This is a genomic window from Arthrobacter jinronghuae, assembly GCF_025244825.1.
GTDB lineage: Bacteria > Actinomycetota > Actinomycetes > Actinomycetales > Micrococcaceae > Arthrobacter_B > Arthrobacter_B jinronghuae.
On record NZ_CP104263.1, the window covers coordinates 2,632,617 to 2,689,615 of the forward strand.

The 56,999-nt window shown below is 67.1% G+C and carries 48 protein-coding genes and 1 tRNA gene (2 of these 49 cut by a window edge); 23 read left to right on the plus strand and 26 right to left on the minus strand.

Annotated features, from left to right (window positions below; all coding sequences use genetic code 11):
* The 3 genes in view from N2K98_RS12300 to mtrA are tightly spaced (at most 49 nt apart) and all read right to left on the minus strand, a layout consistent with a single transcriptional unit that may run on beyond the window.
* Positions 1-982: the 5' portion of an LpqB family beta-propeller domain-containing protein gene (locus N2K98_RS12300; RefSeq protein ID WP_255865134.1), read on the minus strand. It extends 752 nt beyond the left edge of the window; 982 of the gene's 1,734 nt are visible here — the first part of the coding sequence; it begins with the start codon at positions 980-982; its stop codon lies beyond the left edge, outside the window.
* A complete protein-coding gene (mtrB, locus tag N2K98_RS12305; protein ID WP_255797167.1) occupies positions 972-2,642 on the minus strand; it encodes an MtrAB system histidine kinase MtrB in 1,671 nt (556 codons plus the stop codon). Before mtrB ends, N2K98_RS12300 begins: the two co-directional genes overlap by 11 nt.
* Before the next feature lie 49 nt (positions 2,643-2,691).
* Positions 2,692-3,369 (minus strand): MtrAB system response regulator MtrA, encoded by a 678-nt coding sequence (mtrA, locus tag N2K98_RS12310; RefSeq protein ID WP_227918371.1) that lies wholly within the window; start codon positions 3,367-3,369, stop codon positions 2,692-2,694.
* A 208-nt stretch (positions 3,370-3,577) separates the two neighbouring features.
* On the opposite strand from mtrA, the gene N2K98_RS12315 reads away from it, so the two are divergent.
* The 6 genes from N2K98_RS12315 to N2K98_RS12340 are packed head-to-tail and all read left to right on the plus strand — an operon-like array spanning position 3,578 to position 9,818.
* Positions 3,578-4,897, plus strand: a complete 1,320-nt coding sequence (locus tag N2K98_RS12315; RefSeq protein WP_255865133.1) for a hypothetical protein — start codon at positions 3,578-3,580, stop codon at positions 4,895-4,897.
* Between the two features lie 2 nt (positions 4,898-4,899).
* Positions 4,900-5,583 (plus strand): DUF4129 domain-containing protein, encoded by a 684-nt coding sequence (locus tag N2K98_RS12320; protein ID WP_255865132.1) that lies wholly within the window; start codon positions 4,900-4,902, stop codon positions 5,581-5,583.
* A complete protein-coding gene (locus tag N2K98_RS12325) occupies positions 5,580-6,812 on the plus strand; it encodes a DUF4350 domain-containing protein (protein ID WP_255865131.1) in 1,233 nt (410 codons plus the stop codon). Before N2K98_RS12320 ends, N2K98_RS12325 begins: the two co-directional genes overlap by 4 nt.
* Positions 6,809-7,843, plus strand: a complete 1,035-nt coding sequence (locus tag N2K98_RS12330) for an AAA family ATPase (protein ID WP_255865130.1) — start codon at positions 6,809-6,811, stop codon at positions 7,841-7,843. The genes N2K98_RS12325 and N2K98_RS12330 overlap by 4 nt, the downstream gene beginning before the upstream one ends.
* A gap of 5 nt (positions 7,844-7,848) precedes the next feature.
* The gene (locus tag N2K98_RS12335; protein ID WP_255865129.1) at positions 7,849-9,141 is read left to right on the plus strand and encodes a DUF58 domain-containing protein; all 1,293 of its coding nucleotides are present in this window, start codon (positions 7,849-7,851) and stop codon (positions 9,139-9,141) included.
* 2 nt (positions 9,142-9,143) lie between these two features.
* Positions 9,144-9,818 (plus strand): DUF4166 domain-containing protein, encoded by a 675-nt coding sequence (locus N2K98_RS12340; RefSeq protein WP_255797161.1) that lies wholly within the window; start codon positions 9,144-9,146, stop codon positions 9,816-9,818.
* 21 nt (positions 9,819-9,839) lie between these two features.
* Here the strand turns inward: N2K98_RS12340 and N2K98_RS12345 are convergent, their stop codons facing one another.
* The 4 genes from N2K98_RS12345 to N2K98_RS12360 are packed head-to-tail and all read right to left on the minus strand — an operon-like array spanning position 9,840 to position 13,755.
* The gene (locus tag N2K98_RS12345) at positions 9,840-10,961 is read right to left on the minus strand and encodes a uroporphyrinogen decarboxylase/cobalamine-independent methonine synthase family protein (protein WP_255865128.1); all 1,122 of its coding nucleotides are present in this window, start codon (positions 10,959-10,961) and stop codon (positions 9,840-9,842) included.
* Positions 10,945-11,322 (minus strand): chorismate mutase, encoded by a 378-nt coding sequence (locus tag N2K98_RS12350; protein WP_255797160.1) that lies wholly within the window; start codon positions 11,320-11,322, stop codon positions 10,945-10,947. Before N2K98_RS12350 ends, N2K98_RS12345 begins: the two co-directional genes overlap by 17 nt.
* Before the next feature lie 58 nt (positions 11,323-11,380).
* Positions 11,381-12,532 carry a tRNA 2-thiouridine(34) synthase MnmA gene (mnmA, locus tag N2K98_RS12355; protein WP_255865127.1) on the minus strand — a complete coding sequence of 384 codons (1,152 nt, stop codon included), beginning with the start codon at positions 12,530-12,532 and terminating at the stop codon, positions 11,381-11,383.
* Positions 12,529-13,755, minus strand: coding sequence for a cysteine desulfurase family protein (locus N2K98_RS12360; RefSeq protein ID WP_255865126.1), 1,227 nt, complete (start codon positions 13,753-13,755; stop codon positions 12,529-12,531). Before N2K98_RS12360 ends, mnmA begins: the two co-directional genes overlap by 4 nt.
* A gap of 139 nt (positions 13,756-13,894) precedes the next feature.
* On the opposite strand from N2K98_RS12360, the gene N2K98_RS12365 reads away from it, so the two are divergent.
* Entirely contained in the window at positions 13,895-14,635 is a 741-nt protein-coding gene (locus N2K98_RS12365; RefSeq protein WP_255865125.1) for a nucleoside/nucleotide kinase family protein, read from the plus strand.
* Between the two features lie 77 nt (positions 14,636-14,712).
* Positions 14,713-15,738 (plus strand): helix-turn-helix transcriptional regulator, encoded by a 1,026-nt coding sequence (locus N2K98_RS12370; protein WP_255865124.1) that lies wholly within the window; start codon positions 14,713-14,715, stop codon positions 15,736-15,738.
* Here N2K98_RS12370 and N2K98_RS12375 read toward each other — a convergent pair.
* A complete protein-coding gene (locus tag N2K98_RS12375) occupies positions 15,698-15,874 on the minus strand; it encodes a hypothetical protein (RefSeq protein WP_255865123.1) in 177 nt (58 codons plus the stop codon). The two genes, N2K98_RS12370 and N2K98_RS12375, sit on opposite strands and share 41 nt — an antisense overlap.
* A 637-nt stretch (positions 15,875-16,511) precedes the next feature.
* Positions 16,512-16,850: an epoxide hydrolase N-terminal domain-containing protein gene (locus N2K98_RS12380; RefSeq protein WP_255865122.1), complete on the minus strand. Its 339-nt coding sequence runs from the start codon at positions 16,848-16,850 to the stop codon at positions 16,512-16,514.
* 199 nt (positions 16,851-17,049) lie between these two features.
* Between N2K98_RS12380 and N2K98_RS12385 the strand changes: the two genes are divergently transcribed.
* Genes N2K98_RS12385 through N2K98_RS12395 form a run of 3 tightly spaced genes read left to right on the plus strand, consistent with a single transcriptional unit; the run spans position 17,050 to position 19,361 of the window.
* Positions 17,050-18,036 carry a J domain-containing protein gene (locus N2K98_RS12385; RefSeq protein WP_255865121.1) on the plus strand — a complete coding sequence of 329 codons (987 nt, stop codon included), beginning with the start codon at positions 17,050-17,052 and terminating at the stop codon, positions 18,034-18,036.
* A gap of 41 nt (positions 18,037-18,077) precedes the next feature.
* Positions 18,078-18,545, plus strand: coding sequence for a tRNA (cytidine(34)-2'-O)-methyltransferase (locus N2K98_RS12390; RefSeq protein WP_227918382.1), 468 nt, complete (start codon positions 18,078-18,080; stop codon positions 18,543-18,545).
* A gap of 15 nt (positions 18,546-18,560) precedes the next feature.
* Positions 18,561-19,361, plus strand: coding sequence for a class I SAM-dependent methyltransferase (locus tag N2K98_RS12395; RefSeq protein ID WP_255797153.1), 801 nt, complete (start codon positions 18,561-18,563; stop codon positions 19,359-19,361).
* 52 nt (positions 19,362-19,413) lie between these two features.
* Here the strand turns inward: N2K98_RS12395 and N2K98_RS12400 are convergent, their stop codons facing one another.
* The 4 genes from N2K98_RS12400 to N2K98_RS12415 all read right to left on the minus strand — a co-directional run bounded on the left by N2K98_RS12400 (position 19,414) and on the right by N2K98_RS12415 (position 23,709).
* On the minus strand, positions 19,414-20,157 hold the full coding sequence (locus tag N2K98_RS12400) for a PIG-L deacetylase family protein (RefSeq protein ID WP_255865120.1): 744 nt from the start codon (positions 20,155-20,157) through the stop codon (positions 19,414-19,416).
* A gap of 1 nt (position 20,158) precedes the next feature.
* Entirely contained in the window at positions 20,159-21,106 is a 948-nt protein-coding gene (locus N2K98_RS12405; protein ID WP_255797151.1) for an electron transfer flavoprotein subunit alpha/FixB family protein, read from the minus strand.
* Positions 21,107-21,169: 63 nt separating this feature from the next.
* Positions 21,170-21,985 carry an electron transfer flavoprotein subunit beta/FixA family protein gene (locus tag N2K98_RS12410; protein ID WP_370646376.1) on the minus strand — a complete coding sequence of 272 codons (816 nt, stop codon included), beginning with the start codon at positions 21,983-21,985 and terminating at the stop codon, positions 21,170-21,172.
* Between the two features lie 260 nt (positions 21,986-22,245).
* Complete coding sequence (locus tag N2K98_RS12415; RefSeq protein WP_255865119.1) at positions 22,246-23,709, minus strand: S1C family serine protease; 1,464 nt, start codon at positions 23,707-23,709, stop codon at positions 22,246-22,248.
* A 331-nt stretch (positions 23,710-24,040) separates the two neighbouring features.
* Here N2K98_RS12415 and N2K98_RS17230 point away from each other — a divergent pair, with 331 nt between their 5' ends.
* Positions 24,041-26,140 (plus strand): TPM domain-containing protein, encoded by a 2,100-nt coding sequence (locus N2K98_RS17230; protein WP_308219816.1) that lies wholly within the window; start codon positions 24,041-24,043, stop codon positions 26,138-26,140.
* A gap of 102 nt (positions 26,141-26,242) precedes the next feature.
* Positions 26,243-26,980, plus strand: coding sequence for a PspA/IM30 family protein (locus N2K98_RS12430; RefSeq protein ID WP_255865118.1), 738 nt, complete (start codon positions 26,243-26,245; stop codon positions 26,978-26,980).
* Between the two features lie 38 nt (positions 26,981-27,018).
* Here the strand turns inward: N2K98_RS12430 and N2K98_RS12435 are convergent, their stop codons facing one another.
* The 4 genes from N2K98_RS12435 to N2K98_RS12450 form a co-directional block, all read right to left on the minus strand.
* Entirely contained in the window at positions 27,019-27,558 is a 540-nt protein-coding gene (locus N2K98_RS12435; protein ID WP_255797146.1) for a DUF6328 family protein, read from the minus strand.
* Between the two features lie 83 nt (positions 27,559-27,641).
* A tRNA-Met gene (locus N2K98_RS12440) sits at positions 27,642-27,715 on the minus strand.
* Positions 27,716-27,844: 129 nt separating this feature from the next.
* The gene (locus N2K98_RS12445; RefSeq protein ID WP_407079986.1) at positions 27,845-30,850 is read right to left on the minus strand and encodes a UPF0182 family membrane protein; all 3,006 of its coding nucleotides are present in this window, start codon (positions 30,848-30,850) and stop codon (positions 27,845-27,847) included.
* 212 nt (positions 30,851-31,062) lie between these two features.
* Positions 31,063-32,271: a YlbL family protein gene (locus tag N2K98_RS12450; protein WP_255865117.1), complete on the minus strand. Its 1,209-nt coding sequence runs from the start codon at positions 32,269-32,271 to the stop codon at positions 31,063-31,065.
* A 265-nt stretch (positions 32,272-32,536) separates the two neighbouring features.
* Between N2K98_RS12450 and N2K98_RS12455 the strand changes: the two genes are divergently transcribed.
* Positions 32,537-34,018 carry a zinc-dependent metalloprotease gene (locus N2K98_RS12455; RefSeq protein ID WP_255865116.1) on the plus strand — a complete coding sequence of 494 codons (1,482 nt, stop codon included), beginning with the start codon at positions 32,537-32,539 and terminating at the stop codon, positions 34,016-34,018.
* Positions 34,019-34,120: 102 nt separating this feature from the next.
* Here N2K98_RS12455 and N2K98_RS12460 read toward each other — a convergent pair whose 3' ends face one another.
* The gene (locus tag N2K98_RS12460) at positions 34,121-34,699 is read right to left on the minus strand and encodes a M48 metallopeptidase family protein (protein ID WP_255797143.1); all 579 of its coding nucleotides are present in this window, start codon (positions 34,697-34,699) and stop codon (positions 34,121-34,123) included.
* A 169-nt stretch (positions 34,700-34,868) separates the two neighbouring features.
* Between N2K98_RS12460 and N2K98_RS12465 the strand changes: the two genes are divergently transcribed.
* Complete coding sequence (locus N2K98_RS12465; protein ID WP_255865115.1) at positions 34,869-35,972, plus strand: ThiF family adenylyltransferase; 1,104 nt, start codon at positions 34,869-34,871, stop codon at positions 35,970-35,972.
* Between the two features lie 21 nt (positions 35,973-35,993).
* Here N2K98_RS12465 and N2K98_RS12470 read toward each other — a convergent pair whose 3' ends face one another.
* The gene (locus N2K98_RS12470) at positions 35,994-38,120 is read right to left on the minus strand and encodes an ATP-dependent DNA helicase UvrD2 (protein WP_255865114.1); all 2,127 of its coding nucleotides are present in this window, start codon (positions 38,118-38,120) and stop codon (positions 35,994-35,996) included.
* Positions 38,117-39,079 (minus strand): NAD(+) diphosphatase, encoded by a 963-nt coding sequence (gene nudC / locus N2K98_RS12475; RefSeq protein ID WP_255865113.1) that lies wholly within the window; start codon positions 39,077-39,079, stop codon positions 38,117-38,119. The genes N2K98_RS12470 and nudC overlap by 4 nt, the downstream gene beginning before the upstream one ends.
* Positions 39,080-39,221: 142 nt before the next feature.
* Between nudC and N2K98_RS12480 the strand changes: the two genes are divergently transcribed.
* The 4 genes from N2K98_RS12480 (at position 39,222) to N2K98_RS12495 (ending at position 42,789) form a co-directional block, all read left to right on the plus strand.
* A complete protein-coding gene (locus tag N2K98_RS12480; RefSeq protein WP_255865112.1) occupies positions 39,222-40,607 on the plus strand; it encodes a phosphotransferase in 1,386 nt (461 codons plus the stop codon).
* Positions 40,608-40,721: 114 nt separating this feature from the next.
* Positions 40,722-41,162 carry a GntR family transcriptional regulator gene (locus N2K98_RS12485; protein ID WP_255865111.1) on the plus strand — a complete coding sequence of 147 codons (441 nt, stop codon included), beginning with the start codon at positions 40,722-40,724 and terminating at the stop codon, positions 41,160-41,162.
* Positions 41,159-42,103: an ABC transporter ATP-binding protein gene (locus N2K98_RS12490; protein WP_255797137.1), complete on the plus strand. Its 945-nt coding sequence runs from the start codon at positions 41,159-41,161 to the stop codon at positions 42,101-42,103. Before N2K98_RS12485 ends, N2K98_RS12490 begins: the two co-directional genes overlap by 4 nt.
* Positions 42,100-42,789, plus strand: a complete 690-nt coding sequence (locus N2K98_RS12495; protein WP_255865109.1) for a hypothetical protein — start codon at positions 42,100-42,102, stop codon at positions 42,787-42,789. Before N2K98_RS12490 ends, N2K98_RS12495 begins: the two co-directional genes overlap by 4 nt.
* Positions 42,790-42,832: 43 nt before the next feature.
* Here the strand turns inward: N2K98_RS12495 and N2K98_RS12500 are convergent, their stop codons facing one another.
* From N2K98_RS12500 to N2K98_RS12510, 3 genes are read right to left on the minus strand one after another with little or no spacing between them, the layout of a single operon-like run.
* A complete protein-coding gene (locus N2K98_RS12500) occupies positions 42,833-46,366 on the minus strand; it encodes an ATP-dependent helicase (RefSeq protein ID WP_255865108.1) in 3,534 nt (1,177 codons plus the stop codon).
* Entirely contained in the window at positions 46,363-49,695 is a 3,333-nt protein-coding gene (locus N2K98_RS12505; protein WP_255865107.1) for an ATP-dependent helicase, read from the minus strand. Before N2K98_RS12505 ends, N2K98_RS12500 begins: the two co-directional genes overlap by 4 nt.
* On the minus strand, positions 49,692-50,153 hold the full coding sequence (locus N2K98_RS12510) for an MGMT family protein (RefSeq protein ID WP_255865106.1): 462 nt from the start codon (positions 50,151-50,153) through the stop codon (positions 49,692-49,694). The genes N2K98_RS12505 and N2K98_RS12510 overlap by 4 nt, the downstream gene beginning before the upstream one ends.
* A gap of 75 nt (positions 50,154-50,228) precedes the next feature.
* On the opposite strand from N2K98_RS12510, the gene N2K98_RS12515 reads away from it, so the two are divergent.
* From N2K98_RS12515 to N2K98_RS12530, 4 genes are all read left to right on the plus strand, one after another.
* Positions 50,229-50,951, plus strand: coding sequence for a 3'-5' exonuclease (locus N2K98_RS12515; protein WP_255797132.1), 723 nt, complete (start codon positions 50,229-50,231; stop codon positions 50,949-50,951).
* Between the two features lie 258 nt (positions 50,952-51,209).
* Positions 51,210-52,190, plus strand: a complete 981-nt coding sequence (locus N2K98_RS12520) for a methionine ABC transporter ATP-binding protein (protein WP_227918405.1) — start codon at positions 51,210-51,212, stop codon at positions 52,188-52,190.
* Entirely contained in the window at positions 52,187-52,975 is a 789-nt protein-coding gene (locus N2K98_RS12525; RefSeq protein WP_255797130.1) for a methionine ABC transporter permease, read from the plus strand. The genes N2K98_RS12520 and N2K98_RS12525 overlap by 4 nt, the downstream gene beginning before the upstream one ends.
* A gap of 124 nt (positions 52,976-53,099) precedes the next feature.
* Positions 53,100-53,939, plus strand: coding sequence for a MetQ/NlpA family ABC transporter substrate-binding protein (locus N2K98_RS12530; protein ID WP_255797129.1), 840 nt, complete (start codon positions 53,100-53,102; stop codon positions 53,937-53,939).
* Between the two features lie 76 nt (positions 53,940-54,015).
* Here N2K98_RS12530 and hemL read toward each other — a convergent pair whose 3' ends face one another.
* The 3 genes in view from hemL to N2K98_RS12545 are tightly spaced (at most 34 nt apart) and all read right to left on the minus strand, a layout consistent with a single transcriptional unit that may run on beyond the window.
* A complete protein-coding gene (gene hemL, locus N2K98_RS12535; protein ID WP_255865105.1) occupies positions 54,016-55,341 on the minus strand; it encodes a glutamate-1-semialdehyde 2,1-aminomutase in 1,326 nt (441 codons plus the stop codon).
* Complete coding sequence (hemB, locus tag N2K98_RS12540; RefSeq protein ID WP_255797127.1) at positions 55,341-56,324, minus strand: porphobilinogen synthase; 984 nt, start codon at positions 56,322-56,324, stop codon at positions 55,341-55,343. The genes hemL and hemB overlap by 1 nt, the downstream gene beginning before the upstream one ends.
* A 34-nt stretch (positions 56,325-56,358) precedes the next feature.
* Positions 56,359-56,999 carry the 3' portion of a uroporphyrinogen-III synthase gene (locus N2K98_RS12545; RefSeq protein ID WP_255797126.1) on the minus strand. 223 nt of this gene lie beyond the right edge of the window, so 641 of the gene's 864 nt are visible here — the last part of the coding sequence; the start codon falls outside the window, past its right edge; the stop codon is at positions 56,359-56,361.

A 56,999-nucleotide genomic window follows, 5' to 3' on the forward strand; every position in this document is an offset into this window, starting at 1 on the left:
CCTGATAGACCACGATCTGTGTGGCTCCGGCGGACGGGTCTGCCACGGCGGACGGCAGCTCGCCGCTGCCCTTGCCGAGGTCTACGTCCCGCTGGTCCACCGTCATCCGCACAGAGGTGACGTTGTTGAGGCCGCGCAGGTTTTGTTCGAGCTGCTTCACCATCTGCTGCCGGTTCCGGTCGCTGGAGTCCCGCAGCGATTCATCCGCGAAATCCACGACAGCCTTTCCCGAGGCCACCGGGACCGCATCGCGTGCCAAGGCGGTTCCGGAAGGGAAGGCGCTGAGGACTGCACCCTGGAGGTACGGAGCGGGTCCTACGAGAAGTTCCTTGACGATGTTGGCGGCAATGCCGGCGCGCTGAATGAACCACCGCGTATCCGGGACCCAGTACTGGTAATCACTCGAATAGAAGTAGAGGTTGTGGGCGATGAAAATCGCAGGGAAACTCGCCAGGGACACGATGATCCCGTCGGGGACGGCGCTGAGCCTCCATTGTCCGTCCACATTTTCGAGCTGGACGGGGAAAGCTTCGGTGCTGCCCTCCGCGGCGTCCGTCCGGATGCCCCGGACATTCACCCGCCCCTGCACTTCCAGCTGAATCTGGAACAGGTCCGGTTCCGGCATGGCCACGATGCGTGAGGACCGGTAAATGGTCACCCGTTCCTCGGGGGACCATGTAGTCGCCAGCTCCGGGGCCAGGAATTGCCGGGCCACGCTGTAATCGTCTGCTGCGCCCCTGCCTGCCTCCATAAAGCCGCGGATGATGTCCTGCGGCGAGGCATCCTCGGCCGGACCCTCGGGCGAGAAAACCGCGTCCTCGCCCGTTTCCCCGTTATTCTCCGCCGATGCCGTGCCTACCGGTCCAACGGTGGGTATCGAGGAGCAGCCGACCAGAACCAGAACGATACTGAGCCACAGAACCAGCATCCTTCCGGTCCGTCCCCGGCGCGCCTTGGGCAGCACCTTCCGCTTAGTAGGCATCAATATCCTCTTCCCGGATCGGAGCCGCAGCAGTGAGCGCCAGGGGGCCGGCAGCGACCTCGCGGGGAGACAGCGGCACCGGGGATGAGTCAAAGCCTGCACCATGGCGGCGGGGAAGCGTCAGGCGGAAGCAGGATCCGTTTCCTGGTTCGCCCCAGGCCTCGAGCCAGCCGCCGTGAAGCCGCGTGTCTTCGGTGGCGATGGACAGGCCCAGCCCGCTGCCGCCCGTGGTGCGTGCCCGCGCCGGATCCGCCCTCCAGAAACGGTCGAAGACATGCTCGGCGTCTTCTTCGGTCATCCCGATGCCATGGTCGCGGACCGCTATGCCCACAGCCTCCTCGGAAGCTGCTATCGCAATTTCGATGGGTTCTCCTTCACCGTGCTCCAATGCGTTCACCAGCAGGTTGCGCAGGATCCGCTCGATCCGGCGCGGATCGGCGTCCACAACGCAGCTGGACTCCTTGGACACCACAACCACCTCGGAGCCGCAGTTGTTCGCGAGCGGCTCCGTGGCGTCGATGACGTCACGGACAATATGGAAGACATCTGTGGGTTCCAAATCGAGCGCAGCCGCCCCGGCGTCGAACCGGGAAATCTCCAGCAGGTCCGCCAACAGCGCCTGGAACCGCTCCACTTGGTGATAGAGCAGTTCCGTGGAACGCCGGTACATCGGATCAAAGCTGTCGCGCGCTTCGTAGAGCACCTCCGCGGCCATGCGGACCGTGGTGAGCGGCGTCCGCAGCTCGTGTGAGACGTCGGAGACGAACACCTGCTGCATACGCGACAGTGTAGCCAGCTGGGTGATCTGGTCCTGCAGCGTGCCGGCCATGCGGTTGAACGACGCCGCCAGGCGCGCAACTTCGTCCTCGCCCTTGACCTCCATGCGCTCCTGCAGCTCACCTGCTGCCAGCTTCTCCGACACCGCTGCCGCGTCGCTGACCGCGCCCAGGCCGGCCTTGGCTACGATCCACGCGATCGTGCCGCTGATGGCAAGCAGCAGGAATCCCGCGATCCAGAGAATCCGGTGGATGTCGTCGAGCGTCGCCTGCATCGAATGCAGGTCATAGATCAGGTAGAGGGCATATTCCGAGCTGTCCGGGGGCAGTGTGACCTTGGTGCCGAACGCTATGCCGGGCTCGCCGTTGGCGAGCTCAAGCGGAGACCAGAACACGTAATCCGTCTCGGACGCTGTGGCATCGCTGGCGATAACGGCGTCGCTGAGGGCCACCGGAATGCCGCTGGCGGTAATGGTTCCGCTGTTCACAGAGGACGTGACGTACAGGGGCTCCTCGGTCGGCAGCGGGGTGAGCAGATAAGTCCGCTGGGCGTCTGCACCTTGGCCTTCCAGCAACGGAAGCGTGTCCATGACCAGCCGGTCGGTGCCCTCCCGGTCGCTAGCGGCGGTGTCCCGGAAGTTGTCCTTCACTTTGGACAGGCCCGACGTCGCTTCGGTTCGGAACTGTGTCAGCCGCTCTTCATAGAGGGAATCGGCAATCTGGTGGGAGAGAAAGGCACCGATCCCGGCACCTGCAAGCGCCACCAGGAGGAGCGTGGAAACCACCGTCTTGAACTGCAGGGACCTCCGCCACAGGCGGGCGATCCGATGGAAGGTGGCCCGCCGAAAGGAATCCCGCAGGCGTACCAGGCCCTGCAGCGCCATATCGGTTTTAGGGGATTTCCCGGCCATCCCGGCCAGGAAACCCGGCAACTTAGCTCTGGCCCGCTTTGTATCCGACACCGCGCACCGTCAATACAATCTCGGGTGCTTCGGGGTCGCGTTCGATCTTTGAGCGGAGCCTCTGCACATGCACATTCACCAGCCGCGTGTCGGCGGCGTGGCGGTACCCCCAGACCTGTTCAAGCAGCATCTCGCGGGTGAAAACCTGCCAGGGCTTGCGTGCCAGTGCCACGAGCAGGTCGAATTCCAGCGGCGTCAGCGAAACGCTGTCGCTGCCTCGGGTCACGGAGTGGCCCGCAACGTCAATGGAGACCTCGCCGATCCGCAGGGTCTCCGGTGATTTCTGGTCGCCCGGGCGCAGCCGGGCACGCACGCGCGCCACCAGCTCCGCGGGTTTGAAGGGCTTGGGCACATAATCGTCGGCGCCGGATTCCAGGCCGCGCACGACGTCGGACGTGTCGGACTTGGCGGTGAGCATAACGATGGGGGTGTCGGACTCGCTGCGGATCTGCCGGCACACTTCGATGCCGTCGATGCCGGGAAGCATCAGGTCCAGCAACACCAGATCCGGCTTGCTGTTGCGGAACACTTCGAGTGCGGAGGAACCGTCGGCACAGAACACCGGTTCAAACCCGTCGTTGCGCAGCACAATACCGATCATTTCGGCGAGTGCTTCGTCGTCGTCTACGACCAGTATGCGTGCCTTCATAGCTCCCTGTTTCCGCTGCTTGACTTCCGCGCCGCTGCGCGTCCGGAGCAGCATCGGCTGCCGCTCCCCACGGCGTTAAGCCGACTAAGTTAATCCCTATCATCCTAAGGGACACATATGCCGCCACGGCTCGCCGGGTGCCGTTTGGGCGGAGCGTCACTATAGTCGAGGTAACTAAAAGCTACTGCCTGCGGGGGAACGGGTAAGGATGAGCGAGCAAGAACACAACGACCGGCACTACAGTGGCCCGGGAAACAGCAGCCCCGAGTACCGGGCGCCGAACGACGGCGCCCGGATGCCTGTGCCCGGAATGCCGCAGCCTCCCGTGAACCCGTGGGCGCAGCAGCAGGGTCCTCCGCCGCCCGGAATGCCGCAGCCTCCCGTGAACCCGTGGGCGCAGCAGCAGGGTAATCCGTGGACGCAGCAACCTGCTGCGCAGGGCTACCCGCCGCAGGCATCCGCCTGGGACCAGCCCAACCCCTACCGGGGAGGCCCCCTCCCCCAGCCCGGTTACACGCCTCCGCCCAAACCGGGCATCATTCCCCTGCGCCCCCTGGGACTGGGTGAAATCCTTGACGGAGCGTTCCAGGCGTGCCGGCGCAACGCGTTGGCCGCCTTCGGCAACGCGTTCGTGGTCCAAGCTGTCGTGAGCGTGCTGCTGATCGGACTCGGCGCGGGCTTTTTCGTCTCCATTGACGGGTGGCTGCAGAGCGGATCAGCGAGCGGCGAAGTCACGGGCCCGGTCCTGGGAACGGTCGTGGGGGCGGTTTCGACCCTCGGCGGCCTGTCAATGGCCGGGGTATTGATTGTCCAGGGACTCCTGGTCCTTCCGGTAGTGCGGTCCACCCTGAACCTGCGGACCGGCTTCGGCCAGGTCTGGCGGCTGGCCCGCGGCACCCTCGGCCCGCTTGCCGGCCTCGGATTACTAATGCTGGCCGGTGCCGCCGTGGGCGTCACGGTCCTGGCCATGCTGGCTTACCTGATCATCGATACTTTCGATGCAGCGGGGCTTATCGTGGTGATCCCGGCCCTGTTCGCGGTGATGGCCGCGGCTGTGTGGGTCTCGGTGAAACTCTCCCTGGCACCGGCAGCACTGGTATTGGAAGGTATCGGTGTCTTCCCTGCGATTCGGCGGTCCTGGCGCCTCACCGGACGCAACTGGTGGCGCACCTTCGGTGTCATGGCCCTGACGAGCCTGATCGTCAATATCCTTACCCAGGTCCTTACGGTGCCGCTCTCCTTCGTCGGGAGCATGCTCACCCTGGCGGAAAGCGCCGTCCTCATCGGAGTCAGCGTTGTCCTGATCCTGGTTTTCTCCCTGCTGCTGGGCGCGTTGGCCTGTGCCTTCCAAAGTGCCGTCACGGCCCTGCTGTATGTTGACCTCCGAATCCGCCGGGAAGGCTTCGACCTTGCCTTGATGAAGGATCAGGAGAATCCGCAGGCACAGGATCCGGACTTCCTGCCTGGGCGTAACGCCGTGCCCATGGCCCGGAACACGCCGCCCGGTCCCCCTGCGGGCATGAAGTAGACATGCCGTCCCCAGCACGCCTCTGGTCCGGCGCCGCCATGGAGGCCCCGATCGAGCCCGATGCCGACCAGGCACGGGACTGGGCACGCGAGGAGCTGTCCAAGCGCGTGTACGAAGAAGCCGAACCCGGCCTGCTCGACCGGTTCTGGGCACGGGTCAGCGACTGGCTGAACGAGTTGTTCGAGGATGCGGACGGTCTCGGCGCGGGTCCGGGAGTCCTGGTACTGGTCCTGGCCGCCGTCGTGCTGGTGGCCGTGGCCATTCTCGTGATTCGCCCCCGCTTGAATGCGTCCGCTAAAAAGCGGGCCGAGGTCTTCGCGCACGACGTCGTGGAACGGGCGACCGACCACCGTACCCGCGCGGACCAGGCCGCCGCAGAGAACCGTTGGAATGAGGCCCTTGCCGAGTATTTCCGCGCGATGGTCCGTTCGGCGGAGGAACGGGTCATTTTCGATGCCCGGCCCGCCCGGACGGCCGCCGAAGCCGGCACCAGGCTGGCCGCCGCCTTCCCGGACTTCCACCCGGAGATCACGTGGATCCAGCAGCGGTTCGACGAAGTGCTCTATGGGAAGGGGATTGCCGCGGACGCGGACTACCGACGCGCATCTGCCCTTGATACGGCTTTGGAGGCGGCCCGTCCTGCATCTTCGGCATCGGCGGAACCGCCGCTGGCGGTGCCGCAATGAGCCGGGTTGCCGCTGAAGCGGTGCCTTCCGGCAGCATTGGTGCCCCGGGAAGTGAAGGCGACGAAGAGCCGGGGCGGGTACGCAGCCGGGTCGCGGCCTGGCTGCGCCGGCACCGGGTCCCGCTTCTGCTTCTGCTGCTGCTCTGCGGAGTCGTGATTGCTTCGGTCTGGGGACGTGCTGATCACGACACCGCTGCCCTCTCCCCCGCCAACCCTGCCCCGGACGGAGCCATGGCCGCCGCCGAAATCCTGGCGGACCAGGGAGTGGACGTGCAGCATCACCAGACGTTGGCGGAAGCGCAGGCCGCCCTGGATGACAATCCCGGGGCGACTCTGCTGTTCCTTGATCCCTCGGGCTTCCTCACCGGTGAACAACGCGAGGACCTTGCCGACGCTGCCGGCCGGGTAGTGCTCGTGGAACCGTCCTTTGAGCAACTGGCGGATTTTGCGCCTCAGATCCGTTCCGCCGGAGTTCTTCCCGAGGATCCTGACCGCCACCGGCTCGACGCTGACTGCAGCAACGAAGATGCCGAGGCGGCCGGAGCCATTGATGCCGGCGGGAAAACCTACCGGGGGCCCGTCACCTGCTTCCCGGCTCCGGGCAGCCAGGGCGCCGGCGCTGCGGGTGCCTATGCGGCTACCGAGGGCGGTTCCACCGTGGTGCTTGGCAGCGCGGACCTGCTCGCCAACGAAAGCGTTGCCCTCGAGGGCAACGCCGCACTGGTTTTCCGCACGCTCGGTGCGGACGAAACACTGGTCTGGTACCAGGCCGGCCCCTTCGATATTCCCGCGTCGGAAGCACCCGCCGATCCCTTTGCCTTGCTGCCCCCATGGGTGAATCCGCTCCTGTTCTGGCTCCTGCTGGTCGCCTGCGCCGCAGCTTTCTGGCGCGGCCGCAGGCTGGGGCCGCTGGTGGAGGAACCCCTGCCCGTTATCGTCCATGCGGCCGAGACCGCTGAGGGCCGGGCCCGCCTGTACCAGGACAGCCAGGCGGTGTCCCATGCAGCCGCCACACTGCGTGCCGCGGCCATGACCCGGCTGGCGGCGCACCTGCGGGTGGGCCCGGGCGCCGGCGTCGACACGGTCACGCGTGCGGCGGCGAACGCATCCGGCCGCAGCTATTCCGAGATTGACCATCTGCTCAACCAGCGACTGCCCGGAACGGGCGCGGAACTCGTGCGCTGGGCGCAGGACCTGAAAGACCTAGAGGAAGAGGCCACTTCATCATGAGCCAGCAGTACGAGCCCTACGCACCCGCACCCTCCGGAGCCGCCAACGGCACCGCGCCGGCGCCTCCTCCCTCTCCGGGAGAGGACCCCGTGCGTGCTGCCCTGGAGCAGGTCCGGCGTGAGGTTGCCAAGGCAGTGGTGGGGCAGGACGCGGCCGTGACGGGCTTGATCATCGCCCTGCTGGCCAGGGGGCATGTGCTGCTCGAGGGGGTGCCCGGCGTCGCCAAGACGCTGTTGGTTCGAAGCCTTTCCGCGGCGTTGGACCTGGACACCAAGCGCGTCCAGTTCACCCCCGACCTCATGCCCGGCGACGTCACCGGCTCCCTGATCTACGACAACCGTTCCTCCGAGTTCTCCTTCCGGGAGGGACCGGTGTTCACCAACATCCTGCTCGCGGACGAAATCAACCGCACGCCGCCCAAGACCCAGGCGTCCCTGCTGGAAGCCATGGAGGAACGCCAGGTGACCGTCGACGGCGTCACCCGTCCGCTGCCCGAGCCGTTCATTGTTGCGGCGACCCAGAACCCGGTGGAGTACGAGGGAACGTACCCGCTCCCCGAGGCCCAGCTCGACCGGTTCCTGCTGAAGATGACGCTAGACCTGCCCGGCCGGGAGGACGAGATCGAGGTGATCCGCCGGCACAGCGGCGGCTTCGATCCGCGGAACCTCGCCGCGGCCGGCGTCCGGCCGGTGGCTTCGGCCCGGGACCTGGAGCTGGCACGCGAGGCAGTGGCCAGGGTAACCGTTGCACCCGAGGTCCTCGCCTACATCGTGGACCTGGTCCGGGCGACGCGTTCGGCGCCGTCGTTCCAGCTAGGGGTGTCCCCCCGCGGGGCAACTGCCCTCCTGAATACTGCGCGGGCCTGGGCCTGGCTCTCGGGACGGACCTTCGTGACTCCGGATGACGTCAAGGCGCTCACCCTTCCCGCCCTGCGGCACCGCGTGGCGCTTCGGCCCGAGGCCCAGATGGACGGGGTCAATGTGGACGATGTGCTGGGAAGCATCCTCGCCACAGTGCCGGTTCCCCGGTAGCGCCGATGGCTGTTTCGGGCCGCTTTGTCCTGCTGGCGCTCCTGGGCTCCGTGGCCGTGGTGCTGTACCCCGGCGCCGTCTCGATCCTGCTCTGGCTGGCCTTCCTGGCCGCCGCTGCCGGACTGGACCTGCTGCTGGCTGCCCCCGTTCGGCGGCTCCGCGTGGAGCGGCGCCTGCCGGACAGCGTGCGGCTGAGTGAAACGACGGCAGGCACCCTGGTGGTCCGCAATGACGCCAAGGCCCGGCTGCGGGCCGTGGTCCGGGACGGCTGGCAGCCTTCTGCCGGTGCCCGCAACCCGCAGCAGCGCCTGACCGTTCCGGCCGGTGAAGCCCGGACCATGGAAGTGGTGCTGGAACCCGCCCGCCGCGGGATCCTGAAAAGCGGACATGTGGCGGTACGCAGTTTCGGGCCTCTTGGGCTCGCGGCCCGTCAGCGGACGCTGCCTGTCCCCGCGGAAATCCGGGTGCTTCCTCCGTTCCACGCCAAGCGGCACCTGCCTTCCAAGCTGCGCAGGCTAAGGGAGCTGGACGGCAACACGTCGGTACAGCTGCGCGGAGCCGGAACCGAATTCGACTCCCTGCGCGAATATGTGCGCGGCGACGACGTCCGCTCCATCGACTGGCGTGCCACCGCCCGGCGCCGGGAGACCGTAGTGCGGACCTGGCGGCCCGAACGCGACCGCAGGGTGGTCATTGCCCTGGACACCTCCCGGACGTCCGCCGCCCGGATCGACGACGAACCCCGCCTGGACACCGGCATTGAAGCTACCCTGCTCCTGGCCGTGCTTGCCCGCAGCGGCGGCGACCGTGTTGACTTCCTGGCCTTCGACCGGCGGATCCGGGCGCGTGTTGACTCCGGCGGCAAGGAAAACCTGCTGAGCCGGCTCGTCACTGCGGCGGCACCGCTGGAACCCGAACTCATCGAAGCGGATTTCTCCCTGCTGCCCGGCGCAGTGCACGCCGTGTCCGCACGCCGCTCCCTTGTTGTCCTGATCACCGCACTGGATTCCGGAGCTGTGGAGGAGGGGTTGGTGCAGGTCCTGCCCCGGCTGCTGGAAAAGCACGTGGTGGTGGTTGCCTCCGTGCGGGATCCGGGCCTGGACGAACTGCGTTCCGGCGGAGGTACAACGCCGGCGGTCTTCCGTGCCGCGGCAGCGGAGCGGGCCCTGCTCGACCGGGCTGCGGTCAGTGCGCAGCTGCGCTCGATGGGAGCGGAAGTTGTGGATGAGCCGCCGCACGAGCTGGCGCCGAAACTTGCAGATATGTATCTCCGCCTCAAGGCCGCCGGAAGGCTGTAGCCATGGACTCCGTGTACCAGCAGGTCCTCGGATCAGGGTTTCTCCGCCTGCAGCCCCAGCTGCAGGCGTATTTCAGCCTCGGCCCGGACACCGGCCGGTTCGGTGAAGGCACCGGCGTATTTCTCCGTGCCGGCTGTCCACGGGCCTGGCTGCGTCCGCTGCTGCCGCTGGTTCCGGTGTCCAACGCTTTTTTCCCGGAGTACGGGACCTCCGTCCCCTTCTCCATCCGCAACTATCCGCACCTCGACCCGTGGGGCCGGCCGGCGCTGACGGCGGTCCGCCGCTTCGATTTCCCGGGCCGGCAGCGGACCTTCGAGGACACCACTGTGCTGACCGGTCCCGGGGTCCTGACGGATTATCTGGGCCGCCGCCGCAACCTGGCCACGAACCTGCTGCTGCGGGTTTCGGACGACGGTCATCTGCACATGAATTCCCCGGGAAGCCGGCTGTTCCTCGGTCCGCTGCGGCTGCCCCTGCCGGACTTCGCCGGTGCCGACGCGCAGGTGGAACAGTGGTGGGACGCGCAGCAGGATCAGTTCCGGATCCGCACCCGGGTCATCCAGCGGCAGGTCGGCACGGTTTTCGAGTACGACGGCGCCTTCACCTACGCCAGCCGGGATTTCGACGGCGGCCTGCCTGCCGACGTCGAACCGGCACGCTGGGAGCGCCGGACCTAGGTCCACGCGGACCGGTCCCGTTTACCCCTCGGCTACGACCTGGTCCAGGGCAGACGCCGTCTGAGTGAGGCGGGCCAGGACCTTCCGCGCCGCTTCCGGTGAAATATCGGCGAGCCCGGCGGCAGGTGTCAGGCGAAGCGCCGGCAGGTCCTGAAGCGGGAGTCCCAGTTTCCGCCAGGGCCGCAGCACCCGTTCCACCAGGTCGGTGACCTGGGGCAGTGCTGCTCCGTCCGCAGGAACCGGAAGGATACCCAGCCAGATCCGGCGTCCGCCTTCCACGGCTTCGGCGATGCCTTCCCAGTCGCGGGCGTCCAGCCCGGCTGCGTCGAGGGCCGCGCCCTGCGCTCCGGCACCGACGGCGAGCTCAAACGGTGACCGTGTGCCGGGCCGCAGCGGTCCGAATCCCTCCGCACGGGGCAGGGTGAAGACTGTGTCCGCGCCGACGGCTTCGATTGCTTCGCGGACCTGCTGCCAGGCGCCGGATACCTCCGACGACGGCACGGAACGCAGGGTGCGGTAGCCGCTGGCGGTGGGGATCCCGCCGGCCAGGACAGCGGCGATGTCGGGTTCGTCGACCTGCACGGTGATCCGGGCGCCCGGTGCCGACGACGACGCGCGAGCCACATAGTCGCCCACTCCGGCAGTGAAGGACTGGAGAATCTCCCGGCGCGCACCTGCGTCGGACAACGCCCGTTCGCCGTTATGCAGATAAAGGTTCGCGGCTAGCGAGAGCGGCCCCCGTACGGAGATTTTCAGCGCTTCGCCCGTTCGTTCTTCCGCTCCGACGACGTCGGCCAGTGCGTTCAGGTCCTGGGTCAGCAGGGATGCCGCGCGCCGGTGGTCCTTGCCCGGCCGCCCCACCAGACGCCAACCGTGCGGCTGGACATCCACGAAAAGGTCCACGAGCAGGGCGGCGCTCCGGCCGAGCGCGTCCGCACCTGGCCCGCGCTGCGGCAGTTCGACCAGGAAGGGCAGGTGCGGGTCCCCCAGCTCGCCCCGGACTACCCGGCTCGATTCGACCGGATCGGTCCCCGGCCAGCTGCCGAGCGCCGTCGCCGTAACCATGCCGTTGCGTGCTTCGGGGCGGGCGGGCGGTTCCGGAAGAGCTGCTTCGCCGCGCCGGTCCTCAGGACTCCGGGACATCTGTTCCGCCGTTGCGGGTCTGGGAGATTGCCTGATGGTGGCGGATCACTTCGCTGATGATGAAGTTCAGGAATTTTTCCGCGAAGGCCGGGTCCAGATGGGCATCCGCGGCGAGGCGGCGCAGGCGCGCAATCTGGGCCACTTCCCGTCCCGGGTCCGCCGGCGGCAAGTGGTGCTCCGCCTTCAGATGGCCCACCCGCTGGGTTGCCTTGAAGCGTTCGGCAAGAAGGTACACGAGAGTCGCGTCGATGTTGTCAATGCTGCTGCGCACGGCAAGCAGCTCTTCCATGACGTCCTCGGCAACCTTCCCGGAAAGGGAACTTGCCCGCGGATCGAACTCGTGGTCCGGTGATTCGCTCATTGGTCCTGTCTGGCTCATTGGTCCAGTTTAGGTGGAGCGGCTCCCGGCCCGGAGCACATTACGAAACGGCTGCGGGGTCCCACTCGAGGGAACGCGCCGAGTCGATGGTGGCCTGTCCCAGCACCCGGGTCCCCTGGTAAAGCACCATGGACTGACCGGGGGCAACCCCGCGCATGGGTTCGGCCAGCCGGACCACAAGCTCTTCACGGGTTGCTCCGGCGGCCTCGTCGGCTACGTCTTCCATCCAGCCGGTGGCAGCCACGGGGTCGCCGTGGGCACGGACCTGGACCATGCACTGGAACGTGGTCCGGGCAGCGATCTCGGGGATCGGCAGTCCGGCCCAGGAAATCTTGATGCCGCGCATCTGGTCGATGTTCAGCAGCTGCTCGGGTCCGACCACAACCTTGTTTTCCTTGGGGCGGATTTCCAGCACGAAGCGGGGCTTGCCGTCCGCGGCGGGCGTGCCGAGCTTCAGGCCGCGCCGCTGGCCCACGGTGAACGCGTTGGCGCCGGGGTGGGTGCCGAGCTTCTCCCCCGTCTCATCCACGATGTCGCCCTCGGTCATGTTGATGCGCTCTTCGAGCCAGCCGCGGGTGTCGCCGTCGGGAATGAAGCAGATGTCGTGGCTGTCGGGCTTGTTCGCCACGGACAGCCCGCGGCGTTCGGCTTCGGCCCGCACTTCGGCCTTGGACGGGGTCTCAGCCAAGGGGAACATACAGTGGCGCAGCTGCTCCTCCGTGAGCACGCCCAGCACGTAGGACTGGTCCTTGGCCCAGTCGGCGGCACGGTGCAGCTCCGGGTTGCCCTCGGCGTTGGTGAGGACCTTGGCGTAATGGCCGGTGCACACGGCATCGAAGCCCAGCGCCAGCGCCTTTTCCAGCAGCGCGGCGAACTTGATCCGTTCGTTGCAGCGCATGCAGGGGTTGGGTGTGCGGCCGGCGGCGTATTCCGCCACGAAGTCGTCCACCACGTCTTCCTTGAACCGCTCGGAGAAGTCCCAGACGTAGTACGGAATGCCCAGGATGTCGCAGGCACGCCAGGCGTCGCGGGAATCTTCGATGGTGCAGCAGCCGCGGCTGCCGGTGCGCAGGGTGCCCGGCATCCGGGACAGCGCAAGGTGGACGCCGACGACGTCGTGCCCCGCCTCGACTGCCCGTGCCGCGGCCACGGCGGAATCGACTCCGCCACTCATTGCTGCCAAAACCTTCATGAAGTAAAACCTGTTCCTGCTGTTTGGATGCTGCTTACGTGTCCGGCCATGCCGGCCTTCTTCGCGCGCTCGTACGCTTCGGGAAGTGCCTGCAACAAAGTGTCAACGTCTTCGGCGGTGGTTGTATGCCCGAGGCTGAACCGCTGGGCACCGCGTGCCTCGGTTTCGGTCAGTCCCATCGCCAGCAGTACGTGCGAGGGCCGCGGGACGCCGGCCGTGCAGGCAGACCCGGTTGAGGACTCCACTCCCGCCAGATCCAGCAGGAAAAGCAGTGAATCGCCCTCGCAGCCGGGGAAGGTGAAGTGGGCGTTGCCCGGCAGCCGGCGTCCGCCGCCGTCGTCGTCCCGTGCGCCGCGCAGGACTGCCTCCGGAATGGCCCGCTCGACGCCGGTGATGAGGTAGTCGCGGAGCGTGCGCAGGCGTTCGGACTCGTCCGTCAGGTGCTCGGCGGCGTCCTGCGCTGCAGCCGCGAACGCTGCGATTCCCGCGGTGTCCAAGGTGCCGGAGCGGATGTCCCGTTCCTGTCCGCCGCCGTGCTGGACGGGCGTGAGCTTAACGGCGCGGCCTACGACCAGGGCACCCACTCCCACCGGGCCCCCGATCTTATGCGCGCTGAGGGCCATCGTGTCCAGGCCTGCGGAGCGGAAGCCGATCGGCAGCGCACCGAACGCCTGGACGGCGTCCGAATGGACTGGGACACCGTATTCGTGGGCCAGGGACGCGATGGCCCGGATGTCCTGGACGGTACCCACCTCGTTGTTTGCCCACATAGCGGTGAGCAGGGCCGTGCTGTCTGCGTTGGCTTCAAGTTCCCGGCGGATGGCGTCGAGGGAAATCACGCCGTCACGGTCCACCGGGATCCACACCGGCACCGCGCCTTCGTGTTTCTCCAGCCATTCGACGGCGTCCAGTACGGCATGGTGTTCAATGCCGGAGACCAGGATGCGGTTGCGCACCGGGTCGGCATCGCGCCGGGCCCAGAAAAGACCCTTGACGGCAAGGTTGTCCGCTTCGGTGCCGCCGGAGGTGAAAATGATCTCCGAGGGATGGCAGCCTGCGGCGGCGGCCAGGATTTCCCTGGAGTCCTCCACGACCATTCGGGCACGGCGGCCCGAGCCGTGCAGGGACGAAGGGTTGCCGCTGCGGCTGAGTTCTGAGGTGAGTGCGGCGAGGGCCGAAGCCGAAATCGGCGTGGTCGCCGCGTGATCTAGATACACGGGCACCAGCCAATTCTAGCGGCCATGGAGCCTGCTGCCGATTCGGGCGGCTGGGACTTTCCTGACGTTTTCCGTGGAGTGCCCTCATCCCACTTCCGCCACCTTCCCCTGACCGGCGCCGGCCCGTCGTGGCAGAATGGCCGCGATGGAGCTTCAGCACGCCGATTCCAGGCCCATCGCCCCGCACTTCCGCCCCGGCAAGCCCCTGGCGCGGGCCGCCTTTCTTTCGGAACTGGCCGCCGTCCTGCTTCCCCTGCGCACTGATTCGCGGCTCCTGGTCGCGGTTGACGGCGTCGACGGCGCCGGCAAAACCACGTTCGCCGATGACCTGGCGCGTGTTATCCGCGGGGTTGACGGACCGCAACGCCAGGTCCTGCGGGTCACCCTTGATGCCTTCCACAACGTGCGCAGCGTCCGGTACCGGCGCGGACGCGGCTCTCCCGAAGGTTTCTGGCGGGATTCCTACAACCTGGAACAGTTCATGGAGTACGTCCTGGCGCCCCTGGCCTCGGGCGCCGCGGAGTTTCGGGACCGGGGCCATGACCTCCCAACGGACGCGGTGCTGGATCCTGAGCCGGTGATGGCCGCAAAGGATGCGGTAGTGCTTATCGACGGACTTTTCCTGCATCGGGAGGAGCTCCGGGACTTTTGGGACTTCTCCGTGTTCCTGGACGTGCCGTTCGACGTAACGGCTGCACGTATGGCAGTCAGGGACGGTCCCGGGCCGGGTTCCCGGCAGGCCGGTGCGGTGAGTCCGCACGAGCGGTATGTCGGCGGGCAACAGCTCTATTTCGCTGCGGCGGATCCCGCTGCACGGGCCGATCTGGTGCTGGACAACAGCCGGGCAACCACGCTTCGGGTGATCAACGGAAGCGACGCCGGCTAGCGGAAGCACGGATGACGGCACGTCGCTGTGCTCCGTTGAGGACAGGGGCTGTCCTCAATAGGGACGACTATTGCGTTATGTGGGATACAGCGTCGCGATCGTTCGAGGTCCTTAGGAAACTGCAGCGGAAGGGTTTCGTCGCGGGCGGGACCCTTGCGTTCGACTTCGGCGTCACAACCCGCACCATCCGCCGCGACGTGGCACGGCTGCGCGATCTGGGATACCCGATCGACACGCGCCTGGGTATCGATGGAGGCTACTCCTTGGAGCCCGGCACGGTACTCCCGCCGATTTTCCTCAGCGTGGATGAGGCGTTGGCCTGCACCCTCGCGCTGCGGCAGTGGAACGAGGCTGCCGAACAGCACTTGGCAGCCGGCGTGTTGCAGAAAGTCCTCGCTTCTGTGCCAAAAAGGGTGCAGTGGATCATGGCGGCCCTCGACCAGGCCGCAGTCGATCTGGAAATTGACGGCCTGAGGGAACCGGAGGCGGCTCCGGTCGACGTCAGTGTGCTCGGGGACTTAGCCCGGGCCTGCGTCCTGCACCGCCGCGTGGAGTTTCTGCACACGGATCGCAGCGGGAAGGAGAAGATGCGCAAAGCGGATTCATCCGCCCTGGTCCACACGGCCCGCCGCTGGTACTTCGTTGCGTTCGACCTGGACCGGGACGAGTGGCGCACGTACCGGGTGGACCGGATCTCCGTTGTGACGGTGACCGAGGCGCCTGTCCGCGGGCGCGTCTTCCCCGGGGCCGGTGTCGAGGCATGGGTGGATCAGCAGCTCCGCAGCAGCTGGCAGCAGGTCACGGCCACGGTACGGATCCATGCCCCGCTGGAGGCCGTGAGCCGGTGGATGGCGCCGGCGTGGGGAACCGTCGAAGCCGACAGCGCGGGGTCCGTTATTGTGCGGGCAGGAGCGGACAGTTATGACTCCATCGCCCGCTGGCTCCTTCTGGTGCAAGCGGACATCGACGTCATCAAGCCTGCAGAACTGCGCGCAGCATTCGGTCGCATAGCCGCCCAGGCTGCCCGCTCCGCCACGGATCAGGCAGGAACCGGGAGTGCCCTTACCGAAGCGGACGGAAGAAGTCGGCGAGATCGTCCATAAGCAGGGCAGGCTCCTCCAGGGCAGCAAAGTGGCCGCCATGGTCAGTGATGTCGGTCCAGCGCGTGATCGTATTCTCCTGCTCGGCATAGCGGCGGATGCCGACGTCGTGGGCAAACATGATGACGCCGGTAGGCACACCCGACGGCTCCCTGCGGGCTCCCCCTGCCGGTTGCTGGGCGTAGCCGATAAACGCGGCCGTTCCTCCGGAACCGGTGACCAGTACAGCATGACGTTAGTGAGGATGCGGTCAAGGTCAATGACCGCCTCCGGGAGGGCTTTCTCCGGGAAAGTCCACTTCTGGAACTTGTCCAGGATCCAGGCGAGCTGGCCGGCCGGGGAATCGACCAAGCCTGCGGCTATCGTCTGCGGCCTCGTCGATTGGATCGCGATGTACCCGTATTCCTCCTGCATAAAACGCTGCACGCGGCTTAGCCGATCAAGCTCCAGCGGGGTAAATGCGGCGAGGTCATCGCTGGTGGGTGTCTGCAGCGGCATGCCCATCGACCCGTTGACATGGACACCCGCCACGTTGCCCGGAGCGGCGCGCGCGACGTCGGGCGAAACCGCCGCGCCGATATCTCCCCCGTGTGCCCCGTAGCGGTCGTAACCCAGCCGGCTCATGAGAGTTGCCCAGGCGCGGCCGATGCGCGCTGTGTCCCAACCTGCCTGGGCCACCGGGGTCGAGAACCCAAACCCCGGGAGTGAGGGGATCACCAGGTCGAAAGCGTCTACAGTGCCTCGGCCGTACGCGGCCGGGTCGGTGAGCGGGCCGATCAGATCGAGGAACTCGACGAAGGAACCGGCCAGCCGTGGGTGAGCAGGAGCGGCAAGGCACCCTCGACCTTCGAGCGGATGTGGAGGAAGTGGATCTGCTGGCCGTCGATGACGGTGGTGAACTGCGGCAGATCATTCAAGGTTGTTGCGTGGAACACCCAGTCGTATTCGTCCGCCCAGTACGTGACCACGCGTTCGAGGTAGCCGGCCGGGACACCCGTTGCCCATTCTTCCCCCGGAAGCGCGGGCGCAAACCGCGTTCCCCGGAGCCTGTCCTTTAGCCGGTCCACCTCTGCCGGGTCGATCGGAATGCTGAAGGGCTGGATCTGGTCATTCATGGCGTTCCTCCGTGAGGGGTATGCCGGGGTCGGATCCCCGATGCACGCCGACGATACGCAGCGCGCAGGACACACGTTGTCCTCCTCTGCCCTTCCGCGGAAAATGTCTCCCCCGGGGCCCTCCCGTGCCGGGCCGCAGTGCCGGAACCACCGGTAGACTTGCCTCACGCAGCGACCAGCCTGCCCGAGAGGAACCATTTTGAGCCCGTCAGACCCGACGCTCTATGAGGTCTTAGGCCTGGCCCGCACGGCATCGGCGGCTGAAATCAAGGCCGCCTACCGGAAAGCAGCCCGGAACTCCCATCCGGACCAGGGCGGCACGAGCGAGAGCTTCCACCGGGTCACGGAAGCTTACCGGGTGCTTTCCGATCCGCGGCGAAAGGCCGCATACGATCGCCGATTCGGCCAGGACACGGGCGCAGGCGCAGGCGGCACCAGCTCCAGCACCAGCTCCGGCTCCGGCTCCGGAAGCCCGGCCAGCCGTGCCGCAGGAACCCGGTCCGCCCCGGAACGGACTGCAGCAGACCTGGACCGGCCACCGTTGTTTGTTCCGGACTTCTCCCCGAAGAATCCTCCCCTCATCCCCCTGGCCCTGGCCGGACAGCAGGTCCACGGCGCACCGCGCCGTCCTGGTTTCTTCGCTCGGATCGGTTCCAACGCCGCGGGACGCTTCGATGCCGAGAACCGGACCATCCACCTGCTGGAACGCGAATTGCTGGAGGACTACCCGGCCGCGCGCCTGGTCAACGGTCTCCACATTCCGGACACAGGACCGCGCGGCGGCAACCTCGATGTCAGCCACGTGCTGCTGGGCGGTTACCGAATGGCGGTCCTGGGTTCGCTGATGGCCTCGCCCGGCAACTACCGGTGGGACGGACAGCATCTGCTGCACCGCGGCCGGGAAGTGTCCACCCTGCGGCTGGCCGATGCGGTGCGAACTCTCCAGTCCCGCTTTCCGGAGTGCAACGCCACGGGCTGGCTCGTCCTCCACAGCCCTAACGGCAACCCCTTCGAGCCCATCGTCGATTACCCGCCGAGGCTGAGCCGCTCAGCGCCTGCGACCCTGCATGTCGCCAACCCCGGCGGCCTGCTGCGGGAACTGCGTCGGTTCTTTGCCGAAGGCCCGCAACCGAACACAGTCCAGCTGCCGGTGCTGGCGCCGTTGATCGACGCGTCCACCCGTTGAGCGATGCGTTTGGGCTCCGGCGCCGGGCATAGGATGGAGTCGTGTTCCGTATCCTTTTCCATTCCCCTGAAATCCCCGGCAATACCGGAAATGCAATTCGCCTTGCCGCCATCACGGGGGCCGAACTCCACCTGGTTGAGCCCCTCGGCTTCAGCCTCGAGGATTCCAAGCTGCGTCGCGCCGGCCTGGATTACCACGACCTCGCCGTCCTGCATGTCCATGCAAGCCTGCAGGACGCCTGGGAAGCCCTGAAACCCGAACGCGTATATGCCTTCACCTCGGACGGTGACACTTCCTACACGGATATCGAGTATCGTGCCGGAGACGTCCTGATGTTTGGCCGCGAGTCGGTCGGGCTTTCGGACGAGGTGAAGAAAGACCCGCATGTCACCGCCCGGGTACGGCTGCCCATGCTGCCCACCCTGCGCTCCCTGAACCTTGCAAATTCAGCCTCCATAGCCGTTTACGAAGCCTGGCGCCAGCACGGTTTCGCCGGTGCCCAGCTCTAGCGAAGGACACTTCCCATGCCTGAACTCCACATCGGCAACGCGTTCGACGACGGCGCCGCCGACTTCGAGCGGCTCGCGCCGTCGCTCTGGAACCCCATGGGAAATGCACTCGTAGCCGCAGCGGACATCACGCTCGGCGACCGGGTCCTGGACGCAGGCTGCGGCACCGGTGCCACCACGATCCCGGCCGCACAGTTCGCCGGTCCCGGCGGCGTCGTCGACGGAGTGGACCTCAGCGCAGAGATGCTGGCCCTGACGCAGGCCAAGGCAGACACCCTCGCACTCAATAATGTCCACCTTGCACAGGCCGACCTCACGTCATGGCAGGCTGATGCACCATACGACGCGGTGGTCTGCGCCTACTCCCTGTTCTTCCTTCCGGATATGGACGCCGGCGCCGCCCACCTTGTGTCGTTGCTTCGCAGTGGAGGGCGTTTCGCCCTCAGCACGTGGGCCGAAGGATCCTGGGAACCCTTCAGGGAACTGCTGTGGAAAGCCTGCCTGCAGGAACGGCCCGATTTGGAGGCCCTTCCCCAGTCGGGGGCCGAGAACGCGCAGCGGCTTCAGACACCGGAGCAGCTCACGTCCTGGCTCGAGTCGCTCGGCCTGACCGATATCACGGTGGCCCCCACACCGGGGCAGGTGCAGCTCAGTCCGTCCCTCGCCTGGTCGCTGGTGCTCGGCGGCGGTTACCGGATGCTGCTGCCCGAGGACCCGGCAGCCGTGGACCGGGTCCGGACCGCGTTCCTGGCCGAACTCGGCGACGACTTCGCACTGAATACCGACACCCTGATCGCCACGGCTGTCCGCCCGTAACCGGCCGCCGGCAGGGACGCGCCGGCAGGATAGCCGGCAGTAGCTGCGGCAGCTAGAACCCGGCGATGGTCTCCGGGGTATTCACGCCTACGGCGTGGAAGGTTTCCGCGCTGACGCCCTCCGGCAGGCCGTGCCGGCGGGCGTTGTCCTGCAGGAACCGGCGGACCGAGGCGTCCATGCCCTCAATGTCCGGATGCTGGCTCGCATGGACCCGGATGGCGGCCAGTTTGACGTCTACCGTGGAGCTAACGTCCACGGCGGTGTTCTCCCGCTCACGCGGCGCACCGTAAAACAACAGCCACGGCACCTTGTACGCTTCCAGCCCCTGCTCCGCGAGTTCCGGATAGGCAAAGGGATTCTCGGCGGCCGGGTAAACCGCCCGGGTCACTATTTCGCCGCAGGCCAGATGGTCGGGATGGCTCGCCTGGAGGCGGTCCCAGTTCCGCTCGGGGTGCATGGACAGCACGACGTCGGGACGCACGCGACGGATCTGCTCCACCACGCGCGCGATCACCGAGTGGTTAACCTCCAGGTAGCCGTCCCGCTCCCCTAGGAACACAACGTCCTGCACTCCCACCTGCCGGGCGGCTTCCCGCTGTTCCCCGCTCCGCAGGGCGCTGACGCCGGAGCGGTCCGTAGGGTCGAAGCCGCCCGCGTCACCGGAGGTCATGATGCAGTAAGTGATTTCCGTGCCCTCGCGGGCCCAGCGGGCCAGGGTGCCGGCGGCACCGAAGTCGATGTCGTCCGGATGGGCTGCGAAAGCCAGGACCCGGCCGGGAGCCGACGTCGGGAACATCTCAGGCCCTGCGCTTCCGGATCTCTTCTGCCGCCTGGGGCAGCACGGAGAACACATCGCCGACAATGCCGAAGTCCGCGATCTCGAACACCGGGGCGTCGGCGTCCTTGTTGACCGCGACGATCACCTTGGCGGTCTGCATACCGGCCTTCTGCTGGATGGCGCCGGAAATGCCGGCGGAAATGTACAGCTGCGGGGAGACGGTCTTGCCGGTCTGCCCCACCTGGGCGGAATGTTCGATCCAGCCCGCGTCCGTGGCCGCACGCGAAGCGCCCACCGCTCCGCCGAGGAGGTCCGCCAGTTCCTCCACGGGGCCGAAGTTCCCGTCCATGCCGCGTCCGCCGGCAACGATCACCCGTGCCTCGGCCAGTTCGGGACGTCCGCTCACACGTTTCCCGGAGCGGCCCGTGACCCGCGCGGCAGGACCGGTTTCCGAGAGGGGAACCTCGACCCGCTGCGGAGCAGCGGCGGACGGATCGGCGGGTGCGGGCTCGACGCTGTTGGCCTTGACGGTGATGATGGGCGTGCCGGTGCGCACCCGGCAGGTCGAGGTGTAGGACCCGGCGAGCACCGACTTGGTGACGGCGAGGTCCGGCGCCACTGCAACGGCGTCAGTAATGACGCCGGAGCCGAGCTTGATTCCGGCGCGGGCGGCAATTTCGCGGTCCTCGAAGGAGTTGCCCAGCAGGATCGCGGCGGGCTGTTCGGTCTTCGCAGCGTCGGCCAGGAAGGCGGCCTTGGCGGCCACCAGGACGGTGTCCAGTTCCCCCGCCGGCTCGTAGACCTTCACGGCACCGTGCGAGGCAAGCGCGTCGAGCATGGCCGGATCCACGCGGTGGGCGGCAGCTACTGCGGGCTCACCTACCGTGCCGGCAAGGGTCAGCAGTTCGCGGGCAGCCCGCGGCAGCGGCAGGGCTGGGACATCGAGAAAAACCAGGACGGACGCCATGGTGCGCTCCTTAGGACGTAGGCGGCGGCGCCTGCGCAGCGCCGGTTTCAAGCAGGAGAAGTCTTAGATCAGTTTCTGCGCGGCGAGGTAGTCCACCAGCTGCACGCCGGCGGTGCCGTCGTCGGTGATGATGGTTCCCTGCGAGCGCGGCGGCCGCGGAGCGGAGGCGGCTACGGCAGTCCAGGCGCCGTCGTGCCCCACCTGCGCCGGGTCCACTCCGATCTCGGCGAGTGTCAGCACCGTAACGGGTTTCTTCTTCGCAGCCATGATGCCCTTGAAGTTCGGATAGCGCGGGCTGTTGGCCTGGTCCGTGACCGATACCAGGGCCGGCAGCGGCGCCTCAACGGTTTCAGTGAAGGAATCACCGTCGCGGCGCGCTTTCACGACCGGGGCGCCGTCGACGTCCACTACGTCGAGTTCGGAAGCAAAGGTCACCTGTGCCAGCTGCAGCCTTTCGGCGAGCTGGGCGGGAACCAGCGAGGTTTCACCGTCCGTGGAGGCCATGCCCGTGATGACCAGGTCCACCGGCCCCTGGGATTCAGCGATAGCGCGTACCGCAGCGGCAAGGGCCAGGGAGGTCCCGGCTGCATCGGAACCGGCCAGGGCGTCATCGGCCAGGTGCACGCCCGCATAGGCGCCGATCTGCAGGGACTTCTTCACCGCGTTCACTGCTGCCGCCGGGCCCATGGCCAGGGCGGTCACCCGGTTCCCGGCGCTCTCCCCGCCGCGGGCCTCGGCCAGCTGCAGTGCCGCCTCAAGGGCGTACTCGTCCAGCTCGGAGAGGATGCTTTCAGCACGGTTCAGGGTATGCCCGGGGCCGGTGAGGTGCCGGTCAAACTGTGCGTCGGGGACATGCTTTACCAAGACAACAATGTTCAGCGGATGAGTGGCTGACTCCTGCATTCCGGCCTTTCCGGTAGGAAAATCGTTTCCCGGCGGCCTGGAGATCCTCCCGCCGACGCGCGCCGCCCTCGAAGCGGCGCGTTTAAAGCTAATCACACACTGGCCGGGCTTTCGCGTCGGTGCAAATGCAAGGCCCGTGCAAACGGAAGGCCAGCGCAAACGGAAGGGCCGTGTCGGGATGCTCCCGGCGCGGCCCTTCGTTGCCTGCTCGAACTACGCAGCCTTGGCAGGCGGCGTTACTGCTTAGCCGAATCCCCGAGGGTGACGTCAACGCTGTCCGTTTTGCCGTCGCGCGTGAAGTCAATGGTGGCCTTCCCGCCGGCGGGCTGCATCCGGATGGCTGCAGTCAGCGACTGGGCATCCGTAACCGGGATGCCGTTGACGGACGTGACCACATCGCCCTTGCGCAGGCCGGCTTTTTCGCCCGGCGACCCGGATACCACTTCAGCGACCTCGGCACCCACAGTGAAGGTCGACGACGAATCGGACGCGGTTGCCGGCGTCACCGAGACGCCCAGGTAGCCGTGGGTCGCTGACCCGTTGTCGATGATCTCTTCCGCTACCCGCTCGGCGTAGGTGATGGGAACGGCGAACCCGACACCGATGTTGCCGCTGTCCTCGCCTGCGGCACCGGAGGCAGCCGAGGCAATCGCGACGTTCACGCCGATGACTTCGCCGTCGGTGTTGACCAGCGCGCCGCCGGAGTTGCCGTGGTTGATGGCGGCGTCGGTCTGCACCACGTTGAGGAAGATTGAGCTCTCCGCGGTGCTCTGGTCCTGCGACGATCCGTCCGGCGGAGCGAACCGGAAACCGAAACCGTTGTCTTCGGGTTCGTCTGAGCTCTCCGACTCCTCCGGCGCGGCCGAGGACTGGACGCTGATGGTGCGGTTGAGGGTGGAGACAATACCGTCAGTCACTGTCCCGGACAGGCCGAGGGGGGCGCCGATGGCAATCACGGTGTCCCCGACATTCAGGTTTCCGGAATCGCCCAGGGCAGCAGGTGTCAGGTTGGGGGCATCCACCTTGATGACCGCGAGGTCGGACAGGGGGTCCGTCCCGACGATGGTCGCGGTCAGGACCCGTCCGTCCGCCGTCTGGACTTCGACGACGGGGTCGGCGGCAGTGCCTCCGAGGGTCACCACGTGGGTGTTGGTCAGGATGTGGCCGTCATCGTCCAGGATGATCCCGGAACCGGTGCCCGTGCTGCCGGAGGCGGCAACTTCAATGGTGACCACACTTGGTGAGGCCTTCACTGCCGCCGCCGTGACCGAGTTGACGTTGTCTTTGTCGTTCACCACGACTGTCTGCGGCTGGCTGGCCTGGCCGGCAGTGTTGCTGTCTTCCAGGAGAGTGTTGGCGCCGACGGCCACCCCGCCGCCGAACAGACCCGCAAGCAGCATGCCCGCCACGAGCGTTCCCGCCCCGAACTTCTTTGCCCGGGGTTCGCGGGCCGGCGCAGTTCCGGCCGGTGCGTGGAAAGCGGTGCCCGAGCCCGCAGACCCGTACGCGGAGGATCCGTAGCCGGCCGGTCCGTTTCCTTCGCCCGGCTGTCCCTGCGGCGGGACGGCGTTGGTCAGGGGTTCGGTCTGCGGGTTCCCCTGTGTTGCCCCCGAAGCGGTCCCCGAATACGACGGCGGCGCCGGTGGCCGGGGAGGCAACGGGCGTTCGGTGCCCTCGGGACCGCCGTATTGGTCAGTCATGTGGGTTGTCCTTTCAAAGTTCGCTTTACCCATGGTGTAGCCACAACGTTCTTTTTTTCCACTATGGCAGCGTCAGCTGGGATGTACGGGGACGATTGCTGGACATCCGCTGTGAAGAACCCGGACGCCGTCTTACTGGCAGGCTACTCGAAAGACAGGGTAAAAGTGCAGGTCAGGCGGACGTTCCCAGGTTGCGCAGCCGGCTCTCCCGCTCCGGTCCCGGTGGACGCGGCATAGGGCGGCCCCTAGAATCGGTACCAAGGTCCGGGGCCGCATGAGCTGCCCCTTACGGCAGCTGGAACCGAGCGAGACGAAAACCAAAGGACGTTGTATGCGGTCACGGAACAGGTTGGCGGCCGTACTAGGCCTGAGTGCAGTTACGGTCCTGGTCCCCGCCGCTGCCTTTGCCGGGCCTGCGGGCCCCGTCCAGGCGGCCATCGGATCGGTGCTCCAGGTTCCGGTGGAATCCCCCGTGCGGATACCGCCGGGCGAGTACATTGTGGACCCCGCCGATGTGCTGGGCAGTGATGCCTCCGAGGTGGAGGAAGCGATTTCGGAGGTACAGCGGAACTCCGGGTACACCCTCTACGTGGTTTACGTGGATTCCTTCACCAGCCCCGCAGACCCCGCCGCCTGGTCAGAGCAGGTGGTGCAGGGCAAGGGCATGGGCGCTAAGGAAGCACTCCTGAGCATCGCCACCGAAGAACGCAAGATTCAGGTCTCCACCGGTGACCAGAGCGTCCTGACCCAGACGCGCCGCAACGCGATCCTCGCTGCCGCGACCGACCCCCTTCTGGGCTCCCAGGACATTTCCTCCGCGCAGTGGGCCAACAGTGCCGTGAACGCTGCGGAGTCCTTGGAAGACATCGCCCGCGGCGGAGACGGAGAAGTAGCCGCCGCGGAAGAATCCGGCGGAGCCGACGTGGCACCCCTCCTGGTTGGCGGCGTCGTCGTCGCCGGTGGACTGGGAACCGCGCTGCTGATCCGCAGCCGCCGCCGCAAGTCCGTCGCCGCCGCGCCCGTACAGCAGCAGGGGCCCGCTGCACCGGTGGATCCGCTGGACACCATGAGCGTGCCGGACCTGCGCAAACGCGCCGGCAGCCTGCTCGTGGCAGCCGACGATGCGATCAAGTCCAGCGAGCAGGAACTCGGATTTGCCATGGCCGCCTACGGCGAGGGTGCCGTCACGACCTTCTCCGAGGACCTGGCCGCAGCACGCGCCCACATGGGCGAGTCCTTCAAGCTGCAGCAGCAGCTCGACGACCACATACCGGACACCGAACAGCAGCAACGGACCTGGCTGAAGGAAATCATCCGCCGGTGCGAGGCAGTGAACGAGTCCCTGCAGGCACACAAGGAAGAGTTCGATTCCCTCCGGGAACTGGAGAAGAACGCCCCGGCAGCCCTGGCCGCGGCACAGACAGCCGCCGACCAGGCCGCCTCGCGGCTCAGCACCTCGGCGGCAACTCTGGATTCACTGCGGTCCCGCTATGCTGCCTCGGCGCTCAGCCAGATCAGCGACAACATCGATCAGGCCCATGAACGCCTGGCGTTCGTGTCCAATGCCGCAGCGACGGCGAATGAAAAGCTGGCCGAAGGGGATACTTCTTCGGCAGTGGTTTCCGTCCGGGCGGCCGAAGAGTCCGTCCACCAGGCCGACGTCCTGCTGGACGCGATCGACAAGCGGAGCCAGGAACTCGACGCCGCACGGCAGGAGCTCCAGCGCGCAGTCGCCGATGCCAACCAGGACCTGGCCCAGGCCGGCGCTATCGCCGCAGGCGGAACCGCTCCCGGTCTCGCCGGTCCGGCAGCGGGCGTCCGTGCCGCCCTGGATGCCGTGAACCAGGCCACGCAGGCCGGCCCCATTGACCCGGTGGACCTGCTGCGCCGGCTGGAAACGGCCAACAGCCAACTCGACGCCGCACTGGAAGGCATCCGGGACCGCCAGGAGCAGGAGAGGCGGGCCCGGGATTCCCTGCAGCACGCCATCATGGCCGCGCAGGCGCAGATTTCCGGCACCTCGGACTATATCCGGGCGCGCCGCGGCGGCGTCGGCAGTGAGGCCCGGACCCGCCTGGCTGAGGCTGAGCGCAATCTGCAGCAGGCCGTTGCCATGCAGTCCGCAGATCCGGTGAGCGCCCTCGCCTACGCCCAGCAGGCCAATGCCCTGGCGGCACAGGCAGCGGAAATGGCGCAGCAGGACGTTGACGGTTTCGGCGGAGGTTACGGAGGCGGCGGCTTCGGCGGCGGAATCGGCGGCGGCGGCGGCAACGGCCTGGGCGGCGCCATCCTCGGAGGTATCCTCATCGATTCCATCCTGCGCGGCGGCTCGCACGGCGGCGGCTGGGGCGGCGGCGGGTTCGGCGGCTTCGGTGGGGGCGGCTTCGGTGGAGGCGGCGGCGGGTTCGGCTCATCCGGCGGAAACTTCTAGCCAACACGGGCCAAAGACGCAAAAGTACACCAAGATGTACCCGTAACGCTCCATGGCGGAGGCGGGATTTTTCCGAACACAGCAGATTGAAAGGCAGACACCGTGGTTAAGCAGTCGATTTTCGGACGTATCACTCAATTGGCCAAGGCCAACATCAATGCCATCCTCGACCAGGCCGAGGACCCGCAGAAGATGCTCGACCAGATGGTTCGGGATTACAGCAACAACATCGCTGAGGCCGAGAGCGCTGTCGCGCAGACCATCGGTAACCTCCGGATGCTCCAGGACGATTACAACGAGGACATCCAGAACGCCCAGAACTGGGGCAACAAGGCGCTGGCGGCTTCCCGCAAGGCAGATGAGTTCCGTGCGGCCGGGAACACCACCGACGCCGAAAAGTTCGACAACCTTGCCAAGGTAGCCCTTCAGCGCCAGATCGCCTCCGAAAACGAAGCCAAGGGCGCCCAGCCGACCATTGCTTCCCAGGAAGAGATCGTTGAACGCCTCAAGACCGGCCTGAACCAGATGAAGGGCAAGCTGGACCAGCTCACCAGCAAGCGCGACGAATTGATTGCCCGCGCCCGCAACGCCTCCGCGCAGACGCAGATGCATGACGCCATGAAGAGCATCGATGTCATGGACTCGACCTCCGAGGTGGGCCGCTTCGAGGAAAAGATCCGCCGCGAAGAAGCCCGTGTCCGCGGCGCCAACGAACTGGCTTCCTCCAGCCTCGATGCACAGTTCGAGTCCCTTGAGGATCTCGGCGAGCAGACCGAGGTCGAAGCCCGGCTGGCGGCCCTAAAGTCTTCCGGTACGAAGCAGTCTGCCATCGAGGACTAGCCGCAGCTGCTTCCAGTACTGCCGAAGGGCGGGTGCCGCTACCGGTGCCCGCCCTTCGTGCGTCCGGTGCGGACCCGCCGGGCTTTGCGCTGCCGCAGGGCCTGCCGCCTCAGCGCAAGAGGCAGAAGCAGCCACAGCAGCGCCACCACCACCGCCACCGAGACGGCGGCTATGGCGCCGGCTGAACCGGAAAGCACGAGGTCGAACACAAGGCCGATGGTCCCGACCAGGATCAGGCCCACCAGGACCAGGGTTAAGCGCAGCAGCAGGTCCGCGCTGTCCACCAGGTTCCCTTTGATCCGCCGCTGGAAGAACGTGCGGTGCAGCACGACCGTTGACAGCAGCAGCGCGGTGACAAGCACCGAAAGCACCACCAGGGACAGGTAGATGCCCACCTGCACCGGGTTCAGTTCGGTGAAGCGCTGCTGGAACGGCAGCGTCAGCAGGAAGCCGGTCAGGATCTGGATCCCGGTCTGGAGCACCCGCAGCTCCTGCAGCAGGTCCGTCCAGTTCCGGTCCTGCTTCTGCAGCGGGGTCTCACCGCGGTCCGGGTCACGTTCCGCTGGAGTATCGCCCATGGGGGCAGTTTAGTGGGTCCGTTGACGGGCAAAACAAAAGTCCCCCGAGGTTCCTTGCGGATCCTCGAAGGACTTTCTTTTTGTTGCGGGGGCAAGATTTGAACTTGCGACCTCTGGGTTATGAGCCCAGCGAGCTACCGAACTGCTCCACCCCGCGGCGTGATATCTAACTCTACCCGCCGCAGCACCGTGGTGCAAACCGGAGCCCGCCGGTCCATAGCTGCAGGACCGGGGGGCGGGCCGGCGAGCCGGCGGCGGCGCACCCTACGTGCCCCGCCGCCGTCCGCTAGTTGCCGCCGTCTCCGTCCTCCGCAGGAGCGGTGGCGCCGTCCGCAGGCGCCTCTGTGGCGTCGCCGCCGGCAGCACCCTCCATCCGTTCCTGGGCTGCAGTTGCCCGGGATATGGCGTCCTGCAACCGGGTCTGGGCCTCGCCGTAGGCGGCGAAATCGCCGCGGCCAAGGGCCGTCTGGCCGTCCTGGATGGCCTGCCCGGCGTCGGAAAGCGCCGTAGCCAGTTCGGACTGGGCGGTCTCGTCTCCGCCGCCTTCCGCTGCCGGAGGCGTAGCACCGACGTTGCCGGCATCTCCTGTAGAGGCTCCGGAGTCTCCGCCGAAGATCTGGTCCAAGGCCTCTTCCAGGGTGGGTGCGAAGCCCACTTTCTCGCCGAAGTTCACCAGCACCCGCTGCAGCGTCGGATACGATGCTTCACCCGAGGACTGGACGTACACGGGCTGCACGTACAGGATGCCGTCACCTACCGGCAGGGTCAGCAGGTTGCCGTTGATGACTTCCGAGGCGCCCTGGCGCAGGAGGTTCAAGGCGTTCGAGACGGTGGGATCGGAGTTGAACGTGTTCTGCGCCTGGCCCGGGCCGGGAACAGCCGTGTCCGTGGGCAGGGCAAGCAGCCGAAGCTTGCCGTAGTCCTCGCTCCTGACTCCCGCTTCCCCGGTGCCGGCGTCCGCCTCCGCGGAGAGGAAACCGTAAAGCACGTTGCGGGGATCGCCGCCTTCGCTCACGAACGGAATGAACGGCGTCGTCAGCGAGAAGGTCGCCTCATCCTGTCCCGGCATCTGCAGCGACAGGTAGTACGGAGGCTGCTTAACGCTGCCGTTGCCGCCCGTGGGATCGGCGGGAACGCTCCAGGCGTCGTCGTTCTTGTAGAAGGAATCCGGATCGGTGACATGGTACTTGCCGAGCAGCTCGCGCTGGACCTTGAACTGGTCTTCCGGGTAGCGCACGTGCGCCATCAGTTCAGCCGACATGTCGCTGTACTTTTTCAGGGTGGAGGGGAAGACGCTCTGCCAGGACTTCAACAGCGGATCCTCGTCGTCCCAGGCGTACAGCTCCACGGAACCGTCGTAGGCATCAACCGTGGCCTTCACCGCGTTGCGGATGTAGTTCACCTGTTCCTGCGGCAGCGCCGCAGCACCGGGCGTCAACGAGTCCGTGGTTGCATCCTGCAGCTCCTGCTGCGTGGAGTAGGGGAAGTACTTGCTCGTGGTGTAACCGTCCACGATCCACTTCACCCGGCCGTCGATGACGGCGGGGTACGCGTTGCTGTCCACCGTCAGGTACGGCGCAACCTTTTCCACCCGCTCGCGGGGGTCGCGGTCATACAGGATCTGGGATTCCTCATTGATCGCGTCCGCGAGAAGCAGCTCGGTGGACTGGAACTTGATCGCGTAGACCAGCTGGTTGAAGAAGTTCCCGACACTCGGCCCGCCCTCGCCGCTGAAGGTGGTCTGCGATTCCTCTTCCGAGTTGCCTGTCTGCGGGCGGTCGATTTCCACCGGCGGGGTGCCCTCCGGCGCGCCGACCACTGAGTACTGCGGAGAGTTCTCGCCGAAGTAGATCCGCGGCTCGTAGTCCCCGCCGTCGGTGAGCACACCGGTCGAGGGAATGCCGGACTCCATGAAGCTCGGCTTGCCGTCCGGCCCCACTGTGGATCCGCGTGCTGCGACCACGCCGTAGCCGTGGGTGTAGAGGATGTGTTCGTTGACCCACCCTGCGGGCACGCCCCCGACGTTCAGCTCGCGGACGGCGATGACCGTGTCCTGCACTTCGCCGTCGATTTCGTAGCGGTCCACGTTCAGGGTCTGCGGGAACTGGTAGTACTGGCGGAACTGCTGCAGCTGGCCGAACGCGTCGGAGACGACATTCGGGTCCAGGAGCCGGATGTTGGCGGTGGTGCCGGCGTCCTGTGCAAGGGCTCCGGCGTTGGCGTTCACCGTGGCGTCGTACGGGATGACCTCGGTGTCGCTCAGGCCGTAGGCCTCCCGCGTGAGGTCGATGTTGCGCTGGATGTATTCGCGTTCAAGGCTCAGTTCCGAAGGCTGCACCTGGTACCGCTGGACAATCCAGGGGTAGACGCCGCCGGCCACGATGGCCGTGATGATCAGCATTGCGGTACCGATAATCGGGAGGCGCCAGCGGCCGATGACGGCGGAGAGGATAAACAGGACGGCAACGATCACCGAGGCAACGGCCAGGATGGCCTTGGTCGGGATGACCGCCTCAACGTCGGTGTAGAGGGCGCCGGTCCAGGTTCCCGAGGTGCTCAGCAGGGTGTCGTAGCGGTCGAGCCAGAAGTTGATGCCCTGCAGGATGAGGAAGGCTGCGGCGATGATGGCCAGGTGCAGGCGGGCCGGGCGGCTGACGAACACGCCCTTCTCCTCCAGCCGGATGCCGCCGTAAAGGTAGTGGGTCATCAGGCCGGCGATACCGGCAATGACGACGACGCTGATCAGGAAGCCCACCAGGAACCCGATGAAGGGCAGCGTGTTCAGATAGAAGCTGTAGTCCATGTTGAACTGCGGATCTGTCTGTCCGAAATCGCGCCGGTTGAAGAAAAGCAGGGCCTGCTGCCACATGGACATGGCAGCCGTGCCGGCGAAGCCGCCGACGACGATCGGGATACCGATCATCAGCAGCTTGCGGATGGGCTCAAGCTGGGCCTGGTACCGGTTGAGGTTGTCCTGGAGTGCACTGTCCGGCGCATAGATCGGCCGCGAGGTGTAAGCCACCCGGATACTGGCGTACACGCCGGCTGCCATGACGAGGAAGGCCGCCAGGAACATGGAGATACGGGTCAGGTTCTCCTTGACGAAGACTTCCAGATACCCCAGCTGGTTGTACCAGAGGACATTTGCGTAAACCTGGGAGAAGTACACAAATCCAATGACCAGGACGGCAACTACGATCAGCGTTGCGATCAGCGGGCTGCGCCGCCGTCGCCTGCCGACGGCCGTGGCCGTGCCGGGTCGGGAAAATGGGCCGTTTGGTCCGGAAGTCACAGTTACCTCATCGTTCGGTGCGTCGGCTCGCGGCCTCTCCGGGATGCACCGGCGGGAATGCTTTCGGGTCGTTTTTCCAGCCCTGTTCCCCACCGGTTGACCCGGAAGCCGTCCGTAAAATCATTCTGCCTTGGATTGCTCTTTGGCTGCCACTCAGATCCGGTGCCGCAAACAACCTTGTCCCGATCGTAACTAGGGCGGGCCGTCTACTACTAGGGGGTGCACTGAGGCAGGTCTGCCGCATTCCCGCCGGCGGCGAGCTTCTCGACCGCCTGGATAGCCTCGTCCAGGGTGGAAACCCGCACCACCTCCAAGCCTTCCGGAATATGACCGACGACCTCCCCGCAGTTGTCGGCAGGGGCAAGGAAATACTCGGCACCGGCGTCGGATGCTCCGATCAGTTTCTGCCGGATTCCGCCGATGGGGCCCACGTTCCCGGCCGCGTCGATGGTTCCGGTTCCGGCGAAGTGCTTACCCCCGGTCAGCGGTTCCGGGGTCAGCCGGTCCACGATCCCCAGGGCGAACATCATCCCCGCGGACGGACCGCCGACCCGTTCCAGGGTTTCACCGATGCTGACTTCAAAAGGGAACTCGAAGGAGGTCGCCAGTTCGATGCCGAGCTGATAAGTACCGGAATCTGATTGCCGCGGCGTCACGGATTCGGTTATTTCCTGCCCGTCCCGCCGTACCGTGATCTCCGCGGGCGAGCCGCCGCCGTCGTTCAGGACTGCGCGCAGGCTCTCGATGCCGTCGATCCGGGTGTCCCCCACCGCAACCACGGTGTCTCCGGTCTGCAGCACGCCTTCGGCCGGCGAGCCTTCAACCACGGCTGCCACGGTCAGTTCCTGCGTGAAACCGATATCCAGCTGCGTCAGGGCGGCGGCGACCGCGGATTCCTGGGACGACGTCATGGCGGCGGCGTTTTCCTCGTCCACCTCGTCGCTGGTGGTTCCCGGTGCGTAGAGGAATTCGGTGGGATAGACGACGTCGTCGTTGTTTGCCCAGCCTCCCACGGCCTGGAAGATGCTGATGTTGGTGCTCGGGCCGCCGGAAACGTAGACGGTGGTCAGGTCCAGCTCCCCCTCCGTCGGATAGCTCTGGCGCCCCTCGATTTCGATGATCTTCGCATCCCCGGCGCTGCCCAGCGTGTTGAACGTAGGTCCCGGAGACTCCACCACGTACTGGGCGGGCAGCAGCAGGCCGGCGGCGCCGAGGACGCCGGCCAGCGCACCGGAGGCGATCATGGCCCGGGAGCGGGCGGAGCGTTTGGCCGGTGCGGGGCGGCCCGCACCCAGGCCCTGGTACGGATAGACGGAATAGCTTCCGTCCGGCTGCGGGGCCGGGACGGGAGACTGCCCGGGTGCGGGATTGCCTGGCCGGCCCTGCGCCGCGGTCCTGCTGTCGTCATGGGAGGGGCGCAACTGACCAACCTTTTCCTGCGCTCGTGTGTGTACATAGCCGGCGCCCGCGGTCGGGCTGCCAACCCTGCAAGCCTACGCCCGGCCCCCGGCCGCAGCGTGCAGGGCAGGCTTTGCCTACAGCGAACGAAATCGGCCTGTGCAGGACAGGGATTGGACCCTGCGGGTAGCGTAAGGGGAATATGGTCGGCAGGTGCCGGGCATCGCACACAGCATCTTCCGCAGTATTTTTCCGCTTTATCTTCTTCCACAGGACCGGTGGTATCCCATGAGTTCCAATCCATCCGACCGCGGGGACAACCCGCAGGATCCGCTGTCCGAAATGCTCGCGCGCCTGTTCGGCGCCGGCGGTGCGGGCGGCATGGATCCTACCGAGCTGGCGAAGGCGGCCGGGCTGCCCTCGGACCCCAACGCCATGGCGATGATCTTCCAGCAGGTCCAGGCCATGTTCAGCGCTTCCTCGGACGGTCCGGTGAACTGGCAGCTGGCCAAGGACAACGCCCGACGGGTGGCAGCAACCGGCAGCGACCCGTCCACCGGCCCGACGGCGGCCCGCGAGGTTGACGAGGCACTGCACCTGGCCGAACTCTGGCTGGACCCCGTCACCGATTTCGCATCCACCGCCAGCCTTGGCCGCGCCTGGTCGCGGGCGGAGTGGGTTGAAGCCACGATGGATTCCTGGCGCCGCCTGACGGAACCGGTGGCGGTGAGCATTTCAGAAGCACTTTCCAACGCCATCACCACGCAGATGCCCGAAGAAATGAAGTCGATGATGGGCGGGGCGTCCTCCATGCTCGCCAACATGGGCGGAGCAATGTTCGGCATCCAGCTCGGCCAGGCCGTAGGGGCACTGTCCAAGGAAGTGGTGAGTTCCACCGACGTCGGCCTGCCGCTCGCCGCCGGAACCATGGCACTGCTGCCCGCCAACGTTGCGGCCTTCGGCGAAGGCCTGGACATCCCGGAAGCGGAAATCCGCCTGTACCTTGCCGTCCGGGAAGCAGCTCACGCCCGCCTCTTCGCACAGGCACCCTGGCTGGCGTCCCACCTCTTCGGCACCATCGAAAGCTATGCCCGCGGCATCCATATCGATATGTCAAAGATCGAGGAAGCCGCCCGGGAGATTGACCCGTCCAATCCCGAGTCCATTCAGGCTGCCCTGTCCGGCGGAGTCTTCCAGCCCCAGCGCACGCCGGCCCAGGACGCAGCCCTTGAACGGCTGGAAACCGCCCTGGCCCTAGTGGAGGGCTGGGTGGATGAGGTCACGGCCGCCGCCACCGTAAACCTGCCCTCTGCGGGGGCCCTTCGGGAAATGATCCGCCGCCGCCGCGCCAGCGGCGGTCCCGCGGAACACACGTTCGCTTCCCTGGTGGGCCTGGAGCTGCGGCCGCGGCGGCTGCGCGATGCCGCTGCACTGTGGGCGCATCTCACGGAGGAACGCGGCTTTGAGGGCCGCGACGCCATCTGGCAGCACCCGGATCTCCTGCCGACCTCCGAGGACCTCGACGATCCCAAGGGCTTCAGCCGGCGTCGTGAGCTTCTCGAGGCGGCCGATTCCGACGTCGATGCCGCCCTGAAGCGCCTCCTCGACGGCGGATTCGACACGCCTGCCGAGAAATCGGGCTCTGAAGAAGAAGGTTCCGGGGAAGCTGCAACGGATACGCCGGCAGCCGAAAGCAGCGACGGCGACGGCGGCAAGGCCGACGGGGACAACGCGGACGACGGCGACGAAGGCAAGCCCGGCGCCAGCTAACTGAGTAGGGGGCAGCGGCATTGTCCGGCTGCCCCTATTGTCCGGCGCACCCCGGCTGCTCCGGAGGCAACAGCCTCCGGAGCAGCCGCGTTTAAGGAGTGCTTAGTCCTCTCCCATCTCGCCCTTCAGGCCGCGGGCGCTGGCGAACGCTGCTCCGGAGAGAAAGGCCTTGGCGGTCTCCGTCTGCGGATAGCTTTCCAGCAGGCGCCAGAACGCCGGACCGTGCGAGGGCACCAGCAAGTGTGCGAGTTCATGAAGCAGCACGTAGTCGATGACCCATTCCGGCATGCCCTGCAGCTTGTCGGAGAGCCGGATGGTGCCCCTGCCGGGCGTGGCCGATCCCCAGCGCGAGTTCTGGTTGCTCACCCAGCGGACGGACTGCGGGCGGGCACGTCCGGCGAGGTAGGTCCGGGATAGTTCCGCGGCACGCTGCATCAGTTCGTTCTCGCTGGTTTCCGGATCCGGCACGCCGGCTGCGCGCTCTTCCAGCCTCGCCACCATCCGCCGCACCCATTCCGCCTCCTGCGCAGCAGAGAAATGCGCAGGGATGGAAATCAGCGCCACCCCGTCACGGAAGACGGCGTTGACCGTCCGCTTCCGCCGGGCGGACCGACGGACCTGAATCGGTATTCCGGTGCTGGTGGTGGCCGGGATTGAAACAGGCCGGTGCGGGGAAGGCATATTCCAAGCCTAGCCGTCGCCGCCGACAGCCCTGCAGCCTGTGGATAACCCGGAACCTCGGTGAACCCCGTGCCAGCATGGTCAGCAGCCCGGCTGATCGGGCGGTGTCGGCAGCCCGGAGGGCAAGGGCGGACAACAGGCAGGAAGAACCGGACCACGGGAGCAGGCCATGCGGATCAATCCTGGAATACATGTGCTGGAAATTTCACCGGGAGCCCGGCAGCTGGGGATCGGCTCAGGATCGCTTCTGCTGCGCAACCTCCAGGACGCCGATATCGCTTTCCTGGGGGCACTGCGTCAAGGTGTTCCGGATGGTGCCGAAGCGGCCGCCGCAGCTGGATTGTCCCTTCCACCGGACCGCGCAGCGGCGCTCCTGCAGGTCCTGGGCCCGTTGCTTGTACCGCAGGAGGGAACCGCGGACCCCATTCCCTCGCTGCGCTCGGAACGGCTCCTCCCGGACGCACAGCGTCTTTCCTCCGCTTATCGGGTCAACGGTGAGGAATCGATCCGGCGGCGGGCCGCTGCAGCCGTCTCGGTGGATGGATTGGGGCGTGCGGGCGCCCTGGTGGCCCGGACCCTTGCCTCCGCAGGTATTGGCACCCTGCTGCTCACCGACCCCGGGGTGGTCTGCCCGGCAGACGTCGGCACGGCTTATGCCATGACTGATATCGGCATGAACCGGGCGGCTGCCGTCAAACGGCACCTGTTCCGGGTGGACCCCACCCTTCAGGTGTTGACGATGGCGGCGGGCGGGAGCCAGGTCCCGCCGGCAGTGGATCTGGCGGTGACCGTCCGTGTGGTGGGAGCCGGCCCCGGCCGACCCCGACGGCAGCCGGATCTGCCGGACGGTGACGATGGCGTTCCCCGGATGGTGCTGACCGCCCAGGAAGGCGGATGGGATATCGGCCCGTTGGTGGTTCCGGGCGTCACGCCCTGCCTGGAATGCCTGGACCGGCACCGTGCGGATACCGATCCGGGGTGGTACGCCGCAATGGAAGCCCTTGCGGCGGATAAGGATAAAGCCGACGGGCAGGAGCATGCGGGCACGCCGGACTCATCGGGTCCCTCGGGCGAGGAAGTGGCCGGGTCGGTCCTGGCCGCCGGGGCTGCGGCCATGGCGGCACTGGTCTTCCTGGATGGAATCAATCAACCGGCAGTGTTCTCCGCGGTCCTGCGGCTGCGGACGTCGGACGGTTACCCGCAGCTGCGAAAACTGGACTACCACCCGGCCTGCGGCTGCCGCCTGCAATGCAGCAGCAACCGGGTGGCATAGCCGGCGGCCAAGCAGCCGCGGCTAGGCTCCGGCGCTTTCCGCGAGCACCTTCAGTACGGCCTCGCCGTAGCGCTCCAGTTTCGACGGCCCGACGCCGGGCAGGGTGGCCAGCCGGTTCAGCGACGGCGGCCGGTCTTCCGCTATGGCGACCAAGGTTGCGTCGGTGAACACCACAAAGGCCGGGATGCCTGCTTCGGCGGCCGCTTCCCGGCGCCATTCCCGCAGTGCGTCGAAGGTAGCTTCCTCATAGGTCACCGGGCAGTCTCCGCAGCGCCCGACCTTGCGTTCGGCCCCGGTGTTCAGCAGGGCACCGCAGCTGCGGCACTTTGCCGGTCCGGTGACCTTGCGCCGTGTCTGCTTGGCCGGTCCTGCCGTCCGTCCGGCATCCCGCTCCGTGCGGGGACGCAGTCCGTCCAGGAACCGTGACGGTTTCCGGTTGGCGCGTCCGCCCGGTGTCCGGGCGGTGGACCAGGACAGCGCCAGGTGTTCCCGGGCACGGGTAATGCCCACGTAGAGCAGCCGGCGTTCCTCGTCGACGGCTTCGGGGGTGTCGGCAAAGGAAATGGGCATCAAACCTTCGCTCAGTCCAACCAGGAACACCGCATCCCACTCCAGGCCTTTCGCGGAGTGCAGGGACGCCAGGGTTACCCCTTGGACCCGGGGTGCGTGCTGTGCCGCAGCGCGTTCCTCCAGTTCCGCGACGAAGTCCTGCATGGTGAAGATACTGTCCGGGTCACGGGTCCGGGTGACCTGCAGCTCTTCGGCGAGCGCCACGAGCGCCGCCAGGGATTCCCACCGCTCCCGCGTGGCGCCGCCGCCTGCCGGCGCCTCGGACGTGTAGCCCAGGGAAGCCAGGATGTCCCGCACCATCTGGGGCACGGGTTCGTTACCCACGGACCGGGACGCCGCACGGAGCTGCAGCACTGCGTCGCGGACCTCTCGGCGGGCGAAGAACCGCTCGCCGCCGCGCAGCTGGTAGCCGATACCGGCTGACGCCAGCGCCTGCTCATAGGCCTGCGACTGCCCGTTGGTACGGAAGAGGACAGCGATCTCGCTGGCCTGGACGCCCTGTTCGATCAGCGCCTTGATGGAGGAGGCCACGTGCGCGGCTTCTGCTTCGTCGTCGGCGCATTCGGTAAACGTCGGCTCCGGGCCGGCCGGCCGCTGCGCCACCAGTTCAAGCGGCGTGGGCCAGGCCGGTGCCATCCGGTTCCGCTCCCCCTCGGCCGTGCGGGCTGCGAGGATCCGGTTCGCCAGGCCGACCACCTGCGGCGTGGAACGGTAATCGCGGACCAGCTTGACGACGTCGGCGCCGGGGAACCGCTTGGTGAAGTCCAGCAGATGCCGCGGGGTTGCGCCGGTGAAGGAGTAGATGGTCTGGCTGGAATCGCCCACCACGCACAGTTCGTCGCGGGCACCCAGCCACAGGTCCAGGAGACGCTGCTGCAGCGGCGAAACGTCCTGGTACTCGTCCACTACGAAGTGCCGGTACTGGTCCCGCACCATGGCCGCCACCCGCTCGTCTTCCTGGAGGATCCCCACCATGATGAGCAGGACGTCTTCGAAGTCGATGATGTTGCGGTCCACTTTTACGTCCTCGTAGGACTGGAAGATCCGCGAAATGGCCGTCAGGTCAAAGCCTGCGGGGGGTTCCCGGTCCCCGGCCGCCCGGACGTAGCTGTCCGGGGTAAGCATGGACACCTTCGCCCATTCGATTTCCGCGGCGACGTCGCGGATCGCGGCCCGGTCGGTGGACAGCCTCAGGCGCCGCGCGGCTTCCGCGATGATCTGGGCCTTGTGGTCCAGCAGGCCGGGCATCGCTCCGCCCACGGTATGCGGCCAGAAGTACTGCAGCTGCTTCAGCGCGGCCGCGTGGAATGTCCGGGCCTGGACGCCCCCGGCCCCGAGGTCCCGGAGCCTGGTCCGCATTTCCGCTGCGGCCCGCGCAGTGAAGGTCACCGCCAGCACCTGCTGCGGCTTGTAGACACCGGTGGCCACGCCGTAGGCCATCCGGTGCGTGATGGCACGGGTCTTACCGGTACCGGCACCTGCCAGGACGCAGAGGGGACCGGTGAGGGTGGTGGCTACTGCCCGCTGCTCGTCGTCGAGCCCTGCAAGGATTCGTGCTTCGGGTGATTCACTGCTCATGCGCGGGCGTTGGCCTCCGGTTCGGTAATGGTGCCGCCGTACCAGCGCTCGATCAGGTTCCGGGCGATGGAAATGGGGCCTGCAATGGTGATTTCGCCGCTGGCCACGGCGTCGGTGAGTTCCGTCCGGCTGAACCAGCGGACATCGGACATTTCGACGCCGTCGGCCTTCGCCTCTGCGTTCTCGGCGCGGGCGGTGAAGCCCAGCATCAGTGAACACGGGAACGGCCACGGCTGCGAACCGAGGTACTGCGGGCTGTGGACAACCACGTTGGACTCTTCAGCCACCTCGCGGATGACAGCGGCCTCCAGTGATTCTCCGGGCTCAACGAAACCGGCGAGGGTCGAATACCGGTTCCCCGGCCAGGCCGCCGCCGAACCCAGCAGGATGCGGTCCTGCTCGTCAACCACGGCAACGATGATGGCGGGGTCGGTGCGCGGGAAGTGGGAGCTGCCGTCCTCGGGACATCGGCGGACCCAGCCGCCCTGCTCCGGAACAGTCCGTGCGCCGCAGCGGGGGCAGTGGGTGTGCACGGCGTGCCAGTTGGCGATGGACGCTGCCTCGACGAACAGTCCAGCGTCCAGGGCACCCAGATGCGTTGCGGCTTCACGCAGGCTCACCCAGGCGGCGCCTTCCACGGCGAGCGCTTCATCCGGCTCGGGCAGGGTCACCAGTACGACGTCGGTTCCCAGCGGCACCTGCGCATCTTCAAGGGTCCGGCCCAGATAGACGGGATCCTCGCCAAAGCCCGCCGCCGGCGGTTCAAAGAGCACCAGGACGCCGTCACGGACGAGGGTCCGGCCGCCGGCCAGGTACATGACCCGGGTGCCGCCGTCGGCCCGGATGGTTTCGAAGAGATCCGGTGCCACGCGGCGCTCGGAGCCCCGGTCCACGGCCGTGCGCGCCAGCGGTAATAAACCCAATGGAGATGCTTCTGCTGCCGGTGCCGGGATACTCATACCACCTACCGTACTGACTCCCTCCCCCCAAACTGTAGTTGGGCCGTGGAGCCGTGCCCGGTCTGAGGTTTTCCTCACGGTTTAGACGACTCGCCGCCCGGCAATGGTTATTCGGACCACATCTGCCCATACGGTTGAAGATGTGAAACGGACCCCCATGGAATTGGCTGCAATGGCCAGCGCTGCCGTCCCAGGGCTGACCCCTACCGGCGTTGCCGGTTCCCCGGACGACGCTGCGGATTTTGACGCGGCGCTGCTGCTTGACGACGCCGGGCGCAGGTGGCGCGTCCGGTCCCCCAAACATCTCGAGGCCAGTATGCGCCTGGAGACCGAACTGCTGGTCCTGCGCACCTTCGTCCCGGCGGTGAGGGCCGAATTGCCGTTCGCCCTGCCCTACGTTGCCGGCACCGTCCGCCAAGGCGAGCTCTGCACTTTTGTCTATTCCCACCTTCCCGGCGCCCTCCGGAGCATTGATGCCCTGGTGACGGCCGGGAGTTCCGTGGCCGCGGAGATCGGCCGGGCCATGGCCGCGATCCACGCCATCCCCCGGGAACTGGTTACCTCCGCGGACCTGCCGAGCTACAGCGCGAACGAGTTCCGGCAGCGTCGCCTGAATGAGCTGGACCAGGCGGCCACCACCGGCAAGATCCCCGCCGTACTGCTGCGGCGCTGGGAGCACGCGCTGGAAGACGTCTCGCTCTGGCGTTTCAAGCCCACCGTGGTCCACGGCGACCTGCATGAAGACAACATCCTGCTCACCGGCGAACGGGTCAGCGCCGTCACCGGCTGGACCGATCTCCGGGTGGGCGACCCGGCTGATGATTTCGCGTGGCTGATCGCGGCCAACGATCCCCGGTTCACCGAGACCGTGCACGCCGCCTACTTGGAAGCCAGCAACGATCCCGAGGATCCGCACCTGATCCGCCGGGCGGCATTGTCTGCGGAATTCGCCCTGGCGCAGTGGCTGGTGCGCGGGGTCGCCGCAGAGAACTCCACCATGGTCGACGAAGCCGTGGAGATGCTCGGCACCCTCGAAGAAGACGTACTGGCGCAGGAAGCGTCTGACCGGCGCGACAGCCAGGCCCGCGCTGCCGATGCCCGGGCGGCGGAAGCCGAAGCCGCGGCGGCAGTCCGGCCGGCTGCCGCCAAGGTTACCGTTGTCCCGATTGCTCCGGAGACGGCCCCCACGGCGTCAGGCGCCGACGACGCCGCCCCGGACACCGGCAGCGTCAGCCGCGTAGTTGGTGCCGAAACAGGGCCGGCCACGGAAAACAGTGCCGACGCCGCAACGGACGGCCACGAACCCGGCGAATCGGAGCCGGAAACGGCTCGCGCAGCGGGAACACAGGCCGGAGCGGATGAAGCCGCGGCCTCCGGCGTGGACACTGATTCCGGGAACGATCCGGAAACCGGCAACGAACCTGTTGTGGACGATGCTTCCGGTGACGGCGCCGCGCGCGACGGACACAGCAGTCAGCCGGGCACCGAGACCACTGCCCTCCCGCTGACTCCGGTTCCGGACAAGTAGCCGGTTTCCGCACCCCGCACTCCGGTGCCCCGCCGATTTTCGGCGGGGCACCTTTTTTCTTTAGTCACCCGCTTGCCATGTCCAGGTTTCGGCCGTAGGTTAGTTACATCAGTAATGAACCAAGCAAGTAGCGAACCGGGACTTGGTCCCGGGGATCCAACCACGGGAGCCGCTTTGATAGATGACAGCAGGCCGATCTTCCAACAGATCGCCGAACGCGTCGAAGGCGACATCCTTGACGAAACCCTCAAGGAGGAAAGCCAGGTGCCTTCCACCAATGAGTTCGCAGCCTTCTACCGGATCAACCCGGCGACGGCGGCCAAGGGCATCAATCTCCTCGTGGATGAGGGGATCCTCTATAAGCGCAGGGGCATCGGCATGTTCGTGGCGCCCGGAGCCAGGGAAGCCGTCCTCAAAAAGCGGCGGGAACAGTTCTACGAGCAGTACGTCCGTCCGCTGACAATCGAAGCGCGGAAGCTGGGTATTGACGGCACCCAGCTCGCCGGATTGATTCAGCGCAGCGCCGTCGACACCGAAGGGAGCATGGCGCCATGAATGCCGGCACCACGAACGTGATAGAAACCCGGAACCTCACACGCCGTTACCGGGACCAGCTAGCACTCGACAACGTTGACCTGGATATCTCCGGCGGCCGCATCTACGGGCTGCTCGGACGCAACGGGGCGGGCAAGACCACCCTGATGTCCATCCTCACGGCCCAGGGCTTTGAGTCTTCCGGCGAGGTACGGGTTTTCGGAGAACACCCCTTCGAAAATGACCGCGTGCTGCGCCGGCTGTGCTTCGTCCGCGAATCGCAGAAGTACCCGGATGATTTCACCGCCGCCAACGCTTTTGCATCCGCCGGGCTGCTGTATCCCAACTGGGATGCCGGGTTCGCCGCCTCGCTCGCGGAGGAATTCCGCCTCCCGGTCAAGCGCCGGTTGAAGAAACTTTCCCGCGGCCAGCTTTCCGCCGTCGGAGTGATTCTCGGACTGGCCTCGCGGGCGGAAATCACTTTCTTTGACGAGCCCTATCTGGGGCTCGACGCCGTGGCCCGGCAGATTTTCTACGACCGGCTGGTCGAAGACTTCGCAGAGCATCCGCGCACCATCGTGCTTTCCTCGCATCTGATCGACGAGGTCGCCCTTCTCCTGGAGCATGTGATCGTCATTGACAGCGGCAGGATTGTCCTGGATGACGACGCAGAGAACATCAGGGGCAGCGCCGTAACCGTCACCGGCGCTGCGGACGTCGTCGAGGCCTTCATCGCCGGGTATCCGGTGCTGCACCGCGAATCCCTGGGGTCCCTGGTATCGGTCACTGTGGAGTACCGGCTCGACGACGCCGGGCGTCGGGAAGCCGCCGAGCTTGGGTTGCAGCTGACACCTGTATCCCTGCAGCAACTCATTGTCCGCAAGACGCTGCATGCTGACGGCGCAGAGAAGCCGCCGTCCGGCGCTGCTGCAGCAACCGACAGCTTGGAGGCGTTTCGATGAACCGTGCAGTAGCCGTGGCGAGAATGCAGCTGACCAACAAATGGATCTACCTGTGGATTCCGCTGATCATCCTGGTCGCCTCCACGCTGATATCACTGGCAATCTTCGCGATGATCCCGGGTGACGCCTCGAACGTCATTTCCGGCTCCGGGCAGGCCGTGATGTGGTACTTCTTCGCCCTGGGAATCCAAGCCATGACCCTGCTCTTCCCCTTCTCGCAGGCCCTCAGCGTCAGCCGGCGCGCCTTCTACATCGGCACCATCGGATTGTTCTCCCTGGTCGCCCTGGCTCTCGCGGTCCTGTACTGGGTGCTGGGCCTGGTGGAGCAGGCGACCGACGGCTGGGGCATGAAGGGCGCCATCTTCGCCATCCCGTGGATCGCCGAGGGCGCCTGGTACACCCAGATCCTCTTCTATTTCGCGGTCACCATCCTGCTGTTCCTGCTTGGCTTCTGGAGCTCGACCATTTACAAGCGGTGGCGGACCGTCGGACTGACGGCAGCACTGGTGGGCGCCGGCGCAGTCCTGCTGGGAGTCATCGCCCTGATCACCTGGCGGGAGGCCTGGCCCTCCGTCGGCGCCTGGCTAGTGCAGCTGACGCCGCTCTCCCTGGCCGGCTGGCTGCTGGCTGCCGGTGCGCTGCTTGCCCTCACGTCCTACGCGACGCTTCGGCGCGCCGTTCCCTGATCCGCCCCCAACCGGTCCAGCTCCCCGAACCCCGTCCGCCGAATCAGTACCCGGCGGACGGGGTTTTTGCTGCCTCCCGGATGATCTCCTCGAGTTCGTCTTCACCGGCCAGGTTGTACGGCCGGATCAGCTTGTCGGCCGCCACGTAGTAGAAGGCGGCCCGTACCTGCTCCAGCGGAACCCCCTTGAGCCGCGCCCACGCCAGCCGGTACACGGCGAGCTGCACGGAGCGCACATCGAGCTTCTGCGACGACGGCGGAGCGCCCGTCTTCCAGTCGATGAGGTCCCAGGTGCCGTCCGCATCCTGGAACACCGCGTCGATCCGGCCGCGGACGACGACGGTGTCCACCTTGGTTTCCACCGGCACCTCGATGAAGGCCGGTGTCCGCTGTGCCCAGTCCGAGGCCTCGAACGTGGCAATCATGTCCTCCAGCTGATAGGCCTCATCCACATAGGCGTCAGCGGCGCCGGGGTATTCGTCGATATCCAGCATGCCGCTCGAACCGAAGAATTCCTCGACCCAGGCGTGGAAGGCGGTGCCCTTGCGGGCGGCCATGCCCGGTTGGCGCGGCACCGGACGGCGGAGCTGCCGGGTGACCTCCGCCGGGTTGTCCTTCAGGTCCACCAGCATGGATGCCGAAATGTGGGCGGGAAGTTCCACCTGCACCACCTCGTTCGGCGGACGGTGCCGGGCCAGCACCAGTTCCGTTTCGCGGCTCCAACGCCCGGCCGGGGACCCAGTGGCGGTGTCAGCGGGCGCGGAATCCCGCTCGGGCAGACCTTCTTCCCCCTGGCCCGGAGCGTCTTCCTCGCCCCGGCCTTCCCCCTGGCCCGCAGTCCTCGCCGCCCGGCGTCCGGCAGATTCCAGCACGGCTTCCGCCGCGGCTTCCATTGCCTGCCGGCGCGGTCCAAGGGGATCAACCGGCCATACTGCCCGCTCCGCCTCGGCGTTGGCCGGGTTTTCCGTCCCGTCATCTTCGGGCATAACCCAGTTCAGCAGCCGGTAGCCGGAGGCGCCGGACTGCTCCAGGTCATAGAGATCCTGCAGGTACCGCGAGGGTGCCAGCGGTTTGGACCGTCCCCCGCCCCAGGCGGAGGCGGTGCAGATCAGCACGGATTTGGCGCGGGTGAACGCCACGTAGGCAAGCCGGCGTTCCTCACGTTCCGCGTGGCCCTTGGCGTCTTCGCTGAAGAGCTTTTCGCTTTCCAGCCAGGACTTCTGGTCCACCTGTTCCCAGTTCCACTGCGGCAGGTCCAGGCTGTCGCCGCGCAGGGTCCACGGGATGGCGGCATCTCCGCTGCTCCAGCGCGAATCCTTGTCACTGGGGAACGAGGCTTCGTTCAGGCCCGGAACCACCACGATGTCCCATTCCAGGCCCTTGGACGCGTGGACCGTGAGGAGCTGGACCGCTTCCCGGCTCGGCTCGAGCGGCGTCACGGGCAGACCGTTTTCCTCGGAGTTGGCCGCTTCCAGCCACGCGAGGAACGCGGCCAGATCCACCCGTTCGGCGGATGAGCTGAAGGTGGCTGCGGCGTCGATGAAGGCGTCCAGGTTCCGCCGGGACTCGTGCAGGGTCACGCCTGGCTTGGCGGCGACCTCGATGTCGAGCAGGATCCGGCGTTCCACTTCCCCGATCAGCGTGGTCAGGTCCTCGCCGACAAAACCGCGCAGGTCCCGGAGCTCGTTCCGCAGCTGTGTCAGGCGCTTCAGCCCCTCCTCGGAGAGGGAGCGTCCGGCATTGGACACCCAGCCGGGACGCGGCAGGGAGTCCACGGCTTCCACGAGGCTGCCGGCCTCCACCAGGTCCGCCTCCACCACGAGGTCCGGACCTTCGTCCGGGCCGTGGATATCGGCGGCGTCGGCAACCCGGACGGCCCGTTCACGGACGCGGACCAGGTGTCGGGACCAGTCCGCCAGTGCCATGAGGTCCGCCGGCCCAATCCGCCACCGTGCTCCGGCCAGGATCCGCAGCATCGAATCGGAGCGTCCCGGGTCGCCCAAAACCCGCAGGACAGCGAGCAGGTCCACCACTTCCGGAGTGGACAGCAGTCCGCCCAGTCCGACAATCTGCACCGGAATCCCCCGCTGCTCCAGTTCCTTGCGGATGGGGTCGAACTGCTTGCGTCCGCGGCACAGCACCGCCACGGCGGGCCGCACCGGCTGGTTGCGCTCGTCCCGTTCGAAGATCCTGCTGCGGTGGAACGCCACCTGCTCCGCTACGGCCTCTGCTTCACCCAGGATCCGTTCCGGGGTGCCCTTGCCGGGTTCCACCGAGACATCGCAGAGGTAGCGGCCCAGGTACACCTCGCCTACGGGGGCGTTGGGCTTGGCCTGCAGCTCGGGTACGTGCGGCAGGCGCTGGTGCTTAAGCCACGGGGCAACCCCGTTGAGCGGGGTGGAGACGGTGTTGGCGGCCGCCAGCACGGAGGTGGAGTTCCGCCAGGCCACGGACAGGTTAGCCAGCGGTGCGAGCTCCCGCCCGTTGTCGGTGAACAGCGGGAACTTCTCCCGGAAGGTGCCCAGCTGGCCCGCGGAAGCCCCGCGGAACCCGTAAATGGACTGATGCGGATCCCCCACGGCGGTAACGGAGCGGCCGTCGCCGAACAGGTTCGAGAAAAGCACCATCTGGGCGTGCGAGGTGTCCTGGAACTCGTCCAGCAGCACCACCTTGAACTTGGCGCGCTCCATTTCCACGGCTTCGGGGATAGTGGCGGCAATCCGGGCGGCCAGTTCCACGAGGTCGCCGAAGTCCAACTGCCGGCGCTCCGCCTTGGCCTGCCGGTACGCTTCCACCAGTTCGGTTACGGAGATGCGCGTGCGGAGGCGGTTGATCAGCTTCCTGGCTGCCTGGGTGGGTTCCTTCGGCTTGCCGAACTGATACGGCAGGGCCGAGACGGCGGCTACGTGCGCTTCGAGTTCGGCACGAACCTCGGCCGGGGTCCGCAGATGTTCGGAGCATTCGCCGGCCATCTGCAGCACCGCGCCGACCAGGGTGGACTTGGCTGCGGTGAAGTGTTCGTAGTCCCCGGAATAGGCTTCCACCACTTCATTGGCCAGCTGCCACGACTGCGCGCCGCCAAGCATCACGGAATCGCGCTCGACGCCGATCCGCAGGCCGTAGTCGTTCACGATGCCGTTCGCGTAGGAATGGTAGGTGGAGACACTCGGCTCCATCCGTTCCTCGCCGCCGCCGGCGGTGTCCGGATCCGCTGCTCCGCCGGGTCCGGCGTCGAGCTGGTGGTAGAGCAGGTTCAGGCGCGCTCGGATGCGGGAGGCCAGCTCACCGGCCGCCTTGCGGGTGAAGGTGACCCCAAGGATCTCCTCGGGCCGGACCAGTTCGTTGGCCACCAGCCAGACCACCCGGTCCGCCATCGTCTTGGTTTTGCCCGAGCCCGCCCCGGCAATGACCAGCAGGGGTTCGAGGGGGCCCTCGATGATCCCGATCTGGTCCTCGGTGGGGTACTGCACCGGCGAGTTCGGGTCAGTGTGCAGCAGTTCCGCCAGTTCCCGGGCGGAGTACTTCGGGACGGGCGCCGCTTCCGGCAGCTCCCCCGGTACCGTTACGGGCGCACTCACTCGGTGACCTGCTTTCCTTCAGCACAGATGGGACAGATTTCGGGCAGCCGGCAGCCGTTGCCGCCAAAGCCGCTGCGGCCGGGGTCGTGGACGGTTTCGAAGAACGCCGCGGACATCAGGGCCGCCGCGTCGCGGACCATGTCGCGTGCCGTGGTGTCCTCGGGGTCCAGTGGCTGCTGTTCCTGGACGGAAACACCCTTGTTCGTGGTGCCGAGCTGCACCAGGGCGGCTCCGCCGGGGACCGGAGGGGCGTCCGGCAGCGCGCCTTCGCGCACGGCCTCCTGGTAGGCGGCCAGCTGCGGGTGACCCTGCAGGTCGTCCTTCTTCGGCGCGGACTTGCCGGTCTTCAGGTCCACGATGAACAGCCGGCCGTCGGCATCGACTTCCAGCCGGTCAATCTGGCCGCGCAGCAGGGCGGTGCGGACGGCGCCGTCGATCTCCACCGGCAGCTCCACCTCGAAGTCCTTTTCGACGGCCACGAGGGACCGGCCGCTGCGGCGCATGGTGATGACGTATTCGGCGAGCTTGCGGACCATGGTTTCGGCCCGCTGGTAGTCCATCTGCCCCTCCCAGTTGTCCTTCATGCCCAGGGACGGCCAGCGTTTCTGCAGCTCCTGCACATACTCGCTGCCGGCGGCGTCGGGCATGTCCTGCGCGATGGAATGCACCAGCGTGCCCAGGGAGCGGGCGAAGTCGGTGGCCTGCTCGCCGCCCGCAGCGGAGACGAACCAGCTCAGGGGCGATTTCAGCACGGCGTCGACCTTGGAGGGCGAGACCGGGATCCGCGCATCCGGGGGCAGGATGGGAGCGGTGCTGGACAGCGGGGCGAGCCCCCACCACTGCTCGGGATGGGCTCCCGGGACCCGCACGGGGTGGTTCAGCATGGTCCCCAGATGATGGACGGCTTCGGCAGCTGCTTCCCGGTCTTCCCCGGGCTGCTGGGCGTAACGACGCAGTTCCGCCACCAGCGAGCGCAGCGTGTACGGACGCAGGACTTCGGTGCGCTGCCGTTTTTCCGTCCCCGGCTCCAGCGGTGCCACCAGGTCCAGGAAGGAGGAGGGCTGCTCGTCTTCGGAGGAAACCGCCGTGCAGATCAGCACTTCGCGGGCACGCGAAATGGCGGTGGAGAAGCTGCGCAGCTCGTCAAAGCGGATGGACTGCATCAGCGTCAGCGGGCTGCGGTGTGCCCGGAAATTGTCGCCGTGCTCGACTGCCGCCACCAGCTCGCCGCTGCCCAGCAGTTCACCGCGCAGGCGCAGGTTGGGCCACACGTCCTGCTGGATGCCGGCGACTATCACCATCGGCCATTCGCGGCCGGCAGCGCTGGCCGGGGTGAGCAGCTCCACTGCCTCCCTGCGCTGGGCGCGCGCGGCCAGCGTATCCATGGGCAGCTCGGAACTGGTGAGGTAATCCAGGAACTGGGCCGGCGTGGAGCCGGGCAGCTGGTCGACATAGCGTTCTGCAGTCTGGAACAGGGCCATGATCGCGTCCAGGTCCCGGTCCGCGCGGGAGGCACCCGGGCCTCCGGACAATGCCGTTTCCGCCCAGCGCTTGGACCAGCCGGAAACGGACCACAGAGCCCACAGGACGGTCTCCGCCGTCGCTCCCGGCTCCTTCGCGGCTGCCCGGCCTGCGGACAGCATGGCGGAAATACGCTGGGCGGCCGGGCGGGCGTCCCAGCTCAGTCCCGCAAGGGCCCGGCCGGATTCGGATTCCGGGTCCAGCAGCGATTCCACCAGCAGTACGTCGCTGGTCCGTCCGCCGCCGGCGCTGCGCTCTTCCCGGCGCAGTGCCTGCCGCAGCCGGCGCAGTTCCAGCGTGCTGGCGCCGCCGATGCGCGAGGTCAGCAGTGACACTGCCAGCTCGGGGGTAAGCAGGTCCGGATCCAGTACGACGGCGAACGCGTCCAGCAGCGGGCGGACGGCGGCTTCATCACGGACCGCGCGCTCGGCGACGGGGACCTTGACTTCGATCCCCTGCCCGGTGAGGTAGCGCTGGAGGGCAGCCAGCTGGGCGCCGGTCCGGACAATGACGGCGATGTCCTCAAGCGAACGGCCCTGCAGGAGCTGGGCTTCGAGGATCCGCTGCGCCACGTAACGCTGCTCATGCATGGGAGTGTCCACTACATGGGCCTCGGCTGTGCCCGCCACCGGAGCAGCGCCGGATTCCTGTACACCGGCTCCCGGTGCGTCGGGCCCCGGTGTTTCAGAGCCCGGTGCGTCGGCGGGGCCGCCGTCGGCTGGAGCATCCGCCGGCAGCCTCCCGATGAACCGGGCGTCGGCCACGGCAGTGCGGTAGGACGGCAGGGAGCCGACCACGGAAATCCGTGAAGCCGTCCGGGTCCAGGCTCCGGCCAGCGAACCGGTCAGCCGGTGCGAGGTGGTCAGGACGCGGGTCTGGAGGTGTCCGTCAAAACGCCTGCCCAGCTGGCCCACCAGGTCCGGGCGGGCGCCGCGGAAGCCCTGCACCACGGTGTCGGGGCAGGCCGCGGCGATGGAATCCCCCGTGCCTGCCAGCAGCGCGTAAAGGCTGTGGATGGCCGGGTTGGCCTCCTGCAGGTCATCCACCAGCACCAGCTGCTGGCGTTCCCGCTCGGCGGACAGGAATTCCGGATCGGAGTGCAGGATGTTCAGGGCCGAAGTGATGATGCCAGCCGGATCAAAGGACTCCGGCATGCGCAGGTCCAGGACGTCCCGGTACTCGGCGTAGAGTTCCGCGGCGGCCGCCCAGTCCGGACGGCCGTGCCGCTGTCCCAGTTCGCGCAGTTCCTCGGCGGAGATGCCGTATTCAATGACGCGGTCGAAGAGCTGGCGGATTTCCTGCCGGAAGCCGCGGGTGCCGAGGGCAAGGTCCAGGCTGTCCGGCCAGGGCAGTTCCGGCACCCCGTGCTGTCCGTGCCCGGCCAGCAGTTCCTTGATGATGACATCCTGTTCGGCGCCGGAGAGCAGCTTCGGAGCCCGCGTGATGTAGGGCAGGCGGCCTTCGGTCTTGGCGCGCCGGATGAGGTCGAAGGCGTAGGAGGCCCAGGTGCGGGCGGGTGCGGTGCTCAGGGTTCCCTGCAGCCGTGCCGAGAGCGCGTCCCGCAGGCCGGCAGCGGCAAGCCGTGAAGGGGCCAGCATCAGCAGATGGGAAGGGTCAAGCCCGTCTCGTTCAATCCGTGCGACGGCGGCTTCCACCAGGACGGTGGACTTGCCGGTTCCCGGCGCTCCGAGGACGAGGACGGGTCCGCTGCCCGTCGGCAGGTCCACCACGGCCTGCTGGTCCGCGCTGAGCCGGGGCGCGGACAATGCGCTTGCAGCCGGCCCGACGAGTTGGAGTTCAACGCTCATGGTTCCACTTCATCATGTCCCTCCGACATTCCTGATATCGGCGCCCCCGGTGTTTGCTGCCCGGTGGGGTCCGGAACCTCCGGGACGGTCCGCAGGGCGTTCTGCAGGCCGGTCCGGAGGCTGTCCAGGCGGTCCCATTCCGCCTCGTCGGGCTGCCAGCGGGCGGCTTCGATACGCACCCGGTAACCTGCGCCGTCGTCGTCCGCCGTCCCGCGCACCGGGGTGCCCTCAAGCCGGTAGTGTTCCCAGGCGCGCCCTTCATGGCTGCGCGGCGGTTGTCCCGACGATCGCAGGACCCGCCACCAGCACACCTCGGAGCCGCGCGCGGACATTACGGCGCCCACCTGCCGCGGTCCGCCGGCGTCGAGCAGTTCGGCAATGTCGCCATAGGAGAGCACGCGTCCGGGCGGTATGAGATCGGCCACAGCCAGCACCGCGTCGGCGTAGTCCCTGCGCATAAGCAGTAGGGTACCGACGCCGGCCGGGCCGCGGCCAATCCCGGGAATGTCAGCGCTCCCCGATAGGTTTGAGGCATGAACAGCTGGCATGAACTTCCCCGGGCGGCCTTCGATCTGGAGACCACTGGCCGGGACCCGCAGACCGCGCGGATCGTCACCGCATCCATCATCCTGGTCAACGGCCGGGGTGAAACCCTGCAGCATCACGAGTGGATAGCCTGCCCCGAGATTCCGATCCCGGCCGAGGCGGCAGCCATCCACGGCATCACCAATGAACGTGCCCAGGCGGAGGGCGGGAACCCGGCCGCCGTGACGGCCGAGGTGGCCGAGGTGCTGGCCGGCATGTTCGCAGCCGGCATTCCGGTCCTGGCCTTCAACGCCTGCTACGACTTCACGGTCCTGGCCCGTGAATGCGAACGCTTCGGACTGGCGGTCCCCCATCCGGTTCCCGTGATCGACCCGTACATCCTGGACAAGCAGGTGGACCGGTTCCGCCGCGGCAAGCGCACCCTCACCGCCATGGCCGAGCACTACGGCGTGGGGTTCGAGAACGCGCACACCTCAGCGGCCGACGTCGCGGCCACCCTGTCCGTGGCAGCAGTCATGGCCGAGAAGTATCCGGAGCTGCAGTGCGATGCGCGCACCCTGCACGAGTCCCAGGTCAGCTGGGCCGCAGGCCAGGCTGCCAGCTTCCAGGAGTACCTGCGGCGCCGCGAGCCGGAAGCCGTGATCGACGGCAGCTGGCCGTTCCGTGCCGCGCCGGACCACGAGCCCGGGTCGGTCCTGGACCCGGCCTGATCCGTTAGGGCCCGGGGGTCCGGACAGCTCTTCACGGGCCGTCACTTTGGCCGGAGCGCGGCAGCCAACATGCGATACTGGTAACTGTGTTTGGCGCTGATGGCGCCCCAGGCGTACCCGCGTTCTTACGCGCGCGTACCGTCTCGCGCCACGAGATTGGCAGGCACCCTCCGCACAGCCGGCATTTGGGCACGGCACAGAACCGTGCCCCTTTTCCCATGCTCCGGTCCGGCCATTGAACGCATATGACGAGGACGAATGATCACAGTTACCGACCTTCGCAAGGTCTACCGGCAGGGTGACCGCATGGTCACTGCACTGGACGGCGTGAGCCTGAGCGTGCCCAAGGGTTCGATCCACGGGATCATCGGCCACTCCGGTGCCGGAAAGTCCACCCTGGTCCGCTGCCTGACCCTGCTGGACCGGCCGACGTCGGGCTCGGTCACCATCGACGGCCGTGAACTGACCGCTGTGAAGGACTCCGAGATCCGCGCGGCCCGCCGCCGGATCGGCATGGTGTTCCAGCACGCGAACCTCATGGACTCCCGCACCGCCGCTGCCAACATTGCCCACCCGCTGGAGCTGGTGGGGACGAAGAAGAGCGTCATCGATGCCCGGGTGAAGGAACTGCTGGCCCTCGTGGGCCTCGAAGGCAGCGCCGGGGCGTACCCCGCCCAGCTTTCCGGCGGACAGAAGCAGCGCGTGGGCATCGCCCGGGCGCTGGCTTCCGATCCCGATGTGCTCCTGTGCGATGAGCCGACGTCGGCCCTGGACCCCAGCACCACGGACGACATCCTGGACCTGATTTCCGATCTCACCCGCCGCCTGGACCTGACGGTCCTGATCATCACGCACGAGATGAACGTGGTGAAGCGGATCTGCGATTCGGTATCCCTGCTCGAGGCAGGACGGGTGGTGGAACACGGTCCGCTGCGCGAGGTCGCCTCCGACCTGCGCGGCCGGCTGGCCAAACAGCTGATCCCGCTGCCCGTGACGCCGCCGTCTCCCGGCGGTCCGGTCCTGGAACTGCTGTTCACGGGCCAGACCACCTCGGACCCGGTGCTTTCCGCCCTCACCCGCCGGTTCGACACCGATGTCAACGTCCTTGCCGGCAGCGTCGAACTGCTGGCCGGCACCCGCTTCGGACGGCTGCGCATCCAGTTGGACACGCATACCGACATGGCCGCCGTCCATGAATACCTCGCCCTGCAGGGCGTCACCGTGGAGGTGGCAGCATGAACTTCCTGACCGGACTCTTCGACAACCCCGGGATTACCAAGGCACTGCCCGAAGCCGTGGTGGAGACCCTCCAGATGGTCGGCATCGCCGGGTTCTTCACCCTGCTGATCGGCCTGCCGCTGGGCGTATTCCTGCACGTCAGCGCGCCCGGGGGCCTGCTCCCGATGAAGATCGTCAACCGGATTGTCAGCGACATCATCGTCAACATCACCCGGTCGGTACCGTTCGCCATCCTCATGGTCACCCTGATTCCGCTGGCACGCCTCATCACCGGGACCTCGATCGGGCCCGTGGCCGCCTCCGTATCGCTGAGCATCGCCACCATCCCGTTCTTTGCACGGCTGGTGGAAAACGCGCTCCGCGACGTCTCCGGCGGCAAGATCGATGCAGCCCTGGTGATGGGCTCAACCAAGATGCAGGTGGTCACCAAGGTGCTGCTGCGCGAAGCCCTGCCGGGCCTCGTCGCCGCCCTGACCACCACGCTGGTGACCCTCGTGGGCTACTCCGCCATGGCCGGCATCGTCGGCGGCGGCGGCCTCGGCCGGCTGGCCTACAACTACGGCGTCCAGCGCTTCGACACCCAGGTCATGGTGGTCACGATCATCATCATCGTGGCCCTCGTGCAGATCATCCAGCTGGCCGGCGACTTCGCCTCGCGCCGGGTCGACCACCGGTCCGCGTCAGGTACCGGACGGCGCAGCCGCCCGGCTGCCGCGGCAGAAGGCATCAGCCCCGCCGCCGCACCCGCCGGCTCCGCCCGGGAACCCGACAGGACCACTGTCTAGTCTCAGTCTTCGGCTGGTCCGGGCTCTGCCCGGACCAGCCGGATCTGCAGCCAGTAGCCGCTAGCTGCACCTTCCCCGGACGGCGAAGCACCGCTTCCCGGGTCACGTGAAAGGAACGCACTAGATGCGTAAAGCACTTACCCTCGTTGCCACCGGTGTGGCCACTGCCCTGGCGCTGACGGCTTGCGGCGGATCCGATTCCGCCTCCAGCTCCGTGGACAGCCTTGATCCCGCAAACCCGGTCACCCTGACCGTGGGCGCCAGCCCCACGCCGCACGCCCGGATCCTCGAATTTGTCCGGGACAACCTCGCCGAGGACACCGGCCTGGAACTCGAAATCCAGGAGTTTGACGACTACGTCACGCCGAACATCTCCCTGAACGACGGCGACAGCGACGTCAACTTCTACCAGCACCTGCCCTACCTGGAATCCCAGATGGAGAGCCAGGGCTACGAGTTCGAGCACGGCGCCGGAATCCATGTAGAGCCCTACGCCGCGTTCTCGGAGAAGCATGAGGACGTCTCCACCATCAAGGAGGGCGCCCGGGTGATGGTCACCAACGACCCCTCGAACCAGGCCCGCGCCCTGAAGATGCTTGAGGAAGCCGGACTTGTGAAGGACATCGCGGACGATTCCTCCGTGCTGACCCTGACCGAGGAACAGAATCCCAAGGACCTGGACTTCCAGGAAAACCAGCCGGAACTGCTGGTCAACGACCTCAGTGATCCCACCGTGGACCTGGCCATCATCAACGGCAACTACATCCTCGAAGCCGGACTGAACACCGACGACGCCCTGCTGGTGGAATCCGCCGAGGACAACCCGTACGCCAACTTCCTGGTCTGGAAGACCGGCAACAAGGACGCACGGATCGACAAGCTCGAGGAACTGCTCCACTCCCCCGAAACCAAGGCCTTCATCGAAGAGACCTGGCCGAACGGCGACGTGACTGCTGCTTTCTAGAGCGGGACAACGAAAAACCCCGCACTTCCCGTTTCAACGGGAGGTGCGGGGTTTTTTTACTGCCTGAACCCGGCCCTTACGGCTGGGCCGCAGCAGCGGCCTTCGCGGCGGCCGGCAGCGCGGCGTAGATCCGGTCCATAGCGGCGTCGTCGTGGGCGCCGGACAGGAACCAGGCCTCGAACACCGACGGCGGAAGGTACACCCCGGCGTCGAGCATCGAGTGGAAGAACGGCCGATACCGGAAGGCTTCCTGCGCCTGGGCCTGCTCGTAGTTGTGCACGCCGGTGGCGGAGGTGCCGAAGGCGACGCTGAAGAGGCTGCCCGCGCGCTGGATGCTGTGGTCCACGCCGGCTTTGTCCAGTTCGGCGGACACGGCGGCGGAGAGCTCCGCGGAACGGGCGTCGACGTTGGCATAAACCTCGGCGGTGGCGGCCTTGAGCGTGGCGACGCCGGCCGCCATCGCAATCGGGTTACCCGAGAGGGTGCCGGCCTGGTAGACCGGGCCCAGCGGGGCGAGGTAGTCCATCACGTCGGCGCGGCCTCCGAGCGCTGCGACGGGCATCCCGCCGCCGATCACCTTGCCGAAGGTGAACAGGTCCGGCGTCCAGCCTTCCTTCGCGCCGGTCAGGCCCCAGTAACCGGCCGGGCCGGTACGGAAGCCGGTGAGTACCTCGTCGAGGATCAGCAGCGCGCCGTGCGAGGCGGTGATCCGGGACAGTGCGGCATTGAAGCCCTCATCCGGAGTGACCACGCCCATGTTCGCCGGAGCGGCCTCGGTGATGACGGCGGCAATGTTGGCGCCGTGCTCGGCGAACGCCTTTTCGACGGCGGCAACGTCGTTGTACGGCAGCACCAGCGTCTCGGCGGCAGTGGCTTCGGTGACGCCGGCCGAGCCGGGCAGTGCCAGGGTGGCCAGGCCGGAACCGGCGGAGGCCAGCAGTCCGTCGAGGTGGCCGTGGTAGCAGCCGGCGAACTTGATGACCAGGTTCCGGCCGGTGTAGCCGCGGGCCAGCCGGATCGCGGTCATGGTGGCCTCGGTGCCGGTGGAGACCATGCGCAGGCGCTTCACGCCCGGCACGCGGTCCATCACCAGCTGCGCCAGTTCGGCCTCGGCCGGGGTGGACGCACCGAAGGACAGTCCGTTGTCCACGGCCGCGTGTACTGCGGCCAGGACATCCGGATGGGAGTGGCCCACCAGTGCCGGGCCCCAGGAGCAGACGAGGTCCACGTATTCGCGGCCCTCGGAGTCGGTGATGTACGGGCCCCTGGCGGAAACCATGAAACGGGGCGTGCCGCCCACGGAGCCGAAGGCCCGGACCGGGGAGTTCACGCCGCCGGGCATCAGGGCCCGGGCGCGGTCAAAGAGTTCTTCGGAGGAAGACGGTGAGACAGGTGAGGACATTACTTGCTTTCCTTCAGCCAGGCCGCCAGTTCGGTGGCCCAGTAGGTGAGAATCATGTTGGCGCCGGCCCGCTTGATGCCCAGCACGGACTCTTCGATGGCCCGGCGGCGGTCAATCCAGCCGTTGGCGGCGGCAGCTTCAATCATCGCGTACTCGCCGGAGATCTGGTAAGCGCCCACCGGGACCGGGGACATGGCGGCCACATCGGCAAGCACGTCGAGGTAGCTCATGGCCGGCTTGACCATCACCATGTCGGCGCCTTCTTCGAGGTCCAGCTCCACTTCGAGGAGTGCCTCGCGGCGGTTCGAGGCATCCATCTGGTAGGTCCGGCGGTCGCCCTGCAGCTGGGAGTCCACGGCTTCGCGGAAGGGGCCGTAGAACGCGGAGGCGTACTTGGCGGCGTAGGCGAACAGGGAAACGTCGGTGAAACCGGCGGTATCCAAGGCGTGGCGGATCACGGCGATCTGCCCGTCCATCATGCCCGACGGGCCCAGCACATGCGCGCCGGCGCGGGCCTGCTCCACGGCCATCCGACCGTAGATCTCCAGGGTGGTGTCATTGTCCACCACGCCGTTTTCATCCAGCACGCCGCAGTGTCCGTGGTCGGTGAATTCGTCCAGGCAGACGTCGCTCATGATGACCAGCTCGTCGCCGACTTCCTCGCGGACGGCGGCGATGCCGCGGTTGAGGATGCCGTTGGGATCGGTGCCTGCGCTGCCGACGGCGTCGCGCTCGGCGGGGATGCCGAAGAGCATGATGCCGCCGATGCCCAGCTCTGCCGCTTCGGAAGCGGCCTTCTTCAGGCTGTCCAGGGTGTGCTGGACGACGCCGGGCATGGACGTGAGCGGGTTCGGCTCGGTGATGCCCTCACGGACGAAGGCCGGAAGGATCAGCTCGGCCGGGTCCAGCCGGAATTCTGCGGTCAGCCGCCGCATGGCGGGGGTGGTGCGGAGGCGGCGGGGACGGTGCTGGGGGAAGCTCATGGGGATGGTTCTGCCTTCCGGTAATGATGGGGAACTAGGGAGTAGGACCCGTAGACATAGCAACGGAGAGTGCGTGGGCTATTCCCGCCGGGGTTGGCTGCTTCGCCACTGCATCCGGTCCCGCGCCCAGTTCGCGCATCCGCGCAGCTGTGCTGTCGCCGATGGCCACCAGCAGTGTTCCGGCCGGGACCGGCACACAGCGCCGGACGAACCGGCGGGCGATGCTCGGGGAGGTGAGGACGACGGCGCGGCGTCCGGCCGGTGCCGACGCGGCGAAGGCTTCGGGGTCCAGGAGTCCTCCCCCGGTAACCGCCGGGGTGAAGCGCACGCCGGTGGCCGGGTAGTCCACGGTGCAGTACGCGGTCACGGCGCGGACCTCCCAGCCCAGGGCGGTCAGCGCCTCGTGCAGGGACGGGTCGGCGATATCGGCCTGCGGCAGCAGCACCCGCAGATCGCCGCCCTCCGGATCCGATCCGGAAGGATCCGGCCAGGAGGCGGCCAGGCCGCGGGCTGACTGGTCGGTGTCCGGCAGGAAATCGATATCGAAGCCGACTTCCTCCAAGGCCTGCCGCGTTCCGGCGCCGACGGCCGCGATCCGGGTATCGGCGGGCACCAGGGCCACGGGGCAGATGCCCAGGGCTGCACACCGGCGGGTCACGGCCCGCACGGTGGTGA

Coding starts and splice junctions, on each gene's coding strand:
- N2K98_RS12465 (WP_255865115.1), top strand. CDS start 34,869: ATGCGGATCAATCCTGGAATACATGTGCTGGAAATTTCACCGGGAGCC.
- N2K98_RS12370 (WP_255865124.1), top strand. CDS start 14,713: ATGTGGGATACAGCGTCGCGATCGTTCGAGGTCCTTAGGAAACTGCAG.
- N2K98_RS12345 (WP_255865128.1), bottom strand. CDS start 10,961: ATGTCCCGGAGTCCTGAGGACCGGCGCGGCGAAGCAGCTCTTCCGGAA.
- N2K98_RS12365 (WP_255865125.1), top strand. CDS start 13,895: ATGGAGCTTCAGCACGCCGATTCCAGGCCCATCGCCCCGCACTTCCGC.
- mnmA (WP_255865127.1), bottom strand. CDS start 12,532: ATGAAGGTTTTGGCAGCAATGAGTGGCGGAGTCGATTCCGCCGTGGCC.
- N2K98_RS12315 (WP_255865133.1), top strand. CDS start 3,578: ATGAGCGAGCAAGAACACAACGACCGGCACTACAGTGGCCCGGGAAAC.
- N2K98_RS12505 (WP_255865107.1), bottom strand. CDS start 49,695: ATGAGCGTTGAACTCCAACTCGTCGGGCCGGCTGCAAGCGCATTGTCC.
- N2K98_RS12495 (WP_255865109.1), top strand. CDS start 42,100: ATGAACCGTGCAGTAGCCGTGGCGAGAATGCAGCTGACCAACAAATGG.
- N2K98_RS12325 (WP_255865131.1), top strand. CDS start 5,580: ATGAGCCGGGTTGCCGCTGAAGCGGTGCCTTCCGGCAGCATTGGTGCC.
- N2K98_RS12395 (WP_255797153.1), top strand. CDS start 18,561: ATGCCTGAACTCCACATCGGCAACGCGTTCGACGACGGCGCCGCCGAC.
- N2K98_RS12530 (WP_255797129.1), top strand. CDS start 53,100: ATGCGTAAAGCACTTACCCTCGTTGCCACCGGTGTGGCCACTGCCCTG.
- hemB (WP_255797127.1), bottom strand. CDS start 56,324: ATGAGCTTCCCCCAGCACCGTCCCCGCCGCCTCCGCACCACCCCCGCC.
- N2K98_RS12435 (WP_255797146.1), bottom strand. CDS start 27,558: ATGGGCGATACTCCAGCGGAACGTGACCCGGACCGCGGTGAGACCCCG.
- N2K98_RS12340 (WP_255797161.1), top strand. CDS start 9,144: ATGGACTCCGTGTACCAGCAGGTCCTCGGATCAGGGTTTCTCCGCCTG.
- N2K98_RS12470 (WP_255865114.1), bottom strand. CDS start 38,120: ATGAGCAGTGAATCACCCGAAGCACGAATCCTTGCAGGGCTCGACGAC.
- mtrA (WP_227918371.1), bottom strand. CDS start 3,369: ATGAAGGCACGCATACTGGTCGTAGACGACGACGAAGCACTCGCCGAA.
- N2K98_RS12525 (WP_255797130.1), top strand. CDS start 52,187: ATGAACTTCCTGACCGGACTCTTCGACAACCCCGGGATTACCAAGGCA.
- N2K98_RS12415 (WP_255865119.1), bottom strand. CDS start 23,709: ATGACTGACCAATACGGCGGTCCCGAGGGCACCGAACGCCCGTTGCCT.
- N2K98_RS12515 (WP_255797132.1), top strand. CDS start 50,229: ATGAACAGCTGGCATGAACTTCCCCGGGCGGCCTTCGATCTGGAGACC.
- N2K98_RS12350 (WP_255797160.1), bottom strand. CDS start 11,322: ATGAGCGAATCACCGGACCACGAGTTCGATCCGCGGGCAAGTTCCCTT.
- N2K98_RS12455 (WP_255865116.1), top strand. CDS start 32,537: ATGAGTTCCAATCCATCCGACCGCGGGGACAACCCGCAGGATCCGCTG.
- N2K98_RS12380 (WP_255865122.1), bottom strand. CDS start 16,850: ATGAATGACCAGATCCAGCCCTTCAGCATTCCGATCGACCCGGCAGAG.
- N2K98_RS12485 (WP_255865111.1), top strand. CDS start 40,722: ATGAACCAAGCAAGTAGCGAACCGGGACTTGGTCCCGGGGATCCAACC.
- N2K98_RS12460 (WP_255797143.1), bottom strand. CDS start 34,699: ATGCCTTCCCCGCACCGGCCTGTTTCAATCCCGGCCACCACCAGCACC.
- N2K98_RS12405 (WP_255797151.1), bottom strand. CDS start 21,106: ATGGCGTCCGTCCTGGTTTTTCTCGATGTCCCAGCCCTGCCGCTGCCG.
- nudC (WP_255865113.1), bottom strand. CDS start 39,079: ATGAGTATCCCGGCACCGGCAGCAGAAGCATCTCCATTGGGTTTATTA.
- mtrB (WP_255797167.1), bottom strand. CDS start 2,642: ATGGCGCTGCAGGGCCTGGTACGCCTGCGGGATTCCTTTCGGCGGGCC.
- N2K98_RS12490 (WP_255797137.1), top strand. CDS start 41,159: ATGAATGCCGGCACCACGAACGTGATAGAAACCCGGAACCTCACACGC.
- N2K98_RS12400 (WP_255865120.1), bottom strand. CDS start 20,157: ATGTTCCCGACGTCGGCTCCCGGCCGGGTCCTGGCTTTCGCAGCCCAT.
- N2K98_RS12330 (WP_255865130.1), top strand. CDS start 6,809: ATGAGCCAGCAGTACGAGCCCTACGCACCCGCACCCTCCGGAGCCGCC.
- hemL (WP_255865105.1), bottom strand. CDS start 55,341: ATGTCCTCACCTGTCTCACCGTCTTCCTCCGAAGAACTCTTTGACCGC.
- N2K98_RS17230 (WP_308219816.1), top strand. CDS start 24,041: ATGCGGTCACGGAACAGGTTGGCGGCCGTACTAGGCCTGAGTGCAGTT.
- N2K98_RS12510 (WP_255865106.1), bottom strand. CDS start 50,153: ATGCGCAGGGACTACGCCGACGCGGTGCTGGCTGTGGCCGATCTCATA.
- N2K98_RS12320 (WP_255865132.1), top strand. CDS start 4,900: ATGCCGTCCCCAGCACGCCTCTGGTCCGGCGCCGCCATGGAGGCCCCG.
- N2K98_RS12335 (WP_255865129.1), top strand. CDS start 7,849: ATGGCTGTTTCGGGCCGCTTTGTCCTGCTGGCGCTCCTGGGCTCCGTG.
- N2K98_RS12520 (WP_227918405.1), top strand. CDS start 51,210: ATGATCACAGTTACCGACCTTCGCAAGGTCTACCGGCAGGGTGACCGC.